This is a genomic window from Plantactinospora sp. BB1, from assembly GCF_003030385.1.
Classification (GTDB): domain Bacteria; phylum Actinomycetota; class Actinomycetes; order Mycobacteriales; family Micromonosporaceae; genus Plantactinospora.
The window spans coordinates 3,612,141-3,669,811 of record NZ_CP028159.1 but is presented as its reverse complement, the minus strand read 5'-3'; the positions used below and the strand labels follow the sequence as shown (position 1 = coordinate 3,669,811).

At 67.8% G+C, this 57,671-nt stretch carries 50 protein-coding genes, 3 tRNA genes and 1 pseudogene (2 of these 54 cut by a window edge); 30 read left to right on the top strand and 24 right to left on the bottom strand.

Translation table 11 applies throughout. The annotated features are described in order from the left end of the window. The 4 genes from C6W10_RS16050 to C6W10_RS38005 form a co-directional block, all read right to left on the bottom strand. Positions 1 to 272, bottom strand: the beginning of a protein-coding gene (locus C6W10_RS16050; RefSeq protein ID WP_199853945.1) for a right-handed parallel beta-helix repeat-containing protein. It extends 1,774 nt beyond the left edge of the window; 272 of the gene's 2,046 nt are visible here — the first part of the coding sequence; the start codon lies at positions 270 to 272; its stop codon lies beyond the left edge, outside the window. Positions 273 to 820: 548 nt separating this feature from the next. Then, positions 821 to 1,252, bottom strand: a complete 432-nt coding sequence (locus C6W10_RS37325) for a hypothetical protein (protein ID WP_159104602.1) — start codon at positions 1,250 to 1,252, stop codon at positions 821 to 823. A gap of 148 nt (positions 1,253 to 1,400) precedes the next feature. Beyond that, entirely contained in the window at positions 1,401 to 1,685 is a 285-nt protein-coding gene (locus tag C6W10_RS16045) for a transposase (RefSeq protein WP_234361781.1), read from the bottom strand. Further along, the gene (locus tag C6W10_RS38005; protein WP_199854121.1) at positions 1,603 to 1,845 is read right to left on the bottom strand and encodes a hypothetical protein; all 243 of its coding nucleotides are present in this window, start codon (positions 1,843 to 1,845) and stop codon (positions 1,603 to 1,605) included. Before C6W10_RS38005 ends, C6W10_RS16045 begins: the two co-directional genes overlap by 83 nt. 238 nt (positions 1,846 to 2,083) lie before the next feature. On the opposite strand from C6W10_RS38005, the gene C6W10_RS38580 reads away from it, so the two are divergent. Next, the gene (locus tag C6W10_RS38580; RefSeq protein WP_234361779.1) at positions 2,084 to 2,299 is read left to right on the top strand and encodes a hypothetical protein; all 216 of its coding nucleotides are present in this window, start codon (positions 2,084 to 2,086) and stop codon (positions 2,297 to 2,299) included. 476 nt (positions 2,300 to 2,775) lie between these two features. Then, a complete protein-coding gene (locus C6W10_RS38575; protein ID WP_234361777.1) occupies positions 2,776 to 3,180 on the top strand; it encodes an integrase core domain-containing protein in 405 nt (134 codons plus the stop codon). A 637-nt stretch (positions 3,181 to 3,817) separates the two neighbouring features. Here the strand turns inward: C6W10_RS38575 and C6W10_RS38570 are convergent. From C6W10_RS38570 to C6W10_RS16015, 3 genes are all read right to left on the bottom strand, one after another. Next, on the bottom strand, positions 3,818 to 4,177 hold the full coding sequence (locus C6W10_RS38570; protein WP_234361776.1) for an Atu4866 domain-containing protein: 360 nt from the start codon (positions 4,175 to 4,177) through the stop codon (positions 3,818 to 3,820). Between the two features lie 513 nt (positions 4,178 to 4,690). Beyond that, positions 4,691 to 5,518, bottom strand: coding sequence for an SDR family NAD(P)-dependent oxidoreductase (locus C6W10_RS16020; RefSeq protein WP_199853944.1), 828 nt, complete (start codon positions 5,516 to 5,518; stop codon positions 4,691 to 4,693). Between the two features lie 238 nt (positions 5,519 to 5,756). Beyond that, positions 5,757 to 7,346: an alpha/beta fold hydrolase gene (locus C6W10_RS16015; RefSeq protein ID WP_107258767.1), complete on the bottom strand. Its 1,590-nt coding sequence runs from the start codon at positions 7,344 to 7,346 to the stop codon at positions 5,757 to 5,759. Positions 7,347 to 7,782: 436 nt separating this feature from the next. On the opposite strand from C6W10_RS16015, the gene C6W10_RS16010 reads away from it, so the two are divergent. Next, complete coding sequence (locus C6W10_RS16010) at positions 7,783 to 8,529, top strand: ABC transporter ATP-binding protein (protein ID WP_107258766.1); 747 nt, start codon at positions 7,783 to 7,785, stop codon at positions 8,527 to 8,529. Further along, positions 8,526 to 10,349 (top strand): FtsX-like permease family protein, encoded by a 1,824-nt coding sequence (locus tag C6W10_RS16005; protein ID WP_199853943.1) that lies wholly within the window; start codon positions 8,526 to 8,528, stop codon positions 10,347 to 10,349. Before C6W10_RS16010 ends, C6W10_RS16005 begins: the two co-directional genes overlap by 4 nt. Positions 10,350 to 10,396: 47 nt before the next feature. Here the strand turns inward: C6W10_RS16005 and C6W10_RS38565 are convergent, their stop codons facing one another. Next, entirely contained in the window at positions 10,397 to 11,083 is a 687-nt protein-coding gene (locus tag C6W10_RS38565; protein ID WP_234361913.1) for an amidohydrolase family protein, read from the bottom strand. Further along, positions 10,987 to 11,628 (bottom strand): amidohydrolase family protein, encoded by a 642-nt coding sequence (locus C6W10_RS38560; RefSeq protein ID WP_234361775.1) that lies wholly within the window; start codon positions 11,626 to 11,628, stop codon positions 10,987 to 10,989. Before C6W10_RS38560 ends, C6W10_RS38565 begins: the two co-directional genes overlap by 97 nt. 854 nt (positions 11,629 to 12,482) lie before the next feature. Here C6W10_RS38560 and C6W10_RS15990 point away from each other — a divergent pair. Continuing rightward, positions 12,483 to 13,100, top strand: a complete 618-nt coding sequence (locus tag C6W10_RS15990; RefSeq protein WP_199854120.1) for a hypothetical protein — start codon at positions 12,483 to 12,485, stop codon at positions 13,098 to 13,100. A 576-nt stretch (positions 13,101 to 13,676) separates the two neighbouring features. On the opposite strand, the gene C6W10_RS15985 is transcribed toward C6W10_RS15990, so the two are convergent. The 3 genes from C6W10_RS15985 to C6W10_RS39720 all read right to left on the bottom strand — a co-directional run bounded on the left by C6W10_RS15985 (position 13,677) and on the right by C6W10_RS39720 (position 25,361). Continuing rightward, entirely contained in the window at positions 13,677 to 20,075 is a 6,399-nt protein-coding gene (locus C6W10_RS15985; protein ID WP_234361774.1) for an RHS repeat-associated core domain-containing protein, read from the bottom strand. A gap of 174 nt (positions 20,076 to 20,249) precedes the next feature. After that, the gene (locus tag C6W10_RS38555) at positions 20,250 to 24,608 is read right to left on the bottom strand and encodes a LamG-like jellyroll fold domain-containing protein (protein ID WP_304598415.1); all 4,359 of its coding nucleotides are present in this window, start codon (positions 24,606 to 24,608) and stop codon (positions 20,250 to 20,252) included. Positions 24,609 to 24,896: 288 nt separating this feature from the next. Next, positions 24,897 to 25,361 carry a MerR family DNA-binding transcriptional regulator gene (locus tag C6W10_RS39720; protein ID WP_369938693.1) on the bottom strand — a complete coding sequence of 155 codons (465 nt, stop codon included), beginning with the start codon at positions 25,359 to 25,361 and terminating at the stop codon, positions 24,897 to 24,899. 192 nt (positions 25,362 to 25,553) lie between these two features. Here C6W10_RS39720 and C6W10_RS15970 point away from each other — a divergent pair, with 192 nt between their 5' ends. The 5 genes from C6W10_RS15970 (at position 25,554) to C6W10_RS39210 (ending at position 28,530) form a co-directional block, all read left to right on the top strand. Continuing rightward, positions 25,554 to 25,979 (top strand): Hsp20/alpha crystallin family protein, encoded by a 426-nt coding sequence (locus C6W10_RS15970; protein WP_107263981.1) that lies wholly within the window; start codon positions 25,554 to 25,556, stop codon positions 25,977 to 25,979. A gap of 162 nt (positions 25,980 to 26,141) precedes the next feature. Further along, positions 26,142 to 26,609, top strand: a complete 468-nt coding sequence (locus tag C6W10_RS15965; RefSeq protein ID WP_107258762.1) for an Hsp20/alpha crystallin family protein — start codon at positions 26,142 to 26,144, stop codon at positions 26,607 to 26,609. Between the two features lie 56 nt (positions 26,610 to 26,665). Beyond that, positions 26,666 to 27,163 carry a general stress protein gene (locus C6W10_RS15960; protein WP_107258761.1) on the top strand — a complete coding sequence of 166 codons (498 nt, stop codon included), beginning with the start codon at positions 26,666 to 26,668 and terminating at the stop codon, positions 27,161 to 27,163. A gap of 80 nt (positions 27,164 to 27,243) precedes the next feature. Next, positions 27,244 to 27,672, top strand: coding sequence for an Hsp20/alpha crystallin family protein (locus tag C6W10_RS15955; protein ID WP_107258760.1), 429 nt, complete (start codon positions 27,244 to 27,246; stop codon positions 27,670 to 27,672). 30 nt (positions 27,673 to 27,702) lie between these two features. Continuing rightward, a complete protein-coding gene (locus C6W10_RS39210; protein ID WP_159104601.1) occupies positions 27,703 to 28,530 on the top strand; it encodes a mechanosensitive ion channel family protein in 828 nt (275 codons plus the stop codon). 100 nt (positions 28,531 to 28,630) lie between these two features. Here the strand turns inward: C6W10_RS39210 and C6W10_RS15940 are convergent, their stop codons facing one another. From C6W10_RS15940 to C6W10_RS15930, 3 genes are all read right to left on the bottom strand, one after another. Beyond that, positions 28,631 to 28,822 (bottom strand): VOC family protein, encoded by a 192-nt coding sequence (locus C6W10_RS15940; RefSeq protein WP_107258758.1) that lies wholly within the window; start codon positions 28,820 to 28,822, stop codon positions 28,631 to 28,633. Between the two features lie 158 nt (positions 28,823 to 28,980). After that, positions 28,981 to 30,183 (bottom strand): epoxide hydrolase family protein, encoded by a 1,203-nt coding sequence (locus tag C6W10_RS15935; protein ID WP_107258757.1) that lies wholly within the window; start codon positions 30,181 to 30,183, stop codon positions 28,981 to 28,983. Positions 30,184 to 30,241: 58 nt separating this feature from the next. Beyond that, positions 30,242 to 31,132 (bottom strand): AraC family transcriptional regulator, encoded by an 891-nt coding sequence (locus C6W10_RS15930; RefSeq protein WP_107258756.1) that lies wholly within the window; start codon positions 31,130 to 31,132, stop codon positions 30,242 to 30,244. 207 nt (positions 31,133 to 31,339) lie between these two features. Here C6W10_RS15930 and C6W10_RS15925 point away from each other — a divergent pair, with 207 nt between their 5' ends. Continuing rightward, positions 31,340 to 31,996 carry a hypothetical protein gene (locus C6W10_RS15925; protein WP_107258755.1) on the top strand — a complete coding sequence of 219 codons (657 nt, stop codon included), beginning with the start codon at positions 31,340 to 31,342 and terminating at the stop codon, positions 31,994 to 31,996. Between the two features lie 50 nt (positions 31,997 to 32,046). On the opposite strand, the gene C6W10_RS15920 is transcribed toward C6W10_RS15925, so the two are convergent. Together C6W10_RS15920 and C6W10_RS15915 are read right to left on the bottom strand one after the other, a co-directional pair. Beyond that, positions 32,047 to 32,784, bottom strand: a complete 738-nt coding sequence (locus C6W10_RS15920) for a trypsin-like serine protease (protein WP_159104600.1) — start codon at positions 32,782 to 32,784, stop codon at positions 32,047 to 32,049. A 155-nt stretch (positions 32,785 to 32,939) separates the two neighbouring features. Then, positions 32,940 to 33,863, bottom strand: a complete 924-nt coding sequence (locus C6W10_RS15915) for an RNA polymerase sigma factor (RefSeq protein ID WP_234361773.1) — start codon at positions 33,861 to 33,863, stop codon at positions 32,940 to 32,942. Positions 33,864 to 33,937: 74 nt separating this feature from the next. Here C6W10_RS15915 and C6W10_RS15910 point away from each other — a divergent pair, with 74 nt between their 5' ends. After that, positions 33,938 to 35,413 (top strand): carboxylesterase/lipase family protein, encoded by a 1,476-nt coding sequence (locus tag C6W10_RS15910; RefSeq protein ID WP_107258753.1) that lies wholly within the window; start codon positions 33,938 to 33,940, stop codon positions 35,411 to 35,413. Positions 35,414 to 35,692: 279 nt separating this feature from the next. Here C6W10_RS15910 and C6W10_RS15905 read toward each other — a convergent pair whose 3' ends face one another. Next, entirely contained in the window at positions 35,693 to 36,637 is a 945-nt protein-coding gene (locus tag C6W10_RS15905) for an NAD(P)-dependent oxidoreductase (RefSeq protein WP_107258752.1), read from the bottom strand. A gap of 73 nt (positions 36,638 to 36,710) precedes the next feature. Here C6W10_RS15905 and C6W10_RS15900 point away from each other — a divergent pair, with 73 nt between their 5' ends. Then, positions 36,711 to 37,175 (top strand): MarR family winged helix-turn-helix transcriptional regulator, encoded by a 465-nt coding sequence (locus C6W10_RS15900; protein ID WP_107263979.1) that lies wholly within the window; start codon positions 36,711 to 36,713, stop codon positions 37,173 to 37,175. A 215-nt stretch (positions 37,176 to 37,390) separates the two neighbouring features. Further along, positions 37,391 to 37,849 carry an SgcJ/EcaC family oxidoreductase gene (locus tag C6W10_RS15895; RefSeq protein WP_107258751.1) on the top strand — a complete coding sequence of 153 codons (459 nt, stop codon included), beginning with the start codon at positions 37,391 to 37,393 and terminating at the stop codon, positions 37,847 to 37,849. Between the two features lie 227 nt (positions 37,850 to 38,076). Here the strand turns inward: C6W10_RS15895 and C6W10_RS15890 are convergent, their stop codons facing one another. After that, entirely contained in the window at positions 38,077 to 40,368 is a 2,292-nt protein-coding gene (locus C6W10_RS15890) for a GMC oxidoreductase (RefSeq protein ID WP_107258750.1), read from the bottom strand. Positions 40,369 to 40,839: 471 nt separating this feature from the next. On the opposite strand from C6W10_RS15890, the gene C6W10_RS15885 reads away from it, so the two are divergent. The 9 genes from C6W10_RS15885 (at position 40,840) to C6W10_RS15845 (ending at position 49,499) form a co-directional block, all read left to right on the top strand. Further along, positions 40,840 to 42,051 (top strand): MFS transporter, encoded by a 1,212-nt coding sequence (locus tag C6W10_RS15885; protein WP_234361772.1) that lies wholly within the window; start codon positions 40,840 to 40,842, stop codon positions 42,049 to 42,051. Continuing rightward, positions 42,048 to 42,464, top strand: coding sequence for a Dabb family protein (locus tag C6W10_RS15880; RefSeq protein ID WP_107258748.1), 417 nt, complete (start codon positions 42,048 to 42,050; stop codon positions 42,462 to 42,464). The genes C6W10_RS15885 and C6W10_RS15880 overlap by 4 nt, the downstream gene beginning before the upstream one ends. Before the next feature lie 90 nt (positions 42,465 to 42,554). Further along, entirely contained in the window at positions 42,555 to 43,604 is a 1,050-nt protein-coding gene (locus C6W10_RS15875; RefSeq protein WP_107263978.1) for a medium chain dehydrogenase/reductase family protein, read from the top strand. 29 nt (positions 43,605 to 43,633) lie between these two features. Next, positions 43,634 to 44,296: an ABC transporter permease gene (locus C6W10_RS15870; RefSeq protein ID WP_107258747.1), complete on the top strand. Its 663-nt coding sequence runs from the start codon at positions 43,634 to 43,636 to the stop codon at positions 44,294 to 44,296. Between the two features lie 103 nt (positions 44,297 to 44,399). Then, positions 44,400 to 44,870 carry a thioesterase family protein gene (locus C6W10_RS15865; protein ID WP_107258746.1) on the top strand — a complete coding sequence of 157 codons (471 nt, stop codon included), beginning with the start codon at positions 44,400 to 44,402 and terminating at the stop codon, positions 44,868 to 44,870. Positions 44,871 to 45,279: 409 nt separating this feature from the next. Then, positions 45,280 to 46,398 carry a sensor histidine kinase gene (locus C6W10_RS15860; RefSeq protein WP_159104599.1) on the top strand — a complete coding sequence of 373 codons (1,119 nt, stop codon included), beginning with the start codon at positions 45,280 to 45,282 and terminating at the stop codon, positions 46,396 to 46,398. After that, positions 46,395 to 47,048, top strand: a complete 654-nt coding sequence (locus C6W10_RS15855; protein ID WP_107258744.1) for a response regulator — start codon at positions 46,395 to 46,397, stop codon at positions 47,046 to 47,048. Before C6W10_RS15860 ends, C6W10_RS15855 begins: the two co-directional genes overlap by 4 nt. Positions 47,049 to 47,152: 104 nt before the next feature. Continuing rightward, entirely contained in the window at positions 47,153 to 48,157 is a 1,005-nt protein-coding gene (locus tag C6W10_RS15850; protein ID WP_107258743.1) for an aldehyde reductase, read from the top strand. Between the two features lie 280 nt (positions 48,158 to 48,437). Beyond that, complete coding sequence (locus C6W10_RS15845; protein ID WP_199853940.1) at positions 48,438 to 49,499, top strand: IS110 family transposase; 1,062 nt, start codon at positions 48,438 to 48,440, stop codon at positions 49,497 to 49,499. A gap of 270 nt (positions 49,500 to 49,769) precedes the next feature. Here the strand turns inward: C6W10_RS15845 and C6W10_RS15840 are convergent, their stop codons facing one another. Next, positions 49,770 to 50,438 (bottom strand): DUF4241 domain-containing protein, encoded by a 669-nt coding sequence (locus tag C6W10_RS15840; RefSeq protein WP_234361909.1) that lies wholly within the window; start codon positions 50,436 to 50,438, stop codon positions 49,770 to 49,772. 343 nt (positions 50,439 to 50,781) lie between these two features. Then, positions 50,782 to 51,087: a transposase gene (locus tag C6W10_RS15835; RefSeq protein ID WP_234361771.1), complete on the bottom strand. Its 306-nt coding sequence runs from the start codon at positions 51,085 to 51,087 to the stop codon at positions 50,782 to 50,784. A gap of 304 nt (positions 51,088 to 51,391) precedes the next feature. Here C6W10_RS15835 and C6W10_RS15825 point away from each other — a divergent pair, with 304 nt between their 5' ends. The 7 genes and pseudogenes from C6W10_RS15825 (at position 51,392) to C6W10_RS38540 (ending at position 57,265) form a co-directional block, all read left to right on the top strand. Next, a complete protein-coding gene (locus C6W10_RS15825; RefSeq protein ID WP_199853939.1) occupies positions 51,392 to 52,726 on the top strand; it encodes a hemolysin family protein in 1,335 nt (444 codons plus the stop codon). After that, on the top strand, positions 52,723 to 53,757 hold the full coding sequence (locus C6W10_RS15820; protein ID WP_107258740.1) for a hemolysin family protein: 1,035 nt from the start codon (positions 52,723 to 52,725) through the stop codon (positions 53,755 to 53,757). Before C6W10_RS15825 ends, C6W10_RS15820 begins: the two co-directional genes overlap by 4 nt. A gap of 336 nt (positions 53,758 to 54,093) precedes the next feature. After that, the gene (locus C6W10_RS15815; protein ID WP_107263977.1) at positions 54,094 to 55,137 is read left to right on the top strand and encodes a sporulation protein; all 1,044 of its coding nucleotides are present in this window, start codon (positions 54,094 to 54,096) and stop codon (positions 55,135 to 55,137) included. A 164-nt stretch (positions 55,138 to 55,301) separates the two neighbouring features. Continuing rightward, positions 55,302 to 55,526: a hypothetical protein gene (locus tag C6W10_RS15810; RefSeq protein WP_107258739.1), complete on the top strand. Its 225-nt coding sequence runs from the start codon at positions 55,302 to 55,304 to the stop codon at positions 55,524 to 55,526. Between the two features lie 199 nt (positions 55,527 to 55,725). Then, positions 55,726 to 55,991: pseudogene (locus tag C6W10_RS38545) on the top strand (GlsB/YeaQ/YmgE family stress response membrane protein). A 246-nt stretch (positions 55,992 to 56,237) separates the two neighbouring features. Continuing rightward, positions 56,238 to 56,663, top strand: a complete 426-nt coding sequence (locus C6W10_RS37995) for a hypothetical protein (protein ID WP_199853938.1) — start codon at positions 56,238 to 56,240, stop codon at positions 56,661 to 56,663. Further along, entirely contained in the window at positions 56,660 to 57,265 is a 606-nt protein-coding gene (locus C6W10_RS38540; RefSeq protein WP_234361770.1) for an integrase core domain-containing protein, read from the top strand. Before C6W10_RS37995 ends, C6W10_RS38540 begins: the two co-directional genes overlap by 4 nt. A 214-nt stretch (positions 57,266 to 57,479) precedes the next feature. Here the strand turns inward: C6W10_RS38540 and C6W10_RS15795 are convergent. The 3 genes from C6W10_RS15795 to C6W10_RS15785 form a co-directional block, all read right to left on the bottom strand. Further along, positions 57,480 to 57,554 (bottom strand) — tRNA-Val (locus C6W10_RS15795). Positions 57,555 to 57,567: 13 nt separating this feature from the next. Beyond that, positions 57,568 to 57,638, bottom strand: a tRNA-Cys gene (locus tag C6W10_RS15790). A 32-nt stretch (positions 57,639 to 57,670) separates the two neighbouring features. Beyond that, position 57,671: transfer RNA gene (locus C6W10_RS15785), tRNA-Gly, on the bottom strand; it runs 72 nt beyond the window's last position.

Genomic DNA, 57,671 nt, shown 5'->3' with positions numbered 1-57,671 from the left:
AGGTGCCGGTAGCCGGAGCGCTGGCATTCGTCGTACAGCGCCTGGTTGCTGGTGCGCAGCTCGGCCGGGAAGCCGGCGATCCGGGCGGTGAAGTCCGCCGCGTCGGTCTTGCAGACCAGCAGCCGCGGGCCGTCGGTGCGGTACGCCGGCACGCTTCCGGTGCCGTCCGGAAAGACCGGCTGCCGTTCGTCGTGCGCGGCGGCCGGGGCCGCCGACGCCAGACCAAGGAGCAGGAACATGCCAGCCACAGCGAGCCTGACCAATGCCTTCATGGCCGGAGATTAGAGGAACTTTCGCGTTTCGACCATCCCCCGCCCGGGGTGGTATCACCGCCCCCCAGCCACCTCGAGCACCCGCATTACCGCACTCAGGTCATCCACCGTCCTGCGAGGCCAAGGTCGGTAGGTTCTGGTGTCGGCGCAGGCCGCGTTTCGGTGTCGACAGCCTCGTTTCAGGGACCGGCAAGGCGCCCTCCGTCCGGCCGCGCCGGCACCTCACCAATCGGTTCCGCGGCCCGAGCGTGCGGCGGCGGTTGCCGCCTCGCGATCGTCCGGCGGCATGGTACCGGCTCGATCTGTCGATTCCCGCGACTAAACTCGTCCAGATCGCACACACTGTCCGTCGGTCTAGCCATAAAAGGCCCACAGAATCCTGCATCTGCCGGTTGCGGTCAAGACGCTCAACGACGCGTCCTCCGGCATTCTGGCGTAGCGATCCAAAGGGGCGTAACCAGTCACCGCAACCCTCGTCAAAGAGGACGATTAAACGAAAAGCATGCCGCTCTATTCAGCCGTTCAAGTGGCGGTACGCATGACTGTAGCTACCGAACATTCCACTCCCGAGCATTCGCCGTTCGCATCAACTCAACGACGTTCTTCGATCTCATGTGCGGCTGAAGTAGCCTAACGTATGTGGCTTGCGATTCCAGCGCATGTCGCAGGCTATTAAGCGTGGGGGCACTGTGAGCAACGAGGTTACGTGCGCCGAGTCCAGCGGCCTGCACTAGGTTCTCTAGCTCAGCGACGAGCCTCTTGGGATCGAGATCTATTTCTATACGCGTCATCACGATCTTGTCATCGGAATCGACCATGATTCGATATCGAACGCCTCGGCCAACAAACGCAACCACCGGCAGCACGAGTCCCTGAAGTTCCGGACCGGCCAAACCGAACTCGCTGGCCAGGAACCCGAATGCGCTCGCGGTCTCAGCGGCGAACGACTTCTCTACCGCAGCAAACGCCTGCTTACTCAAGCCAACTCCGCTTCGTCATGCCAACCGCAGTTGCTTGACTGTACGACCTTACCCTAGGGGCGAACCCGCACAAAACGCCAATAGTCGTCGACCCTGTACCGTTTCAAAATCCTGTTCACAGCTGTGGCCTGGTCTTTTGAAGATCTGGTCAGGCTGCCCGATGGTACTCGTTGACCACGCCACCAAGCCGTCGTCGGCACCGTACGGGGCCATCCATCGGGATGACGACAGTCGGGTCATGGTTGGGCGGCAACTGTTGCAGGCCCTGATGTGGGCGGTGGTCGTTGAAGTGCTGCACGTACTCGTTGACCACCGCCGCAGCGTGCCGTTCGTTGTAGACCAGGACGTAGTCAGTGCACTCCTGGCGCAAGCTTCGGCCCCAGCGCTCGATGAACGCGTTCGCCCGTGGCGTGCACGGAGGAATCTTGACCACCGCGGATGCCCTCCGCGGTGAACAACGTGTCGAACCCGGCAACGTACTTGGTGTCCCGGTCGCGCGCCTGCTGAGTGGTCCACTCCCCCGTCGGGTGCTCGGTCACGCCGAGCAGGTGCACCCGCCGGGTCGTGATCTCCATCAGGACCAGCACGTACACCCGCCGCAGGGCGATCGTGTCGATGTGGAAAAGTCGATCGCCAGCAGGCCCCTGGCCTGGATCCGCAGAAAGATTTGCCAGCTGGTGTCAGTTTCCCGGGGTTGTGGGTGCCGACAATCTCATCCGTCCTGGTCACAGCCATCTTCATGATCGAGGTGGAAGCCGCCGGTGGAGACGCGGAACCTCTCGGCTGGATCGCGATGTTCCGTCTGCGTCGAGCACTGCGCGACGATGAGGTGTGCTGTTTCGACTGGCGTACCTCGGCGTCACCAATGCGCTCGCCCTACTACGGCTGCTGCCGATGAGTGACCGCGACAAGGACACAGAGATCCTCGCACTGCGGCACCAGATCATGGTCCTGCAACGACAACTGCACAGTGACCGGGTCCGGTTCACCCCAGCCGACCGGCGTGGCTGGCAGCCCTACTACACCCGCTACCGCGCGGCGTACTGAACCACCTGCGGCTACTGGTAAGCCCGGACACGGTCCTGCGCTGGCACCGGGATCTGACCGCTCGCCGGCACGCCCGGCGTACCCGCCCCCACCAGGCCGGACGGCCACGAACCGTCCAGTCGGTCCGACGGCTGGTCCTGCGCCTGGCCCGGGAGAACAGCACCTGGGGATACCGCAGGATCCACGGCGAACTGCTCGTACTGGGCGTCAAGGTCGCCGCGTCCACCGTCTGGGAGATCCTCCACCAAGCGGGTGTCGAACCGGCACCCGAACGCACCACCAGCACGTGGGCCACGTTCCTGCGCACCCAGGCACAGGCCGTCATCGCCGCCGACTTCTTCGAGACGACCACGCTGACCGGGGCCCGCCTCTACGTCCTCGCGGTCATCGACCATGCCACCCGCCGGGTCCGGATCCTCGGTGCGACTGCGCACCCGACCGCGGCGTGGGTAGCCCAGATCGCCCGCAACCTGGTCATGGACCTCGAAGACGCGGGCTGCCCGGTGAAGTACCTGATCCGCGACGGGGACGGCAAGTATCCGGCCGCGTTCGACACGATTCTCGCCGACGCCGCCATCACCGTGGTACACGCCGGCGTCCGGATACCCCGGATGAACGCGATCATGGAACGCTGGGTACGGACCAGCCGCCGCGAACTCCTCGACCGGACACTGATCCTCAACCAGCGGCACCTACTACATGCGCTGCGCGAGTACGAGATCTTCTACAACGAGCACCGCCCACATCAGGGCATCGCCAACGTCCGACCACTCACACGGCTACCCGAACCGATCACCGATCCGCACAGACTCGACCGCCTGAACATCCGTCGTCGTGACCGCCTCGGCGGCATCCTGCACGAGTACGAACATGCGGCCTGACCTGCCCGGATGACATTTCCGGCAGGTACACCGTCGAGTAAGCCTGGCAGTACATGATGTAGCTGTTCATTGGCTGGGAGTATGACTTTCATGTCGTCGCCGACGCCCTGCCAGGGCAGATCATTCAGGTTCAACTTCAGCCGGCCAAGCGTACGGGCAGGATATCAATGAGCCGCTGCTGGGCCAGCGCCCTGCCTGGACCGGAGCGAGGGGTGAAGCCGATGATGTCGACCGCGAAACATATCCGCAGGTCGAGCCGGTCGGCGATCTCCGGCTGTGGCGCCGGCTCCGCCGGCACAAGAACCGACCGCCCAGGCGCGGTCTCCGGCGACCTACGCTCGGCCTGCACGCGGTGGCGGTCCAGGTGATCCTCTCGGGTGTGGTGTTCAGGGAGCGGGCCATGGGGTGGAGCAGGGCCAGGACGGTGTACATCTGGCCGACGACCAGGACACTCAGCGAGGTCAGCAGCGCGATTGCCGCAGTGCCGCTGGCCCGGTCAGAAGGTGCGAGCGGTGCGTCGGTCTTGGCCGCGTACCGGGGGCGAGGGTGGGACGGGACATGCGGACTCCGGGGGCACGGGCCGGCCGATCGCACGAGGGAGGTGCGATCGGCCGGGGAAAGACTTGGGGTGGCGTGGTCAGCGGCGGGTGAAGCGGTATCCGGCGTGGTGCAGGCTGCCGTCCTGGAATTCGCCGAAGGCCCAGAACCCCAGGTCGTCGAGGTAGTCGATGCGGTTGCCGTTGATCCAGTAGCGGCCCTGGTAGGCGCTGGGGCGGTCCCCGCGTGCCTCGTCGTAACGTCCGTCGGGCAGCAGTTCCTGCCGCACGAAGTCGTTGTCGTCGACCCACATCCCCAGGAACGGGTGCGCCGGGTCGTGGACGGGCCCGCCCTCGGGGGCTGGCTCGGTGGTGCGGGCCGTGTCGAGAGGGCGGCCGTCGTAGAGGCGGATCTTTCCGCCGGTGACCAGGACATCGAGGTGGGTGCCGCGGGCCGGCACCGCGCCGGCGGGTGTACGGGGCGTCGGCCAAGCGCAGGACGGCGATGTCGGCGGCCTGGCCGGGGGTGAGGGTCGCACCGGCGCGCGGGGCGGTGAAGTCGGCGGACGCGGGCAGGACCAGGGTGCCCACGCAGCCGATGACGATCATGTTGTCGTCCCCGGCTGCGGTCAGCAGGCCGGGGCCGATACCCACGATCACGGTGCCGCCGATGAGGACGTCGGCTTCCTGCCAGTCGCCCAGCAGCGGATCGCCGGTGATCACGGTGCCGCCGGTCAGCAGCAGCGGGCGCCCTTGCGGGTCACGTAGGGCGTGCAGGACCTCGTCGTCGCGGCGCGGCGCTGGCCAGGGTGTCTTGGTCATGTCGGTATCTGCTTTCGTTTCGTCGGTGGTGCTGGGGTGAGGCCCTAACGGCGGTAAGCCCGGGGCTTCGGCTGGTCGCGGCCAGCGAGACGGTGCGTCAGGTACTCGACGTCTTCCGCATGCAGCACCGCATAGCGGCTCAACACGGTCGGTTACGTCGCCGGGTCGGTGACGGCTTCCTCGGAGGTTGTCCAGAGCCGCGCCGCGTTGACCGGGTTGAAGAGGCGGGGGTTTGGCGCGATGGGTTTGCCGGAGCCGTAGAGGGCGCCATTGGTCAGTTCGGCGGCCGATGCTGTGGCGAGTCGTACCAAGCGCCGGGCGGACTTTTCTGGGCTGATCAGCAACGGTGCGTAGCGGAAGACGTACCGCAGCGCCGTGTCGCGGCCGATGTCGGTCCGGACCAGCCCGGGGTGCAGGCTGAGGCTCAGGATGTCGGGCCAGCGCCGTGCGGCTTCCATCGCGAAGAGCACGTTGGCCGCCTTGGAGTTCTGGTACGCCGCGACGCCCTTGTAGCGCTGCCCTTCGTCGTTCAGATCGTCCGGGTCAAGCCGCACACCGGGGCCGGGGCGCACTGAGGTGTTCACGATCCGGCCACCGCGCAACCTTCCCCGCAGCAGGTTGCTGAGCAGGAAGGGGGCCAGGTGGTTGACCTGAATGGTGGCCTCGTGGCCGTCCACAGTGGTCCGGTGGGACATCGCGACCATGCCGGCGTTGTTGGCCAGGACATCAATCTGCGGGTACGTGGACAGCAGGTGATCCGCGAGCGCCCGTACGTCGGCCAGTCGTTCGAAGTCGGCCTGGAAGTGGCCCGGTTCGATCCCGCGCCCGGCCGTCCGCACCCGATCGACGGCGGCGGCCAGGCGCCGCTCGTCGCGGCCGACCAGGACGACCTGGTCGCCCCGGGCGGCGAGTTGTTCCGCAGCGGCGAGCCCGATGCCCGAACTCGCACCGGTGATGACAATCGTGTGTTGTCCGGTCATGCCGGATGTCCCTCCAGATTCCAAGTGATGAACAGAACCAGCGCGGATGCCACAGGGTCCATCCGGGATCGCAACGTCTACGGCACGAGCACGATGCGGGGTCGTCGGCGTCGGGGCGGGCACGGAGCCGCTGCCCGGCGAGCCGCAGCCGGGCCGATCGCAGCGCGGCCGAGGGGATGGATGTGGTCGGGCCACGCGGGCGGACTTCCGATGAGGAAGGCCGCCCGCGCCGGTCATGTCAGGCTTGCTTGACGTCGGTGCAGAAGACGTCCTTGTCCGGTAGATGGCCGGTGTTCAGGAAGTCGACGGTGGCCCCGTCGGCGCAGGCCGAGCCTTCGTTGTAGACGTAGTGCCCGCCGTTGTCGACACCGACGAAGGCGGCATGGTCGCCGAGGACCTTGTGCAGCCCTTGTCCTGAGTCCCACGATGTGGCGTGGTCCCGGCGGTTCTGCAGGATCAGGATGTCACCGGGGCCCTTGTCGGTCACGGTGACTGGCTTCTCGATCGGGGCCTTCCAGAAGGCGCATGGCCAGATGTTGGCCGGCATGCCCGCCGTGAGTGGCCAGGCCTTGCGGTCGGCGGCGCTGCGGGTGGCGTAGTCGACAACGTCGTGGGACCACTCCGCGTCACCGCAGGCGAGTGCTAGGAACATGGTTGCCTGGTTGTCCGCGGGGACGCCCGGGGTGGGCGGCGTCTCGGCGAACACCTGCTTGAGCACTTCGCCGTCGGCCGCGGTGAGGTGACCGTCCGCGAGGTCCGCGGCGGCCTTCCAGACCTGTGCGAGGGTCGGCAGGGTCTTGTTGTTGAGGAGCAGCGCGTAGGTGGTGGTGCGCAGGATCGCTCCGTCCATGGACTGCTGGGTGCCCGGAACCGGCGCCGGCTTACGGTCGAGCCGATCCGCGAGCGCGAGATAGGTGCGGGTGACCTCGTCGACGGTGCCGCCGAGCCCGAGGGCGCCGTTCTGCGCCGCGGCGACGGCGGCTGCGTCGGGGAACCGTTCGGCCATGCTCTTGCCCCAGCCCTCGATCTCGCCGGACCAGACCTTGGTGGGGTCGATGTTGCCTTCGAGGATCATGCGGTCGGTCTGCTCCGGGTACAGTGAGCTGTAGACGGCACCCAGGTAGGTGCCGTAGGACTGGCCCCAGTAGGAGATCTTCTTCTCGCCGAGCGCCTCGCGGATGCGGTCCAGGTCACGAGCGGTGTTGGCGGTGTTGAAGTACCGCAGGTTCTCCCCGGCCGTGGCGGCGCACTTCTGGGCTTCGGAGCGGGCCAGTTCGACGTTCGCGTCGATCGAGCCGTTCGCCTCGGGATAGGGGAAGTACCCTGGCACGCTGGCGACCTCGAGGCCGCAGCTCTGCGGGGTGCTGTGCGCGACGCCGCGCGGATCGAAGCCGATCAGGTCGTAGCCGTCGCGGACGGACTTCGGCAGCGTCGGTGCCATCGTGCCGGGCATGTCGAGACCTGACAGGGCGGGACCGCCCGGGTTCAGCAGCAGAACGCCGTGCCGCTTCTCGGGGTCGGCGGCGGCCAGCCGGGAGATCGTCACCTCGATCGACGTGCCGTCCAGCCTGTCATAGCTCAGCGGGACCTTGACCGTTGCGCAAGTCAGCTTGGGATTCCGGGCTACTCCCTTCGCCGCCTCCGGGCAGGGGCCCCACCTGATCGCGGCGGCCTTCGCTTGGTCCGCGGGCGCCGGGCGGTCTTCCTCGTGCGCGGCGTCGCTACAGGCGGTCGCGCCGGCCACAGCCAGTGTGGCGGCCGTCAGAGCCGTGGCGAACCGGCGGCCCCGTGGCCGGTCGGATACCTCGACACCACGTGTCTTGTTCATCGCCTTCGTCCTTCGATTCGGCTCGGCGGACCGCGTTCACCCGGCGGCCCGTGTTGCTGGCGACGAAGCTATCGAGAACGGGAAGCGGCTCACATCACCCCGGCGTGGACAGCCTTATGTAGCTCGCACGGGGGATAGAGATTCGTCGAACACGGAAGTGCCTACCCGATAGACGGCTAAACCGCCACACCGTCCGCCCACTCTGGATTGGTCGGCCGCGTGCTCGCGGTAGCGCTATCTCACGCCTGCATCCGCGCCCGCGGCGAGCGCGCCCCGAGTTGGCCGACGGCCCCCGGTGCGGCTTGCGGGCGGCTTCCTTCGCCAAGCCGGTCACGCCATTCATGGAGGCTGGATCCCCGCATCCCCCGCGCGAGCTACGCCGATTGTCCACCGCTGGGTGACGTGCGCGGCCCCTGCTCCTTCATAGGTTTCTCGCATGAACGAGCTTCAGACACGGGCGGGCACGGCCGTCGAGCTGCGTGACGTGGTCCGGGTGTATGGCGGCAGGCAAGCGCGGGCTTCCGCTCTCGATGGGGTCAGCATCGGATTCGTCCGCGGCACCTGGACGGCCGTCATGGGGCCATCCGGCTCCGGGAAATCCACCTTGCTGCACTGCGCCGCCGGCCTCGAGCGGCCTACCAGCGGCCAGGTGCTGCTCGGCGACCGGGACCTGGCCGGCGCCTCCGAGCGCGAGCTCACTCGGCTACGGCGCCAAGAGGTTGGCTTCGTCTTCCAAAGCTTCAACCTCGTCGGCTCCCTCACCGCCGAGCAGAACGTCGCCCTGCCGCTGCGGCTGGCCGGCCGCAAGGTGTCGATGAACGACGTGCGGCAAATCCTCACCGATGTGGGGCTCGGCGAACGCCTACGGCACCGGCCGCGCGAGCTCTCCGGAGGCCAGCAGCAACGCGTCGCCATCGCCCGAGCCATGGTCACCCGGCCTGCAGTGCTGTTCGCTGACGAGCCGACCGGCGCCCTCGACTCCCGTTCCGCGCGCACGGTGCTGGGCCTGCTGCGGTCGATGGTCGACTCCGCGCGGCAGACCATCGTCATGGTCACCCACGACCCGGCCGCCGCCGCTAGCGCCGACTCCGTCGTCTTCCTCTCCGACGGGCGCATCGTCGGGCGCCTCGTCCGGCCCTCGGTCCACGAGGTCGCCGATCGGCTCGCCGCCCTGGAGGCATGATGCTCACGCTCTCGATCGCCACCTTCCGCGAACGCTGGCAGCTGTTCACCGGCGCCATCATCACCGTCATGCTCGGCGTCGCCATCGTCCAGTCATCGCTCTTGATCGTCGCCTCGGCTGGCCGATACGGCGAAGCGATCGCGGTGCTCGGCCTGGCGCTGGGAGTGTCGGTGTTCCTGGCGATCTTCGTCGTCAGCGCGACGTTCGCCTTCACCATCGCCCAGCGCCGCCGCGACCTCGCCCTGCTGCGCCTGATCGGCGGCAGCCGCGGCCAGCTCCGGCGGCTGCTGCTCGCCGAGGCACTGCTACTCGGCATCGTCGGCACTGTCCTCGGCGTCCCGGCCGGGCAGATTGTGCTGAGTCTGCAGACGGCGCTGCTCACCCACCTCGGATTCCTGCCCGATTCGTTCGCCGCGGCCTGGCATGGCTGGGTGCTCTGGGTCTCGAGCGGGATCGGCATCGGCGTCGCCGAGGCAGGCGTACTCGCCGCATCAAGACGCGCTGCCCGCGTGCGCCCGCTGGAAGCCCTGCGGGAGATCGGCGCCGCCGGGAAAGTCATGACCGCCGCCCGCTGGCTGGTTGGCGCCCTGCTGACCGTCGTCGCCCTCATCCTGATGACGATCGCAACGGCCGTGGACAACCCCAACGGAGCGATTCCGCTGTCGATCAACGCCACCGTCGCGCTCGCTCTCGGGCTCAGCGCACTGAGCCCGGTCGTCGTCCCGGTGCTCGGCCGCCTCATCGGCAGCCTCGCCGGCCGCACCACCGTTGGCGGGCTCGCCCGGGCCAACCTGCGTGACGGCGTACGTCGCAGCTCGTCCACCGCCGCGCCCCTGCTGGTCCTGGTCGCCCTGCTGATCGGGCTGGCCGGCACCTTCGGCAGCCTCTCCGCCGGTGCGCATCACCGCCTGGCCGCCGACCTGCGCGGTGACCTGGTTGCCGCCGGCCCGGTCACCCCGGGCACTCCCGGCGTCGCCGCCGCCTCGACGGAGTACGCCCTGACCATCCGGGTCACCACCGTCACCCACTACGGCGGCGACACGGGCACCGAGACCGACGACGTAGAGGCGCTCGCCGTGGATCCGGCCGCATACCAGCAGGCCCACCGGCTGCCACTGCTCGCCGGCTCGTACGCCGATCTGCACGGGCTCACCGTCGCGGCGGCCGGCGGACACCTCGGCGCGAGCGTGCCGATCCGTGTCGGTGGCCGGGACCTCACCGCGCGCGTGGTGGCCGTACTCCCGCCGACCCTCAACGGTGGCCCGCAATACCTGCTGCCGCAAGACATCGTCCCGCCGGCCGCGCTCGGTCCCGCGCGGGCCATCGTCCGGCTTGAGCCCGGCGCGGAGTCCGCGGCTGTGGCCAGGACCCTGCCGCAGCCGGTGCTCACCCTTGACGACTGGATCGCGCACACCGACAGCGCGCAGGACAGCCTCAACGCCGGCGTGATGAAGGTGGTCCTCGGCATGGCCACCATCTACGCCGCGATCGGCGTGATCAACGCGGTCGTCATTGGCACCGGGGAACGCCGCCGCGAGTTCGCCGTCGCCCGGCTCACCGGCTACAGCCGCGGCCAGGTGGTGGCCAGCGCCCTGCTCGAATCGGCGATCGTCACGGTCACTGGCCTGCTGTTGGGCTTGCTCGGGGCACTGGCCACCCTGATCGGCATCAGTGGAGTCGCCGGCACACTGGTGGCCCCGTGGGGGATCGTCTGGCTGACGATCCCCTCAGCCTTCCTAGCGGTTGGCGCGACCAGCGTGTGGACGACTCTCGCTGCCACCCGGCTCGCGCCGATCGCGCTGGCCGGGGCACGCGAGTGACCAGGTGACCCTACATCGGCGCCAACGGTGGCAGTGCAGCTGCGAACTCAGGCGCGGGCGTTCAGGATGCGATCACGGGACGCGGCGGCCTCGTCACGCAGCGCCGCGAGGTCGACATCCAGCAAGTCGCCCGCCCACTTGCGCACCTGTCCGGCGATGAAGACCGTGTCGACGTTGCGGGCATCCGAACCCAGCACGACGGTGCCCACGGCGTCGTTGAGCGGCATGTTGTTGATGTCCTGCGCCCTGATGACCAGTAGGTCGGCCTGCTTTCCAGGGGTCAGCGATCCGGTCACGTCACCGAGCCCGTTGGTACGGGCGCCCTGCAAGGTGGCGAAGTCGAGCACGTCGAAGGTGCTGATGCGCCGGGGCTCGGCGCCGGTGCCGTAGGCGGCATTGACCGCCCGCATCCGCTGAATGGCGTGCAGCGCGCGCATCTGGGTGAACATGTCGCTGGCCAGTGCGACCTCCACGTCGATGCTCAGGCCCGGCCGCACACCGGCGCCCAGGGCCTCGTCGACGGCGGGAATCGCCGTCTCCAAGCCGATCTGCGCGTCCGAGGTGGGAGCCAGGGCGATGGTGGTGCCGGTGTCTCCGATGGCACGCCACGCCTCGGAAGTCAGTCCGGTGGAGTGAATCAGGGTGACGTCCGGGCCGAGCAGGCCCTGGCGCTCCCAGGCCAGGATCGCCTGCGAGGAGGCAGTGCCGAAGACAGCGTCGACGCTGACGCCGATGCCCAGTTCCCGGGCCGTCTGTGCCAGCCGCCGGCCGAAGGCCAGATCGGGCCGGCGATCTCTCCGGTGGGCAGGGTGGCCAGGCGGAAGGTGAGCAGCTTGCTGTCGTGCTGCTTCTGCAGCCGTGCCACGTCGGCCGGCCACTGCCTGTCCCAGTCGCCGAAGTGCGGTCCCATGGCCGCGTGTATCCCCCGGATACCGGTGTCGAGCAGCGCCTGGACCGCTTGATCGGAGTGGGCGGTGCTTCGGGAGTTGTGCGAGAAGTCGAGCATGGTGGTGACGCCGCTGTCGATGGCTGTCAGCGCCGCCAGCTTCGTGCCGACATACATGTCCTGCGGGCGGTAGGCCGGCGCGTATCCCATCAGGGTCGTGGTGACGTACCCGCCGAGATCGTCGACGTCCGGCATGATCCGCCGCAGCTGCGTCTCCCAGGCATGGCGGTGGGTATCCACGAAACCCGGTGTGATGATGGCACCGGAGACGTCGAGGACGATCACGTCCTGTCCGCAGGTCAGCGACCGGAACCTCGTTTTGGCACCCTTCAAGCTTTGATGCTGTGGTCCCGGTGAGGATGTCGCCTTCGCGCCCGAACGCCTCGGGGCTCTGGCGAGGATCGTCCAGCTGAGCCGTCGCGGGGCCACCGCAGATGATCATGTGCTCCCAGTTTGCTCCCAACGTAAGGAGCAGAAAAGAAACGGCTCGTTACCAATGATCTGGTAACGAGCCGTCTGACCTGCTTACATAGCTGGTGGGCGATACTGGGTTTGAACCAGTGACCTCTTCCGTGTCAATACGGTCCACGCCATGCCGTGACCCGCCCAAAACCCGTTCAGGCAGGTCACGGCGCTCCCTTGAACGTCGTTGCCATCCGTTCGACACCGTCCACATCCGATGGCCGCCCCCCCTAATTCGACCGACCAGACAGGACAGCCAGGGAGCACCACACCACCAACCATCGGCAGCGCCAACGAACGTTGCGGAACGCTCCCCCGCCCGCGCGATCTCCTTATGTGAGCAGCGCAAACTCTCCGACAACAGGGAACATCCGTGAGGTGACCTGGGTCCCCTGGCCACGTCTTCCATGGTCACGCCGGCCCCTCGAGCGCAGCCGAGCGCAATGCGGCGAAACGGTGAGACTGCCCGGCATGACACTGAACGACGCCACGACTGGAGGTTCCCACTGTCCGACACGGCTCGCTCCCAGTTCGCGCCCGTACGGCGAACGACCGCCGTTGCCACTCCTCCGAGTCAAGTCCGGTCGGAAGCGGGCACAAGAAAGGCCGCCATCGCCAGTAGGAGGAAGAAGACCGTGCCCCCGAATCCACCCGCCCCAGGGAGGATACCGGCGACCGGGTCACGTGTACCCATCGCCGTCAGCACGCCCGCCGCAACGCCGACCATGAAGCTGAAGGCGATGATCACCGCGAGCCAAAGGGCGCGCGTAGAAGCATCCACTCCCGGTCCCGTCGGCCCACCCTCGTCGACCCCTACCGTAAGCACCTACGCCACCGCCGGAGGCAAGATCCTGCCGTCGGTGCCACTCAACTCCTCACTGAGATCAAAAAGCAGGGCTACACCGCGCATGAGCCTGCACTACCACTACATCACCCAAGGCCGGGTCGAAGCCGACCGCCCGGCTCTGTCGCCCAGGCGCCTGACCCGCTATCTCCTGATCGCGCCCGACCAGCTCAAAGAACATCAGCGCAAGCTCGTCGACGCCCTTACCAGCCCCTGCCCGCAGATGACCGCGCTGGCCGGGTTCATCGGCTCTTTCACCGCGCTACTCACGCCCGCGAGCGGCAACGACAACCGTCTCGACTCGGGGATCGCCGAGGTCAAGACCAGGGACCTACCCCACCTGCACACGTTCACCCGCGGCCTCGGCCTCGACCGCGACGCCGTCAACACCACCCTGGCTCACCCTTGCACGACGGCGGCACCGAAGGCGTCAACACCAAAACCAAACTCATCAAGCGACAAATATACGGACGCGCCGGCGAAGAAAGGTCCAGGATAATTCAAAGGCTACTACTCCATGACGACCCATGCCCTGCCGGAATTGAGTAAGAACGTGCCAAATCTCCATCGAAGATTACTAACAAAGAATCCGGATGATACCTAGGTCGACCAGACTCGCTCACACCGAGGGCTACCACAACGGAACAAGAAGCGCCTAGGTCAATCCGAACCGCCCACAGCAGGTCTACACCACATTCTTCGGATTCCTGCCAGGCAAAATCTATGTCCACGATCTTGCCGCCAAGAAAGGACGGCCACGGAACCACTGAGTTAACTTCGATCGCTGCCCCAGGGACTCCGAAAAAGTCCGGAGGCGCCACCCCAGATGCAACCGCCAACCCTTCTCGGAGCCCGTCCGTGGCCCAAGTGATGTGGAATGCGCTCTCGCCTACTCGCAGTGACACCCCCATGTCTACTTCATGAAGCACATCATCATTTTGATGACCATGAGGCCATCGATCTCCTGCTGCGATCCAGTACTCAACGCCACGGAGAGTATTCCCCAGACACACGGATCGCACATCGCCAAGTGCCGCACTATTACGTCTGACAATAACCGGCTTTTCAATCATCTCTACTTATACACCCCGAAATATTGAAAAACGTGATTCGCATCGAATACAGCGGATACGAATCCTTCACCGTCCGCAGATATAGTGTTACTTACGACATGATACCCGCCCGGGAAGTTGCTTTTCCCTGTAATTGGTTGGACGCTCGCCCGAGGATCAGTCAAGATATCCCAGATCAGATCTCTACCTGCGGAGTTCATAATTTCCGGCTTCTGTGACCTGATACTCGGGAGTTCGCCCCTCATTGAATGCTTTTTATATTCGTTGCCAGCCCACGAATTACCTTGCTTCGACGTCCTCTCGCCAGAGTCCGCCATTTCGGTACGGTTGTCGAGTCGCTTGGCGCCGGCGCCAAGGCCCAAGAACGGGATCATAGCGGCCACCGACAAGGCTGCGCCTGTCCAGTCCTTCTTACTGAGAGCAACGGCCACGCTTGCCGCGTCTGCTATCTCGCCGACACCGGGGAGGAAGCCCATAACGGTGAGGAATTCCTCGATGCCCGCTTCGCCGGAATAGAAGCTCTCGACACAGGTTGGGTCGCCTCCGCATAGCACCTCGATTGTGGCCCGATTGGGGTCGAAGCCATTCTTTGCGACCTGTTTCGTCCAGTAGTCGCAGTTGCCTTTGAAGGCCCCCCGGCATGCGTAGTGGTCGTCGGTGAAGACTAGAAGGAAGGCAGCCTTGCGAATCTTGCCGGTTTGGGCTTGATCCCTATCGACGGTAGGAATGTTTGCAGGCTTGGATGTCGGTGGTTGGGTAGGCTCGGTTGGCTCCTCTTCGCCGGCGCTGCTGCCATTTCCTTTCTCGCAGGCAGCGCCGTGCCCGCAAACTAGGGCGAGGCCGCTCGGATCGCTCTTTGTGATGGGACTGTTGGCCCCGTACTGGTATGCGTTGTACTGATGTGGGTCATCGATGATGAGCAGGGGGTCGACGCTGATGAAGCGGCCGAGGGTGGGGTCGTATTCGCGGGCAGCGAGGTGGGTGAGTCCGGTGGGGTCGGTGTCGCCGCCGATGAAGCCTTTGGGGTTGGGCCAGGGGGGTTGGATGCCGCGGGGTTGGCCGTAGGGGGTTTGTCGGCGGGTGGTGGCCGTTTCGTTGGCGGCGTCGATGGTGGTGTGTTGGGTGCCTTGGTGGTCGGTGTAGGTCCAGTTGAGGGCGGTGGCGGTGCGGGTGGCGATGAGTTTGCCGGCGAAGGTGTAGTAGCGGGTTGCGGTGGTGGTGGTGCCTTCGCGGCGGTGTTCTTGGCCGGGGAGGTAGAGGGTGATGCCGGTGGCGTCGCGGCGGAGGAGTCGGTTGCCGTCGGCGTCGTAGATGTTGCTGCCGGCGGTGGGGGCGTCGCCGGAGATGGTGGTGAGGCGGTTTTCGGCGTCCCAGGCGAGGTGTTGGGAGTTGCTGCCTGGTGGGCATGTGTTGGCGGCCTCGCCGGTGGGACGGCAGGTGGTGTTTCCCGCTGCGTCGTAGCCGTAGCTGCTCACGACTGGAGGTTCGCCGGATGCCTGGGTAGTTACGGCAGTAACGGCGTGCGGGCGGATGACGTCCTTGCCGCCGGTGGGGACGGTGTAGGTGCGGGTGGTGTTCCCGCTGGTGGTGTGGGCGGTTTCGGTGAGGCGGTTGCCGACTTTGTCGAAGGTCCAGTCTTGCCAGTAGGGCGCGGGGCCTCCGAGGTTGGGCAGGGTGGGGTCGGTTTCGCAGTCGACGCCGGTTTTCGGGGTCCAGGCGGAGGTGAGGCGTTGGAGGCTGTCGTGGCGGAAGCATTGGGTGTCGGTGCTGCCGGTCTGTGGGGTGTCGCTGATGGAGGTTATGTTGCCGGCGGGGTCGTAGCTGTAGTTGCGGTCGGAGACGATTCCGCCCGTCTTGGGTTCGATGTGGGTTCGTTTGATTCGGCGGGTGTCTTCGTAGTAGGTGGTGGTGTCGATGACGTAGTCGAGGTTGTGACCCTCGCGTTTGGTGCTGAGGGGTTCGCCAAAGGGCGTGTACTTCTGTTCGCTGACGTAGGTGGCCGCATCGGCGTTGGTGGTCAGTCCTGCCGGCAGGCCTGTCGGCCCGTATACGGTGGTGACGTTCTCGCCGGCTAGGCCGCCGCCTCCAGTGTAGGTGAGGTCTGTTGGTGATCCGTCGTAGTCGGAGTAGTCCTGGGTGAAGCTCCAGGTGCCTGCGATGCCGGTGCCTTCCACGGGCGGGATGACGTAGTGGACCGTGGCGGGCTGATAGCGAGTGCCGAACGTGCGGACCTGCATCTTGTAGGCGTTGGTCGAGCCCGGTGGTTCGTATCGGACCGTCTCTGTCAGCTGGCCGCGAAGAGTTTGTCCGGTAGCTAGCCGGTCGTACTTCCATTCGGCTCTTTTGGTGGCGGGGGTCACGGCGTCGTCGTAGATGCCGGTCTTGCGGCCGAGTCGGTCGTAGGTGTAAGCGAGGACTTCGCCGCGGGCGTCGGTGGTTCTGGCCAGGTCGTCGTGGTCGTTGTATTCGGAGGTTGTGATGCCCTTGTCCGGGTCCTTGGTCTGGATCTGCCGGCCCTTGACGTCGAAGGTGTAGGTCCATTCGTTGCCGTCGGGGTCGGCGACGGTGACAAGTTGGTCCTTGCCGTTGTAGGTGTAGCGGGTGGCCTGGTGGGGGCCTTCGACGCCCTGATCGGTGGTGTGCTGACGTAGTTCGACGGTGCGGCCATGGGCGTCGGTGACGCTCGTGGTTGGTGTGCCGCCGTCCGGAGGCGTGACGCGGGTGGTGTCACCGGTGTAGGCGGTGGTGGTGCGCCACTTCTCGACCAGAGCGGTGGGGCCGCCGGAGGTGTCGCTGCCGGAGGTGAGGAAGATTTCGGCGACCGGGCGAGACGCGTTGTCGTACACAGTCTGGGTTACTGCGGGTACGCGCCATTCGGACTCGCCCCACAGTTGGCCTCCGGCGGTGCCGAGCTTGTGGTGTGGGGCGTAGGTCATTTCGGGGCGGCCGGTTTTGTCGTATCGGGTGTCGGTGATGATGCGGCCGCCGCCGATCGCTTCGGTCTGCGTCTGCCGTGGGCGCAGCAGGGCGTCGAAGATCTCGTACAGGGTGCGGTAGTTGCCGCCGGCGTGCAGGGTCTTGGTGGCGATGTAGGGGTACGCGTCCCGCCCTGGCGCGTAATGGTAGGTATATCCTGAGGAGGGGGAGTTTTCGCGGCCGGCACGGTTCCAGCCGATCTTCCAGACTTTGGCGATGCGGCCGAGCGGGTCGTATGCCATTTCGTTGACCCGGCCGTTCGGGTCGGTGGCCTTGATCGGTAGGCCCCAGTAGGGGCGGGTGTCGACGCTGCTGGTCCAGCCTGTGGCACTGCCGTTCGGGTCGGGGGTTGTGGTGGTGACCTTGGTGACCGGCCCGCCGGAGATGGGTATGTAGCCGGTGGTGGTGGTGTTGCCGCGGATGTCGGTGGTGGTCAGAACCCGGCCGAAGGCGTCGTGGGTGCTTGCGGCGGTGGTCTGCCACACCGTGCCCGTGGAAGCTGACCAGTCTTTAAGTGCTTCGGCCTTGGTGATGGTGCCCTTGGTGGGGGCGTCGTTGACGCTGGCCTGGCCGTCGTAGTAGTTGCGGGTGTCGCTGATGATGTCGGCCGTGCTGGTCGGGTTGGTGCCGCAGGTCAGCGCGGTCACGGTGGTCTGCTTCACCGTGCCGGTGAGGTTTCTGCCGGTGTTGCGGTTGTAGTGGTGGCTGGTGCATTTTTCGTCACCGGTCTTGGCGATGTCGCCGTCGTCGCGGACTGATTCGAGGGTGCCGTATCTGTCGTCGAAGGTGGAGTGGGTTCGGGTGGTGCGCCAGCCGGCTTGCCCGTCGGTGCCGAGGGCGGTCGCGCTGTAGGTGGTCGTCGTGTTGGTGAAGCGGGCGGTGACGGTGTCGCCGTTGATGGTCCGTGACGCGAGAGCCGGGGATCGCCAGGGGACGTTGACGGTCTTGGAGACGGGTTTGGTTGTGACACCGTTGTAGACGACTTGTTCGCGAACCATGCCGGCGAACTGGTCCTCGTCCTGCACCGTCTCGTTGCCGAGGCTGGCGGGCACGATCACCTCGCGCGTGCCGCCGGTCGGGGTTTTCCGGTCGCCGTGCATGCCACGCAGGTAGGTCGTCACCGTCAACGTTTGGCTTGGAGCCTCACCGACGCGGGTTTCGACGGTCTCGTAGCCGCGGAACTGGTTCCACGTCTTGCGTTTTGGCTTGATCAGGCCGTCGTCGTCGGCATAGTGCCAGGCCGGTTCCTTGGGATAGGTGTAGCGGGTGTGCTTGATTGGCGAGCTGTAGTTGTTCCCGTCGAGGGTCATTTCGATGTCGGATTCGGACACCTGTTCCACGACGTACTTGTGCCACCACTCCCGGATTTCCGGTCCGGTAGGGTCGCTCGGGTCCGGGCCGATGACCGGGTAGCACAGTTTTGTGTTGGTGTGCGGGTTGGCGGGCAGGTTGTCGTCCGTGCACTCGGGGTCTCGGTAGGTGACTTGGGTCTTCGCGCCGGTCTCGGTGATGATGTTGCCGATCCGGTTGCGGTTGTTGGTGGTGTTGTGGTCGGTCAGGACCCGGTTGGGCAGTGAGGTCGGCTCGAATGTCACCGGCGGCAGCACCACCGGGGCCAGAGGTGTGGGCCCGGTGGAGTCGCTGTTGACGACCAAGCCGGTGCGGGTGATCTTGTTGAGCCACATGCCGGCGTACTCGCTGCCGTCGCCGACCGGCGGGTAGGTGTGGTCGAGGGTCCAGGAGTCGACGGCCTGCCACGCGGGGGTGGTCTTGGTGGTGTCCCAGACCTGGGTGGTGACCTTCGCCAACCGTCTTGTGGACCAGAAGGTGGGTGAGTAGTTGTCGTCGCAGTCGGCGGTGGCGCTGGTGCATTCCTGGTCCCAGGGCACATCTTTCCAGTGGGTGGCGTCGTGGGTGCCGCAGTCGGACTCGCACCGGTCGCGGACATCGAACAGCACCTGGACGGTCGGGTTGACCGACCTGCTGGCCGTACCGTCCGACAGGACCCGGTCCCAGGTGCCGTAGTCGATCCGCCTCAACGTTCCGCCGCGGACGTAGGAGAGGTTGTCGCCCTCGCCGAGGTTCTTGGCGTAGTAGTTGGTTTCCTTGTCGTACCAGTAGGACATGGTGTTGCCGTGCGGGTCGACGACGTAGTCGAGGTTCCACCGCCACGCCTGGGTGCAGAACGAGTCATCGAAGCCGTCATCGCTGTGGCACGGCTCGTTGTCGTGGTTGCCGGCGACCGGCACCGTCCAGGTCGAGTTCGTCGTCGACGCCTGACCGGCCAGGTTGTTGAGGCCGAAGTAGTACTGCACGCCGTCGGTGGTGGTCACCCTCCAGTGCTCGCCCCCCTGGGCACCGTTGCTCGCGCCCCCGAGTTTCTCGATCTTCGCGCCGTTCTCGTTGCGGGCGTGCCAGCCCTTACCCTCCTCGAAGACCAGCTCGGTGCCGCTGCCGTTGAGTGACATGGTCGCGTTGTACGATCGCCAGCACAGGTCACCGGTCCGCTCCCGGTTGTTCCCGTCGGTCATGTCATCGACGCAAGGCACGTAACTGCGCTCGATGAATCCCGGTGAGTACTCGAAACCCTCCCCCACCCAGGAGGGCTGGTTGTTCTCCGCGCTGGACCGGCCATCGGTGCTTGACGACGAGTACGACAGGGCCAGGTTCGGTGACGGACCGCCGAGCGACGGCGGCACCCGCATCGGATACGACCATGTGAAGTCGCCCGTGGACCCGCCGGACGACCAGGTCGCCGACGGTGTCAGCGGGGTGGCGGTGAAGTCGCCCTCCGGGCCGGACGGGGCGGCGGCCAACGCCACCAGGGTGCCGGCCGGGCCTGCCGTGACCTCGGCGGTCACCGTGCCGTCTGCGGTGTTGTTCACCGACGGCAACGGCGTCGGCTGGCAACCGTCACCTGCCCGCGTCTGCCCGGTGCAGGTGGGTGGGAGCTGCCACAGCCGCAGCCGTGATGCCCAGTTCCCACCGTAGGCGTACCGGAAGCTCCGGTAGTCGATGGATACGCTCATCGGCACGGCTGTGGAGACCATCGGGGTGACCGGCTTGACACGAACCAGCAAGCGGTCCCGCCACCCCTCGATAGCTGCGCGGTCGAGGACCTCGACGTCCACCTGGGACAGCTGGCCGCTACCCGCCGCTGCCGCTATCCGTACGGGCAGGCCCTCCGCCTGCGCGCCCACCTCACCAGTCCGGCGGGCGCCAGCGTCGGGCAGTGTCACCCGGGCGGTGCCGGGCCTGGGCCAGACCGGAGCCGGCAGCACCGCACTCGCTGCCCGCTTCGACGGCCACGCCTTGCCCTTCACCGCAGGCGCGGGCCGTCGCTTGTCCTGAGGAACAGTGGCTCGACTCGACGTGTCAGCCGGTGCTGCCTCCGCCGGCGGCACATGCAGGAAGGTCGTCGCCATGACTGCGCTGACCGCGGCCGCGACCAGCGTGCGCGCGGGCCGCAGGGCTCGGACCAGACCGGTCCACGGAGATGGAGATGGAGATGGCATGAGCACGGGTCCTCCGCAGTCGGCCAACAGGCTTCCGTAGCAATGTGGTCAAACGACCCGGGCCAGCGCCCGGTCCGGTGAGGGTCAGAACACCGTCATATCGACAGACTGCTCGTCATACAGGGCGTCTACCTGGGCATCGGTCATCGCCCCCTGATACACCAGGAGGTCGTCGACGCCCCCATGCCAATATTCAGACAAAGAACCGTTGGAGAGGGCGCGGCCGAGCTGCAACGGTCCGCTCGATGCCATCGGCGTCCACGACAACAGCGCAGTTTCCGCCAACTGCCCCTGTACGTACAGGCGGATCTGGCCGCGGGCTGCGTCGTACACCCCTACCAGATGAACCCATCCGCTGCCGTCCTCGGACGCTGGCGATTTCACCGAGGCCTGGAGGCTGGCCGAGGTGTCCTCGTCGTTGACGATGAACTGCCACTCACCACCATCGCCGTCGCCGTCGGGCTGGTACTTGACGGAGAATGCGGACTCACTGTTTCCGCGCTGAGAGACGAGCGTCTGCTCGCCTGCTTCTTCATCCCGGTAGGCCCAGACGGAGACGGTGTAGGAGTCGTCGGTCCGCAGGACCGTCCCGTCCTGCCAGATCGGAGCTTCCGGTGTTCCGTTGTTGGTCTGCGACCAGCCGTACTCAGTGGTGGTCAGCTCGTCGTGTCGCGGGTCGTTCGGGTCCAGGTCCCATGTGCCGTTCAACGCCAGTCCGAGGCCGCGTTGTCCCTGGCCGACATTTACCCCGTGGGACAATGCGAACCGCCGACCGAACCGGCTCCTGTCCACTGCCTCGCATACCCCAGGCTCGATGACCGGCTCCCAGCAGGGAACGGCGTTGGTGAAGTTCCAATCGCCCGCCTTGGTGGGCGTCAGCACACCGGGGTGGCTGACTCCGCCGGAGGTGGGATCTGTCCAGAGCTGGCCGGTGAAGTCGTGCTCGATCAGGGTCCGGTCGAACACCTGAACGTCGACGATGTCGCCCTTCCACCACGTCGTCTTCGACCGGCCCACCCACATCTGATGGCCCGCGTCGTTGAACGTCGCCACCCCATCGAGGCGGTCTTCGACCATGCCGTTGACGTAGAGGATGAGTGTGCCCGCAGTCTTGTCGTAGGCGACGGCGAGATGGGTCCATACACCGGTGGCGGGTGCAGTGGTGGATCGAGCCTCTGACCAGGTGACCGTGCCCGTTGCTGCCGACGGGATCCTAACCAACCACCGGTCGCTGCTCTGTTGATACATCAGGCGTAGCGACTCGTTGCCGTTGGCGTCCTTGGCCAATACCGTTCGGTCGGTCGACTTGTCGGCCAGGTTCACCCAGGCGGCCACGGAAAAGCTGTCCGATGTGTCTAACGCATCGGCTTGGGCGCTCAAGTAGGAGGAGGTGCCGTTGAAGGCAGCCGTCTGGCCGCCGATCAGACGCGCGTCGGTTCGCCACGTGACGTTAGACGCTGTCAAATCGGTAGGTCCGTCGTCGTCGGCGCCGGGGCGTAGGTCCTTGAGCGCCTGTGCCTGGCTGCGGCCCGGATGGGTCTCCAGGTCCCACAGCGCGGTCGGCGATGCCGGCTGGACCGTCTTGAGGTCCCACGAGGCCAGATGGCCGAGGTTGCCGGTCGAGTCGATCGCCCGCACCCACAGCGTGTTCGTCCCGTAGCCGGGCACCATTACGGTGATCGGGGCGGTCTTCTCCGTAGTGCCCGAGGCAGGCACCTCGCCGAAGTTGGCGGTCGGTAGGACCGCCAGGACATCGCGCTTGCCGTCACCGGTGAAATCCCCTGGGGTGACAAGACCGGCCACGTCAGCCCAGCTCGGGGCGAGCAGTTCCGACATGCCGGTGACCCAGCCGCCGGTGCCGTTGCCGCGGGTCATTCTCAGGCTGTTGTCGCTCTTGTGCCGGTAGAGCAGGTCGGGCTTTCCGTCTCCGGAGAAGTCTCCCCGTCCGGTCAGCAGTTCCAGGGCGCCCCAGCTGTTGCCGATCGGCTCCGACCTGCCGGTGACCCAGCCACCCGTGCCGTTGCCGCGCACCATGTACAGTGCCGCGTTCGCCGAGCTGCGGTACAGGACGTCCGGCTTGCCGTCACCGGAGAAGTCGCCCGGGGAGAAGATCCAGTTCGCGGCGGACCAGCCGACGCCGACCTGCACCGCGGTAGTCTCCAGGCCGCCGGTGGCGGTGCCGCGACGCATGTACAGGTGCAGGTCGCCGGCGTTGCGGTAGAGCAGATCCGGACGTCCGTCCCCGGAGAAGTCTCCCGGCGAGAACAGGTACTGGGCCGTCGACCAGTTTCCGGAGTCAAGCGTCTGCGGCGCGGTGATGAATCCCCCCGCACCGTTGCCCCTGACCAGTTGGAGGCTGCGGTCGGTGACGCGGCGGAACACCACGTCCGGCTTGCCGTCCCCGGACAGGTCGCCCGGGCTGAACACGGTGCTGCCGTCGACCTGCCAGCCGAGTGCCGGCTCCGACCACGTCTCGGCGAGTCCGCCGGTTCCAGTGCCCGGGTGGGTACGGACCCGGGCTGTCCCCGCCGGATCACCGGTCCACGAGTACCGGAACTTCGTCACGTCGGCGGTGTTGTCACCGCTGACCTTGACCTGGAAAGTCACTGGCGTGCCCGGCCCATCCACCTCTTCGTCGTCCGGAGGCGTGATCACCGGCGCCGGCGGTCCGTGGTTGTCGACGGTGAACTGGCACCACGCCGACCAGCCGCTCCACTGCTCATACGGGTCCACCGACGTCACCCGGAACGCGTATGTCTTCGCCGTCGTCAGGCCGGTCACCGAAACCGTCGTCGCCCGCCCACCAGCCGGCGCCGACGCCGTCGCCGGCCGAGGCAACCGCGAAGGGAAGGAATCGGTGACCAGGCCGATACCACCGGCCGGGACCTCGATCCACTCATACGTGCCCGTCAGCGACTGGGTGTTGTCGGCATCCGGGTAGACAGCCGAGAACGTCGGCGTCAACGTGCCGATCCCGACCGCGCCCGAGGCCGGACATGCCACACCCGCGACGTGCAGACTGGTCGGCTTACTCGGCTTCGAGTTGTACTCGACGATGAGCTTCGCGTCGGCCGGGACGAACTTCTTCCACCGCTCCAGCGTCCCCTCGTTGGCGCCATTGCTGTCACGAGCCGAAAACCCGACCGTCCACAACGTCGCCCGATGATCCGCCACTGCCTGAACTTTGGTCGTCACCACCGACGAGTCAAAGTTCATGATCATGTCGGGTTGGAGGACGCCGCACCCGCCCGCCTCGTTGGCGTGCCCTCCAGTGCCGTCCAGGAGCGTGCCCAGCGTCATCTTCGACCAGGTCGCCTTCATCGCGTGATCGATCACCGGCGTCTGATACATGTACGCCCACGTGTCGTCACACGAGTGCGAATGCGTGAGCTTCATCTGCACGTACGCGTCCGCGATGTGCTTACCCGCCAGCGACACCCCGTTGCTGGTCGTCGGGAACTGGAAGAACGACCGGAACACACTCCCGATACACGGGCCCTCCGGGCTGTAACCCATCCGCGCCACCGTGTAGTCGGCGTTCGAGCAGTTATCGTCGGTCGCATACGCCCACCGGCTCTGCCGCACCGACCACGCCGGATCGATGAACACCGGAAACTCCTCCGGAGCACCGGCCAGCATCTCCGCATCCGGCGTCAACACCAGGTCACCTTCGGCCGTCACCGCCGTACGAACCGGCGCCGTCGCCGCCCCACCAGCCGGCCCCTCGACCGTCGACTCCCCCACCGCCGACACCCGCCCCATGGCCGCCGTCTGGCCGGCCGAATTCCACATCACCGCCGGCTCCGCCGACGCCACCACCTCAGCACCCACCTGGGCACGTAACGACCCGTCCGGCAGACCCGCCGCCCGGGCATCACCACCAAGATCGAAATGGATCTGCCGCACCGCCGGGTTAGCCGCCGCCTGCACCGTCTTGACCACCAACAGGTGCGAGAACCCGGTCCGGGTCGCCTGCACCGTCAAATCAACGCCAGGCAGCACCTCGGCATAGGTGGCGGTATCACCCGACACCGATGGTGCGGGCAAAGCAGCAGGCCAGCCGACGGTGAACGTGCGCCCCTCCCTGGTCAACGACACCAGAGGGTTCATACCGCCGTTGGAAAAGGTCACGTCCGCGACGGAGACCGCCGGTCGCAACCGGCCATCCCCGCCCCGTGACAGACGAAGATCGACATCCGCCCAACTACCGTCCGCCCGCCGCGCCCACAAGGGCACCACCCCGGACTCGAACGTCAACTCACCACCGGGCTGAGCCACCACCCGCGCGAACTCCGACCGCGACGACCCCACCACTACCGGCCCATCGCACGCCTCGGCCGCCGCGACCGCCTGCGCCTCCGACACGGCTTCGCTCGCGCACTGCGGCTGTGCCGAAGCGGACGGTTGCGCCAATGCCGGCGCGGCGCCGATCGCCAGCAACATCACCACACCGGCCGCGGTCTGACGCCGCCACCCCTGGCGCGCCCACAACTGACGCCGTAGTGCGGACACCAAACCAGCACCCACCACAACTCGCCGTGGTCAAGTTGTAACAGCCCGCGAACTCTATAGAACATGGAGATCATCTGTAAAGAGGCGTTACAACTGGTGACCACAAACCGGACAACGCAATATCACCCACCCACCAGCCGGCACGCACCGCAACCCCACCGCAGGCGCGACGGCCTCGACCACAGCGCCGCCACCGCAGCACTCAGGAGGTACAGCTGTTCACCATGGTCTGCAACGCGGACCTCTCCGCCGACTGGAGGTGCCTGCCCACTCGTACTTGGTCCGATTCCGCTCCAGTCGCAGGCGAACGACCGCCAGCGGCTGATCGCCCGAGGGTTCCCCGCACCGCCACGCCTCGACGAGCGGCACGATGTGGTCGAGGTCGAGGTCGAGGTCGGCTGGGTCGCTCCATGGCGCCCGTAGAAGTCGCGCATTGCCAGGCCCCGCTCCTCGACGTCCGGAGAGCGCAGCGCCACCCGAAGCGCTGGCACCTCTTCGGCTGAGCCGTAGACATGAGGCACCAACGCCCAGCCGACATCGTGAATCCCACAAACATGCGGGCGGACTGTACAGCCGCATGCCTCCCGCGGTGCGCGCCGGCCGCAACAGCCCGGCCCGCTCGTAGCCGCGCAGCGTGTGCGCTCCCAGGCCGGTCATCTCGGTGACCACCGAGATCGAAAACATGCCCTCTGCCTGCTGGTCCGCCACCTGCGCCAGACCGCCGACGGCTCCCGCAAAATCTCCGGACTCGAACCTTGACACTGCCATGGCTTCGTTGTAGTGGTAGAGGCAAGTTGAGTCAAGGGCACTCAACTACCGGGAGATCTCCGGGAACCCGAGACCCTTTGGTGAAGGAGCACCGAGGAGGAGATGACCATGCTGATGCGTACCGACCCGTTCCGCGACATCGACCGCGTCTTCGAGCAGCTCACCGGCACCGCGACCCGCCCCGCCGTGATGCACGTCGACGCCGAGCGCGACGGTGACTGGTTCAACGTGTACTTCGACCTACCCGGCGTCAACCCCGACTCGATCGAGCTGACCGTCGAGCGCAACGTCCTGCAGGTCAAGGCCCAGCGGCAGCGGCAAAGCAAGAACGGCGTCGAGACCGTGATCAGTGAGCGGCCGATGGGTGTGTTCAGCCGGCAGCTGTTCCTCGCCGACACCCTCGACACCGACAAGCTCGAAGCCAGCTACGACAACGGCGTCCTGGAGCTGCGGATCCCGGTCTCCGAGAAGGCCAAGCCCCGCAAGATCAGCATCGGCTCAGGCAACTCGGGCCGCAAGCAGATCAAGGGCTGACCTACCCGCCGCGGTCTCCTTGCCGGTATGACCTTTCTCCCGGTCACCTCCGAAGCGGCCCGGCGCCCTCACCCGGGTGCCGGGCCGTGACCGGCCGCCATGATCTAGCGCCCGCCGGGCGATCCCGGCGAGCGCGCTGTGGACAACCCTGTGGAGGAAGCGATGACCCTTCCGGTTCTTCGATCGAACCCGTCGGCCAGCGCACCGGCGGGCTACGAGCCGCTGCGCGAGTTCGCCCAGCTTCAGCAGCGGATGACCGACATGCTGGCCACCGTCCTGGACGGCATGCCGCTGGCCGCCGGCGCCGGCTGGACCCCGCTGGCGGACGTCACCGAAACCGACGACGCCTACCTGGTCGAGATCGACCTGCCCGGCGTCAACCGCAAGGACCTCACCGTCGAGGTCGCCGGTGACCAGCTGCGCGTGTCCGGCGAGATCGTCGAGAAGGAAAAGGTCGGCTGGCTCCGGCACCGCACCCGCCGGGTCGGCCAGTTCAGTTACCAGACGCTGCTGCCCGGCGGCATCGACGCCGAGCACATCAGCGCCGACCTGGCCGACGGGGTGCTCACCGTGCGCGTGCCCAAGACCGAGACGGCCAGGCCCCGCCGGATCACCGTCAACGCCGGCTGATCCCGCAGCACCCTGTTCGTTCTGGCCGATTCGCCGACGAAAGGAGGAGATGCGCGATGACGCCGACCCTCGAAACCACCACCACCGCCGCGCCCGCGCAGCGGGTCGTGGCCTCCTACCCCAGCTACCCGGCCGCGGAACATGCCGTCGACTACCTGTCCGACCAGCAGTTCCCTGTCGAACGCGTCGCGATCGTCGGGCGTGGCCTGCACAGCTACGAACAGGTCACCGGCCGGCTCACCCTCGCCAAGGCCGCCGGCTACCACGCCATCGACGGCAGCGTCCTGGGCGCCGTGTTCGGCTGGATCCTCGGCTTGTTCAACCTGATCAACCCGCTGGTCTCCGCGCTGCTGCTCGGCGTGTACGGGGCGATGATCGGCGCCGTCCTGGGCGCCCTGCTCGGCCTGGCCGCGCACGCGCTCACCGGCGGCCGCCGGGACTTCGCCTCCATCGGCGGGTTGCGTGCCGACAGCTACGAGGTACTCGTCGACGACACCCACGCCGACCACGCCGCCCAGCTGCTGGCCGCACCCGCCGCGCGCGGGCGTAGCTGACCCCAACAACCCCGGCTTCCCGGCCACCATCCTGCGGTGGCCGGGGCCGCCGGCTGACCATGAGCAGGTGAACCGCCACCATGACCACCACCAGCAACGCCCCGGACCGCGCCGTGCACCGACTCAGCCGACCAACGCATCGGCGCCATCGGACGCCCGCGCCGGCCGTGCCCGTGGACATCTACCGCCGCGAGGACCACGACGTGGTGCTGTGCGACCTGCCCGGTCTCGACCCCGGCAGTCTCGACGTCGAAGCCGACGGGACCACCATCACCGTCCGCGGCCACCGCAGCGCCCCGCACCTGCCCGACGCGACCCCGGTCACCAATCAACGACCGTCAGGCATCATCGACCAGCAGATCCGGCTGGACCGGCCCGCGACCGGACACGGCATCACCGCCACCTACACCGACGGCGTGCTCACCCTCACCATCCCCACCGACAGCCGCCGCGACCGTCACGTGCACGACCAACGCTCACCCGCGCACGTCCTGCACGCCATCAACTGACTCCCGCAACGACCCGACCGACCACTTGCCATGACTGCCCGACCCGTAAAGAACGCTGCGCCCACCGGCTCCGCCGTCTACGTCTCGGCCAACGCACGCCGGCGCCGCACCGCGCCCGGCTGGCAACCCGCCTTGCTTACCGTGCTCGCCGCCGCCGCGGCGGCGCTGGCCGCCGCCGGCAACCTGCACTCACCCCACCTGACCATCCGCCTGCTGGCCGCCGCCGGCACCGCCGCGTTCCTCATCACCGGCACCGCCGCCGTCCTCCGAACCGCCTCCTGGCTGTCCACCATCACCGCCGACCGGCTCGGCCACACCCACGCCAGCGTGCTGCGCATCCTCACCGTCATCACCGGCGCCGCCACCATCCTGCTGACCACCCTCGGCATCCTCGCCGTACCGGTCGGACAGCTCCTGCTCGGCGGCGCGCTTACCGGCGCGCTGCTCGGCATCGCCGGCCAGCAAACCCTCGCCAACATCATCGCCGGCATCGTGCTGCTGACCACCCGCACCATCGCGGTCGGCGACCGCATCCGCCTGCACAACGGCACCCTCGGCGGCACCTTCGAAGGCACCGTCACCGAACTCGGCCTCATCCACTGCCACCTACGCACCACCGACACACCACTGGCCATCCCCAACACCCAAGTCCTCACCAGCGCCATCGCCGTACTCGACCCCGAAGCCGCCCAGCCCACCAGCCCACTGACCCGACGCCCGCGCATCCCGCGAACCCGACGCCGGCGCCACCATCCGATCACCCACACCCAGGTTCTGCGCACCACCCGCGTGCTGCCCGCGGTGACGACCGACAGCACCACCACCCTGGTCTGCAACCCGCCGGAAAAGCCCAGCTGACTCAGCAACGGACCGCCCGACGCCGCGCCTAACAACGGAACCTCTCACAGCCGTGCCGCCACGTCGACACCATCCTGCGGAAGATTCTCGGCGTCAAACCCTAGTTCTTGGCTGAGAGCGGCTCGGAGACCCGGACGAACAGCAGACCCAGCACCGGGCCCGGCGCTTCGACGAGCACCTCGTCGTCGCCGGGCTGATCGATCCCGGAAATCGGCCAGCCGGTCAACCGGCTCCAGAACGTAGCCATCTCGTACGGGTCCGAGCAGTCGATCGTTACGTGACGCAGTCTCATTCGCAGCGCCGAAGGTCGTAATCGAACCGGCAACAAGCGGACCCGGGCACCCGGCCCGGTGGGTGCGGAGACGGATCGGCGTGAGGCCCGCGCCGCAGCGTTTGCGCGGGGCGCGACCGGCCCCGGCTCGCCGCGTCGCCGCCCGGTCGTCGAACACTTCAGGAGATGCCCGGCTGATCTCGTGCGCAGCGAAACGCGTCTCTGATTTCGCAGACCAGGAGATCTGGTTGTTCCAGGCCAGGAAAGTGCCCGCCACGGTCCAGTTCGTGCCAGGTGTGGAGGTCGCGATAGCGCCGTTGCGCCCAACGACGTGCGGTCGGCCAGGGATCGGCCGGGAACAGCGAACAGGCGGTGGGGGTGGTCACCGGTCGCGCGTTCTCCTCCTCCGCGCTGCGCGGCACCCACCTCATCGCCTCCCAGTACCAGCGAGCGCTGGAGGCTCCGGTGCCGGTCAACCAGTACAGCGCGATGTTGTCGACCTGCTTCGACACGCTCACACCCCCACCGACCGCAGGTCGGGTGTCGGCGTAGGCGGTGAACTTCTCACCGAGCCATGCCGCCATGCCGGCAGGTGAGTCGAGCAGGGAGTAGCCGATAGTCTGGGGACGGGTGCTCATCAGCATCCCGAAGCCGTAACCGTCCATCAGGTGCAGGTCCCGCCGGTCTAACAGGCGCTGTTCCGCCGGGTCCGGTGCGATCCGGTCCTCCGGCAAGGGGGACGCCAACGGCATCGTCAGGTGCAGGCCCGCGACGCGCTCAGGAACAAGACGCGCCAGTTCGGTACTTACATAGGCACCCCAATCCCCGCCGTGTGCCCCGAAACGCTGGTAACCAAGCAGAGTCATCAGCGCGGCCCAGGCCCGGGCGGTACGGCCGGGGTGCCAGCCCCGCTCGCGGGGACGGTCACTGAACCCGAATCCCGGCAGCGCCGGTACGACCACGTGGAAGGCGTCACGGGCGGAACCGCCGTACGCGACCGGATCGCTGAGCGGCCCGACGACGTCCTCGAATTCGAGCACCGAACCGGGCCAGCCGTGTGTCAGCACCAGCGGCAGCGCCGTCGGCTCCGGTGAACGAACGTGCCAGAACGCGATACCCAGTCCGTCAATGGATGCCCGGTAATGTGGAATCGCGTTCCACCGGGCTTCCCTCGCGCGCCAGTCGTGCTGTCGCCACGCAGCGAGCAACGCCGCGAGCTGTTGCAACTCGATTCCCTGCGTCGCGCCCGGCACCGTCTCGGGTTCGGGAAGGCGTACCCGGTCCAGACGAGCACGCAGATCGAGCAGGTCGTCGTCGCTGACATGAATGGCGAAGGGCTCGACCTCAGGCACGGTCGCTGTGCCCGAAGAGATGTCGGTCATGCAAAAACCCTAGGAGCAGCGTGTCCATGACCCAATGCCCGGGATTGCGGTGTGACGGTCAAGAATTGCGATAGACCGAGGGACGTGTTCCGGTGTGCCGCAGGAAGGCAGTCGACAGCGCGCCGGGGCTGGCGAAGCCGCACCGCAGCGCGATCTGGGCGATCGCCAGGTCGGTGTCGCGCAGCAGCCGTTTCGCCTCCGCTATCCGTAGTCGGGTGAGGAACCGGTGCGGTGTAACCCCGGTCACCTCCTTGAAGACCCTGACGAGGTGGTAGACGCTGAGATGCACCTCGCCGGCGATGTCAGCCAAGGTGATCGGGTCGGACAACCGGCCACGCATCAGCTCGACGGCGGCACGGACGCGTGTATCCTCCCGGGTCGGCGTCCGAGGAGGCGGCACCCGCGCATGACGGGTGAGCAGGTGTACGGCCAGGAAGGCGGCCGCCGACTCGGCATACAGGTCACCGGCATCGTTCGGGCAACCGACCGCCCGGACGGCCTCCTCGATCAGCGAGTCCCCGGCGGCCAGGGAAGCGGCCATCGCCTCGTAGTCCACCGCGCGGCCACCCAACTGGGCCGCGATCCGATCGACAGTGCCACGCGGGATGTGGACCTGCACGCTCCGCATCGCCCCGTCCGCGCGATAACGGCGAAGGACGGACTGATCCGGGACGCCCAGCTCAAGCCGCCCCGGTGTCCACGTGTAGCGGCTCCCCCGGCCACCACTTCGGGTCTCCATCACCGCCCGTCCCGCGACCGGCAGCACCAGGTGCAGATCCGCCGTGGCCGGCAGTTCCATGTCGTCGGCCACGGTGACGTGCTCGAACTGCTGGACGAGCAAGGACTGCCATCCGGCGTCCTGCCAGCTGCAGTACGTCCGCCGAACGTACCGAGCCATGTCAAAACCAACATATGGCTGGAGATCGAAACAAGTGGAGTCGAACACCATGGTACCGAGGTTACCGATCGTCACCGGAAGAGCGCAGGGGGCACGCGTCCCACCTGGCTGGGAACCACTTCGGGCCGACCTGAAGGCGCCGGCGGCAGCACGGGACCCGCCAAGTCGGATCTCCGCACACGCTCGCGGCGCGGTGTCACCGGTTCCCTGCCACGGCCGCCGGGTATCGGGTCAATTGACCGGGACAATTCGCCCACTGTGGAGGTCATGTCGTGCACTCGTCCCGAGCGCTCGCCACCGGGAATCGCCCTCGCCGCCGTCGCCCTGACGACGCAGGGATGCGCCCCGTCCAGCGACGCCACGTCTCCCGGCACATCGTCGCCGGTTCCGGCCGAGACGTCCACCACGGCACCGTCCACTTCGGCACGGTCCGGCGGATCACCCTCGGGCGAGACCGATCACTACGACGAGATCCTGGCCGGCGATCGCAAGGTCCTCATCCACATCGCCGAGGACGACAAGGACTGGAGCGCCACCTACGAGGGCCCGATCTCCATCGGCGGCGGCACCGACGACGGTGCGCTGTTCCGCATCGTCCCGGCCTCCGGCGGCAGCCACCTCCTCGAAGCGCTGCGCCCGCGCGAGGAAGGCGGCCGCTGGTGCGTCTACGGCGATACCCGCAAGAAGCCTGTCAGTCTCAGCACCAAGACATGCGCGGAGGACGAGACCACTCTTTTCAAGGTCACCAAGGCTGACGGGACGGACGATCAGGGCCGCGTCACGCACCACCTGACGAACGAGAGGTTCGGCGCGGTCCAGGTCAAGAACGACGGCTCGGCGCTCTACATCCAGGAAGTCGGGGACGGCGGCACCCGCGGCACGTACAGCTTCGTCGACCGCGGCCCGATTGAATGAGCCCATGATCCGGCAGCTGGAGAGCCAGGCCGAGGAGAGGGGCGGTGGCCTCAGGAAGTCTCGGCGGCAGCATCGCCGATCCACTGCTCGATCCACGGCCGGTAGTAGGTGACGTCGGTATAGGTGGCCGGTGCCGTGCCGCACGCCGGGCCGCCGTGCGTCGCACCAACGAGCGCGGACGACCCGGTCGTGCCGCGGACGGCCGGGCCGCCGGAGTCGAAGAGGCAGGCCCCCTGGTTGGCCTCGGGGTTGCCGACGCACAGGTTACTCCAGCTCACCCGGTCGGCGCAGTCGTCCGCCGGCCGCACGACCGTGTCCAGCTGTTGCAGCACCTCAGGCTCGGCGCAACCCTCGTGGTCCTGCGGATCCCTGGTGCACCCCCAGCCCAAGATGCGCACCGGGGTCTGCTCCGCGGCGGAATCCGCGATCGGTACGGGTTGCAGGTCCACCGGGGCGGCCAGCTGGATGACGGCCAGATCGGCCACCGGGTGGGTCTCGAACCGCTCGGGCGTGACGAGGACGCCCCCGGTGTCTTTGCGGACCGAACCGATGCGCAGCTGCAACCCGACGAAGTTGTCAGCGCGCAGGCAGCGCGCGGCCGTGACGATCCATTCCGGACTCACCAGCGAGCCACCGCAGAAGTGGCTGTTCTTTTGCAGCGACACCATCCACGGATACGTCTGATCGGCGTCCGTGCCACCCACGATCCTTCGCTGTGCGTACTCGGTCTCGGTCCGCGCCGATGCCAGATCGGCCGGCAATGTCAGCCCCAGCGCGGCGACAGCCATCGTCAGGAACCTGATCCTTCTTCCCATGGGCATCCCTAGGAAGTACCCATTTGGACCGAATCCGCCCGGCGAGTGCGGTGCCCGACCCGATCCTTCGCGTCGACACGCTGCGTATCACCGGACACGCAGGGATCACACAGCGGCGCCTTGATGGTCTATGGCTGGGGAACGTGCAGCAGTCGGAACCGCTGTGTGCGACCGGCGTCGAGGAAATGGAGCCAGACACCCGCAGGCGCGCAGTGCAGGGGCTTGTCGGGCGGATTCAAGAACTCGGTCTCCCACACGGAGACATCGCTGCTGGCCACGACATTGGTCAAGCGGTATCGGACGCCGTCCTCGTGATTGGCGGCGATGAAGCGCGCCAGCCGACCGTACCCGTGCTCGAGAGTCCCGTCCGGCAGCGCCACCTCGGCCGACGGAGACCAGGTTTCGGCAAACGTCGCGGTGACCAAACCGGCACGCATCGCGGCCAGGCTCTCCTCGGCCTCCCGACGCGACCGCAGCGTGCGGGCGGCGGCATCGGGATGGGCCACCGCGGCGGTCGCCCGCAACTGTTCGGCGAGGTTCCTGCGCGCTTCGCTGAGGCGGCTACGCACCGTACCCACGGGTACGCCACACAGCTGGGCGATCTGCGTGTACGTGTTGGCCTCGGTGAAGTAGCGGAGCATCGACACCAGCCGCAGGTTCGGGGTCAGCTGTTCCAAGGCGTGCCACACCCAGTCCCGCAGCGCCTGCCGTTCGAGCAGTTCGGCCGGGTCGGCGGCAGCGGCGGCCACGTCCACCCCGAGGTCTGGGACGAGGATCGGGCTGCGCGCGCGCAGGGAAGCCAGGCAGACCTTCCGGACGATGCCTCGCAGCCAGGGACCGACGTTTTCCGGGTCCCGCAGCGTAGCCAGGCGGGACACAGCGACGACAAAAGCCTCCTGCACCGCGTCCTGCGCGTCGGGCCCGTAGCCGAGAAGGGCATACGCGGTGGCAAGCATCCGCGCCTCGTGACGGTAGACCAGCACGCCGAAGCCGGCGGCGTCGCCAGCCCGGGCGAGACGCACCAGATCCGCGTCCGAGATGGCGTCGATCACCGTTCAAGACTATAGCCGTCGAGATTCGTCGGCCGAGCGGTCGAACTTTCGGCGCCGAGCGCGCACCTGAGGACATGAACCTCATCGCAACGACACGGGCCGGCAAGGTACGCGGCCGGCCGACGGCTTCCGGCATGGCCTTCCTGGGGATCCCGTACGCGGCAGCGCCGTTCGGGCCGAACCGGATGCGCCCGCCCCAGCCCGTCGCCCCCTGGGAGGGCGTCCGGTCCGCCACCGAGCACGGTCCGACTGTCCCCAAGGGGCACTACCCGCCGCCGTACCGCCTGTTCTTCCCCGAGATCGCGAATCCGGGCCCGGAGTGCCTGAACCTGAACGTGTGGACGCCCGACCCCGGTGCCGGAGGGTTGCCAGTGCTGGTCTGGATACACGGCGGCTCCTTCACCAACGGCTCCGGATCGGTCGGTGATTACGACGGCAGCGCCTTCGCCGCGGCCGGGGTCGTCTGCGTGACGATCAACTACCGGTTGGCCGCCGAAGGATTCCTGTACCTGCGAGACGGACACCCCAACCTGGGGCTGCTCGACCAGATGGCGGCCCTGCGGTGGGTGCAGGACAACATCGCCGCCTTCGGCGGGGATCCCACCCGGGTCACCGTGGCCGGCGAGTCCGCGGGTGCGATCAGCGCCGTCACGCTGATGTCGATGCCCGCGGCCAAGGGCCTGTTCAGCCGCGTGATCGCGCAGAGCGGCGCGGCCGCCAACACGCTCACCAGCGAGCAGGGCCATCTGGTCGCCGGTCACCTCGCCGACGCGCTCGGCGTGGCGCCCACCCGAGCGGCCATCGAGAACGTTCCCCTGCAAACGTTGGTCGATGCCGCGTCAGACCTGGTCACCGAGGTCCAGACCGCCCCCGATCCCGCGAAGTGGGGCGCGATCGCGGTGAGCCAGCTCGCGTTCGCGCCGGTCGTCGACGGCGATGTGCTCGTGGACACCCCGTTGGAGGCCCTTCGGCGTGGTGTGGCCGCGGACCTGCCGCTGCTTATCGGGTCCAATCGCGACGAGGCACGGCTCTTCCTGGTCGCCCCCGGCCTCTGGGACCACATTGGCGCCGACGCGGTGGCGGCGACCGCGGCAGGGTACGGCCTGACGTCCGCGCAAGCAGCGGTCTACCGAGCCACCCGGCCGGAGGCGAGCCACGCGGAGATCCTCTCGGCCATCGCCACCGACTGGAACTTCGGCATTCCCGTCGTACGGGTTGCCGAAGCTCGGCCGGCGGCCACCTGGGTCTACCGTTTCGACCACCCGGAGCCCGCCGCGAACAACGGGCTCGGCGCCTGCCACGGCATCGATCTCCCGTACATCTTCAACACGATCGACAGGCCGGACGTCCGGCCGCGCATCGGCGACACTCCATCACGAGCTGTGGCCGAGACCATGCATGGCCTCTGGGTCTCTTTTATCGCCGGCAACGCACCAAGCTGGGCCCCCTACCGCGTCGCCGGCCGAGCTGTCGCGCTGATCACCAGCCAGATCGAGGAGGTAACCGATCCCGCCGCAGCCGAACGGCAGGTCTGGCAGGGCATTCGGTGACGCGGTGAGCATCGTCAGCTCGTCGCTGGAGTCGCCTGGGCAGGCTCGGCATCATCGGCAGTATCTGCGGGTGCGTGGTTGAGGGCCGGGTCGACAACCTACCCGACTGACGAGTTGCCGGCCGATGGAATCGGCCTGAACCATTTTCGCTTCGCCCTCCGGGGTGGCGGAGTGTCCTCACTCCGCCACCCCGGCACGACTCGGGCTTGGACACCTCGGCTGGCACGCCCCGCTCCTCCAGCCGGGATGCATGCGTTCGGATGGTCGGCGTTCGGATGGTCAGCGTTCGGTGCCGGCGCGTAGCCAGGAGATGTAGTCGGCGGCGGCGCGTTCGGTGTCGTACGCGGGTCGGTAGCCGGTGTCCTGTCGAAGACGTGTGATGTCGAGGTGGCCGTGGCTGCTGGTCCGGCCCGGCGGCAACGTGAGGTGGGCGTTGGGGATGACACTTCTGATCGCGGCGATGACTTCGGCGTTGGTCGTGGCGCGCCCGGTGCCGACGTTGTAGGTGCGGTGGTGGAGCTTGTCGGCGGTTTGGAGGAGCGCGATCGCCCGGCCGGTGTCCTTGACGTAGCAGAGGTCAAGCGCGTCGTCGAGGTGTGCGGGAATCCGGAGTCCGGAGAGGTCCGGTGCGCGCCCGTCGACGGCGGCGTGGATGAACTCGGGCGCGGGGAAGAACGGGTCGTGGTGGCCGAGCGGTCCCCAGGTGCCGGAGATGCGGTAGTTGACGATGTCGATGCCGGTCGCCTCGGCCAGGTGGGCGTTGAGTAGCTCGCCGATCTTTTTGAAGGTCGGGATCGGATGCGGTGCGGTCATCGGCAGGGGCAGGTTCTCGGCGAGCGCGCCGTCGGTCCCGACGCCCGCGTAGACGCCGATTGTGCTGGCGACGCCCACGCGGTTCACGTTCCAGTCCTGGGCGACCTGGATGATGTTGAGCAGCCCACCGAGCGCGCGACGGGTCGCGCCGACCGGCGGCTCCGGACTGGGTGGCCAGGGCATCGAACCGGCGAGATGCACGATCCCGGTGATCCGATGCCGCGAGCCGACGTCGCGCAGGCTGCTCAGGTCGGTCACGTCCGCCTGCTTTAGGTGGACTGGGCCGCCGAAACGGTCGGCCGGCAGCCGGGCGTGGCGACGCTGCACGAGCACGCATTCCTCACCCCGGTCCAAAAGTGCCTGCACGGCGTGGGAACCGATGAAACCGAGCCCTCCGGTTACCAGGATCATTCTCGTCCTCATCCCTGTCGACTCGCTGATCGTCAGCACTACTGACGATCAGCGTACCGGTAGGATGGTGGGTATGTCGAGCGACGACGGACCTGGTCCGGAACTCAGCAGGCGGCTGGGCTATCTGTTCAAGCACGCCGCTGCGCGGCTAGAGGAGCTCCACACGCAGGCGTTGGCACCGTTCGACGTCGACGCACGTGAGCTTGGAGTCCTACTCGTCTTGTCCGGCCACGAACCGGCCTCTCAGCAGCAGGTGGCACAGCGGCTGGGCGTGGACCGCACGACGATGGTTGCCCTGATCGACAGGCTCGAAGACAAGGGCCTTGTGTTCCGTCGTCCGCATGCCGAGGACCGGCGCCGCAACGTGATCGACCTGACGGACCACGGCAAGGACACCCTCCGTCGCGCGACCCGGGCGAGCGACGACGCCGAACGTGCCCTCCTCGCACCGCTCACTTCGCAAGATCGGAAGCGCCTGCGAGACACGTTGCAGCTCATAGTCGCTCAAGGCAACTCCGACAAGACCGATCGCCATTGACCCGGGTGACCAACATGCCCGGCCACATCCGGCAGATGACCGTCACGACGCCGTCGACTCCGACCACAGGGCTCGAACGCCTCCTACCGCGGTAGGAGCCGACGCCGCGACGCCCACCCCAGGGAGGGGCCGGATCGACACTCCACTCTGAGGACACCACGGGGCCGCCGCCTCCAGACTGTCATCGAAGGCTGACAACGCAGAAAGGTAGATACATGCAGCAATCGGTCGAGGCGATTAGTGCCATCCCGGCCCGGATGAACGAGGCATGGAACCGCGGTGACGCCACCGCATTCTTTGCCGACTTCGCCGACGACGCCGAGTTCGCGGACTTCGAGGGGACCATCTACCGGGGACGCGAGCACATGATCGCCACCCATCAGCCAATTTTCGACACGGTGGTGAAGGGGTCGCGGCTACTGCACGGCGAGGTGCCGTTCGCCCGGATCATCGGGCCGGGCTGCGGCGTCGTACACCACCGCGTCGGGATCGCGATGCCAGGCGAAGAGGAGCCGCCGCCGAGCCGCTACTCCATGCAACTGTTCGTCATGAGCTGGCAGGACGACCAGTGGAAGGTCGTCGCCCTGCAAAACTCGCGTCTGATCTCGCTGGAGGCCGTGGCGGTTCTGGAATCAGTCAATCTCCAACGGCCGCTGGGATCGCAAACCGTCTAGGCCGCGTTTTCGCACGTCGGGCGCGAGTCCCTCGTTGACCGCGGCGAGGTGGACGGTGGCCCGGTACCGGACGGCGGGTCTGTCAACGCCGGTGGCGACGGCCCGGTTGCGTTTGAGCCGGTTGATGCCACATTCCACGGCGTGGCACTGCTTTTCAATGTCGGGGTCGAGGGACGGTGACCCACCGCCCTTCGACCCCTTCGTTCGCCGACCCGGAACATCGACGATCAGAGGTTCCGCGCTGCGGCTGGGCCGCGCCGGCCACTTTTCGGTCGCAGGTACGCGCGGGCGACCTGACCGGTGAAGAACCGACCGAACCGGGCGACGGTAGTCGCGTCACCGTCGCCGGTGGTGCGCAGTGACGATACAAGGCGGACGACCTCTGGCAGGCTGATGGTCATCCGGCCGGTGGGTTCGGTCGCGTCGTAGCGCTTGTCGGGGTCGACGACGGCGACAGCGAGGCGGGTGGTGGCGTACCACGGGTTGTTCCGCCAGCCGCGGTGGACGTGTTTCGTGCCGAGCAGCAGCCAGGGACGGCCAGTGTCATCGGTGAACGGCAGGTGGTAGGTCATGGTGCGGTCCGGGCCGCCGTCGACGGTGGCGAGCAGGTGCAGGCGGCCGCCGGAGACCATGGTCGGGCGGGCGGTCAGGCCGGTCACCCGGACGGTGCCGTAGAGTTCGGCCGCGTGTGTCGGATCGTCGATCATGGCCTGTAGGTCGGGTATCACCACGGTCAGCCGCAGTTTGGCGGCGCGGGACGGCCCGGTCTCGTCGGTGTCTGCTGGCAGGCGTACCGTGCCGGTCATCGCCTCTGTGAAGCGGACTCCGGCTGCGCGCCTGCGGGTCGGGCCGCGAGTGGCGACTGCTTGCACGGCGGCGTCCTCCGGTACGGGGCGGGGTGCGGCGTCGGCGTGCTGCGGTGCCTGCCAGGCGGGGTCGGCGGTGATGCGGCGGATCGCGATCTCGATGCACCGTTCGGCGACTGCGGTGATGGTCAGCGAGGGATTGCCGGCGGTCGCGCCGGGCAGTAGCGCGCCGTCGAGGACGTAGAGGCCCGGGTGGCCGAAGACCTCGCCGTCCGGGGACGCGGCGCCGCGGCTCGGATCCTCGCCCATCGGTACGCCGCCGAGGTTGTGCACGGTGACCGGCTGGCGGAACATGCGCCATGTGGGTGGCGCGAACGGGGTACCACCGAGCGCGCGAACGACGGCGGCGGAGACCACCTGCTCGTCGGTGTAGAGCGGGTCGTTGCGGGTGGTGTCCCAGACAACACGCAGTCGGTGCTGTTTGCCGCGCAGCTCGATCCGGCCGTCGGCACGGTCGCGGCCCATGGCGAGCAGCACGGCTGTCCGGTCGGTACGCAGGTGGCCGGCGAAGGTCTGGGCGGTGCCGATGAGGGTACGGGCGCTGCGGTTCATGTGCTCGGTCAGGTAGGACGGCAGGTGCATCGAACTGACGAGCTCCGCTATGTGCTCGGAGTAGCCGCCCTCCTCGATGACGAACCAGCGCTCGTCGTCGGGGTCGCCGCCGCGGATGACCGAGGCGGTGGTGATGGTCGGGCCGATCGAGGGTGCGAAGTCGGCGCCGAGGTCGCGGCCGAAACTGAGGAAGTCGCCGTTGCCGGAGAAGCGGCTGCCGACTGTGCCGGGCAGGTCCGGCAGTGTGCCGTACTGGTCGCGGCTGCGCAGCAGGATCTCGGTGCTGCCGAGCGCGCCGGCGCACAGGAAGACGTACCGTGCGGTGACCTCGCGTTCCGTGCCCTGTTTGCCGGTGCCGGGATGTCCGTACTCGCGCAGCCGTACCCGATAGCCACGATCGCCGGCGGTGCCGATCCAGACCGCCTCGGTGCGCGTGCCGACCTCGGCGCCGGCCCGCTCGGCCAGCGCCAGGTAGTTGCGGTCGAGGCTGTTCTTGGCGCCGACGTTGCAGCCGATGTCGCACTGGCCGCAGTAGGTGCAGCCGCGCTGGGGCACGCCGAACCGGTTGGTCTGGCCGGGGCCGCGATCGTCGAAGGTGATCGCCAGGTTGGGGTGGAAGAACCCGTCGCGGTGGCCCAGCCGGGTGGCCGCCTCCGCCATCAGCCGGGTCTTGGGCGGCAGGTCGCGGTCGGCCGGTATCGGCGAGATGTCCAGCATGTGCGCGGCGAGGTCGTAGAACGGGTCGAGGTGCGCCCGGCTGTATGGGGCGGGCCAGTCGGCGAAGACCGCCTGCGGCGACCGGGCGGCCACGTTCGCGTACACCAGGGAGCCGCCGCCGTACCCGGCGGCCCGGACGGCGAGGATGTCGTTGAGCGGTAGCGCGTCGTAGAGCCCGTGGCTGCACAGCCACAGCCAGCCGTCGTCCAGCCGCGACAGATCGCGCGGGAAGCTGCCGGCCGGCCAGCGGCGGCCTCGCTCGACGACGGCGATGTCGATTCCGGCCTGGGCGAGCCGGCAGACGGCCACCGCGCCGCCGAAGCCACTGCCGACGACCAGCGCCTCGTAGTGATCGCGGGCTAGGTACTCCGGGGCGTCGTGCATGTCGACGACGGTAGGTGCGGCCGGCCCGGCCGGCGTCGGAGCGTGGTAGCTGATCTTCTCCGTTCCCAGGGGGAGGATCGGCCGTCGTCCTACTACCCCCGGGGGGAGCAGCACGGGCACCGTGGTCGGACCGGGTGCGCCCGACCTCCTACCATTCCCGGTACACGCTCACCACTTCGTGACCGCGGCCGGTTCACCGTGCTGGCGGCCGTCCTCCGCAGCGCCTTCGGGGGTGACGACCCCGACCCTGGTCGGCGACGCCATGGTCGGCACGCGGACCGCATACATGGTGGTCGTCGTCGCCATGGCCATGGTGGCGGTCGACCAGCGACGGCGGGCCGACCCCGATCGCGATGGCGCCGACCCTCGTACCGCGGTCGGAGCGGACGGGGCGGTTCCTCCTGCGGGACCAGCGGACCGGGTACCGCAGCCCGACGACATCGGTGTCCGTCGGTCCATACCGTGTGCCGCGTGATTCAACCTGATCGCGGCGCCGTGGCCATGGCGCCGGGCCGCGACGTACCCGATCGTGCCGCGCGCGCCACGATCCTCGCCGCGGCAACCCTGACGATCATGGCACCAGCCGTCATCGCCCCCAGCCTTCCGGCGATGGAGCAGGTCTTCGCCGACCGGCCCGGCGCCTCCCTGCTGGTCCGCCTCGCGATGACGATCACCTCACTGACCGTCGCCGTCAGCGCCCCGCTGGTCGGGTTCGCGGCGGACCGTACCGGCCGCCGCCGGCTGCTCGTGTCATGCCTCGTGCTGTACGCGCTCAGCGGCACCGCCGGCTACTGCCTGAACGACCTGTGGCTGCTACTGGCAAGCAGGGCACTGCTCGGCATCGCCGTCGGCGGGATCATGACGGCCGTCAACGCCACCATCACGGACTGGTTCGACGGGGCGGCGCGGGCGTCCTTCCTGGGCCTGCAACAGGTGTTCGCGAGCCTCAGCGGCGTGCTGTTCCTGCCGCTGGCCGGTCTGCTCGCCACGGTCGGCTGGCGGGTACCGTTCTGGCTTTACAGCTTGGCGGCGGTGGTCGCCGTCCTCGCCGTCCTCACGGTGCGCGACCGGCCGCGGGTCGCTGCCCCGGCGGTCGCCGCCCCCGGGCGCGCGTTCACCAGGGACGTACTCGTCATTTACGGCCTGGCCCTGGTCGCCACAATATTCTTCTACATGGCGCCGACGCAGGTGCCCTTCCTGCTGGCGAGCCAGGGGATCGGCCCCATCCTCGTCGGTGTCATCGTCGCCGGCAGCACTGTGGCCAGCACGCTCGGCGGATTCGCCTTCTCAGCATTGCGCGGGCGCATGCGGCCGGGCGCCGTCACGGTGCTCTGCATCGCGCTGCTCGGCACCGGCTGGGTGCTCGTCGGTGCTGTGGGCACCGTCGCGGGTATCGCCGTGGGCCTGCTCGTCGGGGGTCTCGGTGTCGGATTCGCCATCCCCCACCTCACCCTGCGGCTGTCCGAACTCGCCCCACCCGCCTGTCGCGGCCGGGTCTTCAGCGGACTCGTCGCTGGGATCTTCCTCGGCCAGTTCCTCTCACCGCTGGTCGTCCAACCTCTGATCCAGGCCTTTGGTGTCGGTGCCGCCTTCACCTGGGCCGGGGTCGCCATGGTCGTCGGCGCGACCATCGCCGCCGCCGGTACGCGCAACGCGACATCGTCACGGAAAGGAACCCGATGATCTACCACGGTATCCGCTTCTCCCTCAAGCCCGGTATCCCGGAGGAGGAAGTGGTGGCCGGCCTCAAGGCCATGCACGACGCCTCGAGCGCGATCCCTGCCATCAAGTCGTTCGTCATCGGCCGCGACTTCGGCGGGGAGTACGACTACGGCGCCGTCTCCATCATCGAGGATCTGGCCGACTACGAGGTGATGATGAACCACCCGGCGCACCTCGAGATCGACCGGGCCGGCCTGCCGCTGACCGAGAAGTTCATGTCCTTCGACATCACCGACGACCCGGACCCGGAAATGGGCGCGAAGATCGCCGACATCCACCGGCGCCGGTACGCCGAGAACCCGGATGTCGCCGGTTTGGTCGCCGATCTCGACGACTACAGCGGTAGCGCCGCACCCAGCAAGCAAGGGAACTGACAAACCGGGAGATCGCCACGCGGCGGGCGTGTTCGCGGCGACCGGGGATACGCCCGCCTTCCTTTCGTCATGGCAGAGAACGAGGTCCTGATGACCAGATCCACCACAATCACCGCTACCGAGATCGTACTGCCGGGCCCGGTCGAGCCCGACGGCCTGCAAGCCAGGGTCCGTGAGCTTCCACCTCCCGGCGAGGGCCAGGTCGTGCTGCGGATGGAGGCGACCGGCGTGTCGTTCGCCGAGCAGCAGATGCGTCTCGGCGGGTACTACGACCAGCCACCGTTCCCCTTCGTGCCCGGCTACGACGTGGTGGGCACCGTGATCGCCACCGGTGCCGGTGTGGACCCGGCGTTACAGGGTCGCCGGTACGCCGCGGTGACCAAGATCGGCGGATGGGCAAGCCATCTGCACCTGGCGGCCGGGGACCTGGTGCCCGTACCGGACGGGCTCGACCCCACCGCCGCGGAGACCGTACTCGTGAACGGTGTCACCGCCTGGCAGATGCTGCACCGCTGCGCGAGGGTCCCCGCAGGCGGGACGGTCGTGGTGCTGGGCGCCAACGGTGGCGTGGGCAACACCCTGGTGCAGCTGGCCCGGCACGCCGGGATCAACGTGATCGGCACCGCGTCCGCCCGCCACCACGACGCGGTGCGTCAGCTGGGGGCGGTCCCGGTCGACTACCGCGACCCGGACATGTACCCGAAGATCCGCGAGCTCGCCCCCGGCGGCGTGGACTCGGTCTTTGACCACGTCGGCGGCACCGGCCTGGAGCAGTCCTGGCGGCTGCTGCGCAAGGGCGGAACCCTGGTCAACTACGGCTCCGCGACGAGGAAGAACGAGCAGGGCAACGCGTTACTGCCGATGCTGACACTGTTCGGGCGCCTGTACGCCTGGAACTACCTGCCCAACGGCAAACGCGCCCTGTTCTACAACCTCTGGGCCGGCAAGCGCTCCCTCGCCACCTTCCGGGCCCGGATGCGCGAGGACCTCACGCAGGTGCTGCGACTTGTCGCCGACGGCGCACTGCAACCACAGATCGCCGCGCGGATTCCGCTCTGCCGGGCCGCCGACGCACTGACCCTCGCCGAGTCGCGCACCGTCCTGGGCAAGGTCGTCATCGTCGCGGAGGAGACCAAGTGACCACGTCGACTTCCCGGAGGAATCCCACCATGAATGCCCCCACCATGAATGCCCCCGCAGCGTCGGCACCGGTCGTCACCGTCCCGCCCGGGGAGGTCGACAGCCGCGCCGCGTACACCGTCTTCGCGCTGGCCTACGTGGTCGGCCATGGCTTGGCCGCGCTTTCCAAAGGCACCGAGCCGCTGCTCGACCTGCCGGGCTGGCTGCCCGCCACCCTGTTCGGTGCCGGCGTGGTGCCCGCGCTGACGCTGGCCGTGCGGGCGGGTGTCCGTGCGCAGAAGGGCGCCAGCGAATCCCGGCGGAACGCGGAGAAGCTCCTCGGCGCAGCGTGGTGTACCGGCTTCACCGCCCTGTTCCTGGCGATCACCGGGTTGGCCAGGGCGACCGGCATGTCGGAGCTACAGAACGTGCTCTGGCCCGCCGGCTCCGTACTCATCGTCGGGCTGATCTCCATCGCCGAAGGCACCGCACGCCGCAACGCCCTGCACTACACCCTCGGCTCCTGGCTCGCCACCGTCGCCGGTACCGCCCTGTTCTTTGCCCCGGCCGGCCTCTACGCCACCCTGGCCATCGCCGCCGGCGGCGGCTACGCCGTGGCCGCCGTCCTGGAACGCCGTCGCATCACCGCCCTCAGCGCCACGCACGCCAACCTGACCCAGCGCACCGCCGATCCCGTACCCACGTTGAACTGATCTGGAAATCGCCTCTCGCATCCGTTGCGGCGTGCGGGACCAACCTAGTCGGCTCGGTGACCCACCTGCCGATTCACCCCATCATCCGGGAGAAACCAGGAACATGACGGCCATACCACCCACGGTCGAATACGGGCACGCCGAGATCGTTCCGGTCTACTTCGACGATCTGGACGCCATGGGCATCGTGCACCACGCCCGGTACGCGTTCCTCTTCGACCGGGCGCTGGAAGGCTACTGGGGCCGGCGCGGCTACACCGTCGACCCCGGCGCGCTGGACGGGGACGCCTTCCAGGCCGTACGCGAGCTGACCCTGACCTACCGGCGGCCGATCAACCGCCCGGGTGCGGTGGCCGTGCACTTCTGGGTGGAGCACCTCGGCCGGACCAGCCTGCGGTACGGCTTACGGATCCTCTCCGTCGACGGGGCGACGGTCTACGCCGAGGGGTCACGGGCAGCGGTGCTGCTCGACCCCGCCACCATGCAGCCGGCGCCGTTCAGTGACGCGGGCCGAGAGGCGGTCACCCCGCTGCTCCGCCCGACGGCCGAGGCAGGGATCTCCGCCGGGGCATGAGGGATCCGTCTCAGGAAGCGATGAGAAGGGCATTTCGCGACGGCCGTCAGCAGCGTCAGCTTGCGCCTACCAAAACGAGTACGGCTGGGTCTGACAGCTGCGCGTCGGGCGCGTTCTGCACCGCCAGGCCCTGCTCGACATGATCGCCGTACGGAACTCGTCGATCGTCACGAGGTGGGCCGAGGTGCCTTGCCTGCGGCCGCGGTCGGTCGGAGACCTGATCCTCGACGTCCCCGGCGACCTGAGGCGTGAAGGCCGCCGTTGGCTGTCTTGCCTCGGTCCTCGACGTGGGGTGTCGATCCGGTCCCTCCCCGGGGTGGGCGATACGGCGTCGGCTCCTACTGCGGTAGGAGGCGTTCGGGCACCGTGGCCGGAGTCGACGATGTCGATGCTGACCTATATTTCTGGGATGCCCGTACTGCTGCGTGACCGCGACGAGTTCGTGATCGGGGCCGCCGTTCTCGGTACCGGCCTGGGGGTGCTCAACCTCGCCTACACGTCGGACTGGGGCTGGATCCTGGCGGTCCTGATGCTTCCGGCGCTGATCGTGCGGGCGTTCTGGCGGTCGATGCCGGGCTGGCTGCTGCTGTCCTGGGTGACGATCCCGACCGTCGTCGGCGACGCGGCGGTCGTCACCCAGAGCGCCTACCTCGTGGTCGTCACCGCACTGGCGGTCGTCGCGGCCAGCCGCCGGCGCCGGCTCGACACGGTCGTGATGGTTGTCTGCCTGCTGTCGCCGTTCCTGATCTGGCTGCTCGAGACCAACAACTGGCACCGCGGGATCGGCGCGTGGCTCTGGTTCGGCGGCTTGCTCATCGGATGGGGCTTCGGCCACGTCGTCGGCCGGCAATTCGCGCTGATCGACGAACTGGAACGTACCCGTACCAAGCTGGCCGAGACCGCGGTGGCCGAGGACCGCCAACGCATCGCCCGGGACCTGCACGACCTGGTGGGGCACAGCTTCAGTGTCGTCCTGCTCCACCTCTCCGGGGCACGAATGATCCTCACCTCCTCGCCGGGCGAGCTGGCGGAAGCCGCAGCGGCGCTGCGGCAGGCGGAGGACGTGGGTCGCAAGGGCATGGACGAACTGCGTCAGGCCCTGATGCTCATGCACCAGGGCTCCCACTCGCTCACGCCACTCGAACCCGGCGAACTCCAACATCTGGTGGACACGTACCGCGACGCCGGGATGCGCATCAACATCGACATCACCGGCGACATGGCAGGCGTATCAGCGGCGCCCCGCATCGTCCTACACGACGTACTCCGAGAAGCCCTCACCAACGTCGCCAAACACGCCCGCTCCCCGGAAGCGACGATCCGCATCGGCGTCGACCACGGCCGGGTCGACGTACGGGTCGAAAGCCCGCTCTGTTCGCGCCCCCCACGTGCGGACAGCGGCATGGGACTGGCCGGACTCGAACACCGGGTGGCCGCCATCGGCGGAACCTTCCACGCCCAGCCGGACGACAGACACTGGGTGGTCCAGGCACGCCTGCCCCGCCGCCTCGTCGGAGCATCCACGTGATCCGCGTACTCCTGGTCGACGACCAACCGATGGTCCGCGCCGGACTCGGCCTGATCCTGCGCACCCAACCCGACATCCAGGTCGTCGGAGAATGCGACGACGGCGCCGACGTCGCCCACACCCTCACCGAATGCTCCCCCGACATCATCTGCATGGACGTACGCATGCCCGGCATCGACGGCGTCGAGGCGACCCGCCGACTCCAGGCCGCCAACGGACCACCCGTCTGCATCCTCACCACCTTCGGCGACGAAGACGTGCTCTGGTCCGCGGTCGACGCCGGCGCGGCAGGATTCGAACTGAAGTCCGCCACCCCCGAGAACCTCATCGAAGCGGTCCGCACAGTCGCCTCCGGCGGCACCTGGATCGACGGCACCCTCCTCAAGCCGATCCTCGACTCCTACCGACAGTCGACACGCTCCACGACTAGCCACAGGACCAAGCTCGGCGCGCTCACCAATCGCGAAATCGACGTCCTTCGGCTAATGGCACGCGGATCGTCCAACCGGGAGATCGCCGAACACCTGCTCCTGGCGGAAACCACGGTGAAGACCCACGTCGGCTCCCTCTTCGCCAAACTCGGCGCCCGCGATCGAGCCGCGGCCATCGTCTTCGCCTACGACGCAGGACTCGTCAAACCACGGGGATGAGCGAGCGCCGGCGAAGCCACTGGGGCGGCCGGTCGACGTCCAGCCGTTGATGCCAGATTTGATCAAGGGAGAGTCCGAACAATGCTTAGACCGGGCAGCCTGCCATGAGGGTCTTGGTCACCGGGGCTACCGGTTTCCTCGCCGGACACTGCATCGAAGAGCTTCTGAAAAATGGATACGAGGTGCGCGGCACGGTTCGTGATCTGCATACCGCCGACGTCGCACACCTGCGTGCGGTCGCCGCAGCCACTGACGGAGTGTTGGAGTTCGTCGAGGCCGATCTGACCGTGGACACCGGCTGGATGCGGGCGGTCGACGGCTGCGATTTCGTGTGGCACGTCGCCTCGCCCTTCCCGTCCCGACTGCCTCGGGACGAGAACGAACTGATCGGGCCGGCGGTCGGCGGCACCCTGCGGCTGCTGCGCGCCGCTGAGCCGAGCACGGTGCGCAGGGTGGTGCTCACCTCGTCCCTCGCCGCGATCATCTACGGGCACGACGTCGCACGCACGTACACGGAGGCGAATTGGACCGAGGTGGGCCGGGCCGACCCCTACCCAAAGAGCAAGACCCTGGCGGAGAACGCCGCCTGGGACTTCGCCAAGCAGTCCCGGCTGGAGCTGGTCACGGTCAACCCGGGAACGATCATTGGCCCGCTGCTGCACGCCGAACGCCCCACGTCGCTGGAGTTGATCCGCAGGATGATGCGGGGTCAGCTTCCGCTCGTCCCGAGGATCGGCTGGGCGACCGTGGACGTGCGCGACCTGGCGCGTCTGCACCGTCTCGCGATGCAGACACCGGAGGCGGCCGGCAACCGGTACGTGGCCGCCGGCCCGCATCTGTGGGCGGGCGACATGGCGGCGGCGCTGGCCGAGCGGTATCGACCGCGTGGCTACCCGATCGGGACACTCTCGATGCCCTACTCACTCCTGTGGGTGCTCGGTCGCTTCGAGCCGGGCGCCCGCCTGGCAGTCAAATACTACGACCGGTGTGAGCGGGTCAGCGCCGCCAAGGCCCAGAAAGAACTGGGGTGGACGATGCGTCCACCCACGGAATCGGTCACGGACGCCGCGGAAAGCATGATCCAACACGGTCTGGTTCCCCGGCGATGATCGTCGCATCGACATGTCTCGGCTGACTGTGAGCATGGCGGGGTTGGTTCATCAGTGGTGAGCTGATAGTCGGTAGTAGTGGGCGTGACTCTTCGTCTGACTGGCCTTTGGTGCCTTCGCGTGGACTTGTCCGCCCGCTGCTGCCGGCGCCGGCCCGGCGGGAGATATTTGGCCTGATCAGGAGCTTGACCGCCAGTTAGCGGCTGGCGTGTCTCATCACAGTCCTGCCATCTCCGCACCGGACCGGACCCTTGCGTCCCCACGGGTGAGGAGAGAACGCATGTCCATGCTGACAGAACTGGTCGAGGTCGTCATCGGCGTCGACACCCACAAACACACCCACACCGCCGCGATCCTCGACGCCCGTACCGGCGCGGTGCTGGACCGGGTGACGGTCACCGCCGACCCGGACGGCTACGGCGACCTGCTGGGCGTGGCCGAGCGGCACTCAGGGCTGCGGGCCTGGGCGGTGGAGGGCACCGGCGGCTACGGCGCGGGTCTGCACCGGCATCTGGCCGGCGCCGGTGAGTTGGTCGTCGAGCTGGACCGGCCGAAGCGGCCCGCTCGCCGTGCTGGGGCGAAGTCCGATCCGATCGACGCCGAACGCGCCGCCCGTGATGCCCTGGCCCGGACCCGCCTGGCCCAGCCCAAAACCGGACCGCAGCGGGCGGCGTTGCAGATGCGGCTGACCGCTCGCCGCGCGGCGGTCGAGGCCGCCACCACCGCCCAGCGGCAACTACACGCGATGGTCATCACCGCGCCGGAGACGGTCCGTGCCCGGTTCCGCGGCCAGAGCACCCGGACGATGATCACCACCGCTGTCCGGCTGCGACCCGCAACGGCCAGCGGAAACATCGAGATCACCACCGCCCTGACAGTGTTGCGTGACCTCGCCCGACGCGTCCGCGCCCTGGAAACCGAAGCCGCCGCCCACGAAGCGGCGATCCGCGCCATCGTGCGGTCCTGGCGCCCGGACCTACTCACCCTGACCGGAGTCGGCCCGATCGTGGCCGCCACCGTCCTGACCGCCTGGTCCCACCCCGGCCGCTGCCGCGACGACGCCGCCTTCGCGATGCTCGCCGGCGTGGCCCCGATCCCCGCATCATCTGGCAAGACCGTCCGTTACCGACTCAACCGCTCCGGCGACCGACAACTCAACCGCGCCCTACACACCATCACCCTGTCCCGGCTGCCTACGACGAACGCACCCGCGCCTACGCCGACCGCCGCCGCACCCAGGGCAAAACCGACCGCGAGATCAAACGCTGCCTCAAGCGCTACATCACCCGAGAGCTCTACCGACGCCTCGAAACACCACCCTCAACCACTTGACGCACCATAGGAGCGTCCAGGCGTGGCCTGCGCCGCCTCGACGTCGCAGCGCCCGACTGATGGACCGCACCAGCTCACCGAGCCGGCCGAATATTCCTCCCGCTCGGCACGGCCCTCCTGCTTCCGCTGCCGAAGCGACCGCCCGTGCCCGCACCGTCGCCGCCCCCAGCCGCTTCACCAACGGCCTCACCGGCAACCTCATCGTCTCGGCGATGCGGAAACCGGCCCACGAACGCTCCAGCGCAGCCGACCGCGAAACGCCCGGCGCGGGAACGTTCTATCAGTCCTGCAACAGGAAGTCGGTGACGAAGCAGGTGATCTCACCGCGCCCCGTGCGGCCGACCCAGGTGCGGTACGTCCCGTCACCCTCACCGGAGGGGAACGCGACCAGTACGTTCTCGTCCCCCTCGTCACCGGAACAACCGTCCACCTCGGAGCGCGGAATGACGGTAGGCCCGTCGCGCATCCAGGCCAGATCCTCCAGGAGAGTGAGCTGCCAGTTGGGGTCAGGCTCCTCCGAAAGCTGCTGAAACGTCTGTTCGTCGGTGAAACATCCCGCACCGGCATTGACGTCATAGCCGACGACCTCGGCGTCGCTGTCCTCGAGGGAGCCTTCCGGCAACGCGCCCTCCCAGCTTGCCGCCGACTCGTCCCGGATAACAAGCCGTGCCGCAGCGATATGTCGGCCCTTCACCAGTAGATCCACCCGATAGCGTCCAGGCGGCACAGCCTGGACAAAAGGGGCTGGGTCGTCGTCGTACGCTAGCGGATCCGTAGCGACTATCCGACCGGTCGGCAACAAAAGCCACGTACGCTCGATCGAGTACGGTGCACCGTTGGTACCCTCGCCCACCGCGAACCGCTCGTCGTAATCGATCGGACCCTCCCGCACGGACCCATCTCCGCTCGACCGCCAACACCGCTGCCGTGCCCGGGGCCGCCTCGGCATGCCCGAACGCACGACAGACATCGTAGATCATGCATCTGCGGCGTCGGCCCCTTCAGCTCAAGGGCGCGCCATGACCTATATGTACGAGCACCTGCAAGACGAGCGGGTGTGGTCCGGCGGACCGCCCACCGACGCAGACGGAGCTGCGTTACCCGAAAACGGCTGTCAGCTTTCCGCGTCGCCGGACGCGAGGCCACGGTCGGCCGCGCTCATCGACGATTGTGCCAGCACAGTCCAAAGTTCCGCGAGCAGTGCCAGCTCCACACGGCGCACCGAAAGCGGTACGGGTGAAGCGGTTCGACCATCCACCCTCGGGTCTGTCTCGCTAACGGCACCTCTCTTGTCACGGCGTTGGTTGTAGAGAGGTCTCCGTGTCGTGGATCATGGTGCGGTAGACGATGTCGGCGAGGCGGCGTTTCAGGCAGCGCATGGCTTCTTTGTGGGTCTTGCCGGAGGCTCGTTTGCGCTGGTAATAGTCGCGGCCCGGGGTCGCGCGTTTGATCTGGGCCATGGCCATGACGTGCAGCGCGTAGTTCAGTTGCCGGTCGCCTGCACGGGACAGGCGGTGCCGTTGGACGTCACCGGATGACACTTCTATCGGCGCGACCTCGCTGTGGCGGGTCGCGGAGACTGTGTACGAGGCGGACATCGATGACGGGCGCTACGACGCGCCGGAGGCCGCCGGGCTGGACGTCGCCCTCCGTGGCCTGTCGATGATCTGCGACGACTGCCGCAGTTCAGCGATCTCCGCTGCGGGCCCGCAACGGACACGCGGCGTCTCCAGCGGCTTAACGGGTCCGGCACGGGTTTCCAGCTTTTTTACAGCTCAGGCCGATACTCTCGACAAGTTATGGATGATCTTCCTTCTCATAGTCCCTGGCCCCTCTCCGCCCTGGCCGTCCGAGTGTCGGCCGTCGCAGGAGAGGGGCTGACCGATGCATGAATGGGTCCTGTTGGGGATCGGGCTGATCCTCACCGTCGGGACCGGTCTGTTCGTGGCCTCCGAGTTCGCGTTGGTCAACCTCGACCGGGCGGATCTGGAAGCTCGCCGGGCCCGGGGAGAGAAGCGGCTGGGGCCGACGATCGCGGCGTTGAGGATCACCTCGACGCACCTGTCGAGCGCCCAGCTCGGTATCTCACTGACCACGCTGCTCACCGGTTACACCTTCGAACCGGCAGTCAGCGCGCTGCTCGCCGGCCCGCTCGGCGCGGCCGGGCTGCCGCAGCGGGTGGTGCCGGGGGTGGGTGCGGTTGTCGGGATCGGGCTGGCGACGCTGTTCTCGATGGTGATCGGCGAGTTGGTGCCGAAGAACTTCGCCCTGGCAGTGCCGCTGCGCACGGCGAAGGTCGTGGTGCCATTCCAGTCCCTGTTCACCACGGTGTTCAAACCGCTGATCCTGCTGTTCAACAACACGGCCAACGCCGTCATCCGGGCCTTCGGGATCGAACCGAAGGAAGAGCTGTCCGGTGCGCGCAGTGCCGAGGAACTCAGTTCGCTGCTGCGGCACTCGGCGCGGGCCGGCGTCCTCGACCCGGACCACGCCACGCTGCTGGACCGCACTCTGCGGTTTTCGGGCCGGGATGCCTCCGACGTGATGACTCCCCGGGTACGTATGGCGTCGGTCGACTCCACCACCACGGCCACCGAGATCCTCGAGCGGGCGATCGCCACCGGCCTGTCCCGATTCCCGGTCGTCGGCCGCGGCGTCGACGACATCGTCGGCGTCCTGCACGTCAAGCACGCCTTCGCCGTCCCGCTGGGCCGGCGCTCCGAGGTGCGGGCGGACGATCTCATGGTCGAGCCGTTGCGCGTCCCGGAGACCATGGGCCTGGACAGACTGCTGCCGGCCCTGCGCAGCGAGGGACTGCAGTTCGCGGTCGTCTACGACGAGCACGGCGGCACCGCGGGCGTCGTCACCCTCGAGGACCTGGTCGAGGAGATCGTTGGTGATCTCGAGGACGAGCACGACCGGGCGCGGACGGTGCTGGTGCGCCGGGGCGGGTCTGTCGTCTTCGACGCCTCGCTGCGGCCGGACGAGCTCCACGAGCGGGCCAGGATCGTGATTCCCGAGGATGACGACTACGACACGATCGGTGGGTTCGTCACCGCGCGTCTCGAGCGGATCCCCAGGGTCGGCGACGAAATCGCCGTGGAAGGCGGTCGGCTGCGCGTCGAGCATCTCAACGGCGTACAGGTCGACCGGCTGCGGTTCATCCCTGCCGATGCCGGCGGCGGCCCCGGCACCGACCGGACGGCGGATGTCCGTGCCGAGGAGGTGGCCCGGTGAGCGAGTACCTGCCCGGCATCATCTGGCTCGGCGTCCTGCTGGTCGTCAACGCCTTCTTCGTCGGTGCGGAGTTCGCGGTCATCTCCGCCCGCCGGTCCCAGATCGAACCCCGTGCCCGGGCCGGCAGCCGTGCGGCCCGGACCACCTTGTGGGCGATGGAGCACGCCACCCTGATGCTGGCCACCAGCCAGCTCGGCATCACCGTCTGCTCGCTGCTGATCCTGAACGTCTCCGAGCCGGCGATCCACCACCTGCTGGAGATCCCGCTCGCGCACACCCCGCTGTCGCCGGACTCGGTCACCGTGATCGCATTCGCCGTCGCGCTGGCGCTGGTGACGTTCCTGCACGTGGTGTTCGGCGAGATGGTGCCGAAGAACATCTCGTTCTCCGTGCCGACCGCCGCGGCCCTGGTCCTCGCCCCACCCCTGGTCTTCGTGGCCCGGGTGTTCAAGCCGGTCATCTGGAGCTTGAACGGGATCGCGAACGGTGTCCTGCGGCTGTTCCGGGTCACGCCCAAGGACGAGGCCACCAGCACCTACACCCTCGACGAGGTCGCGACCATCGTGGCGCAGTCAACCCGCGAAGGCGTACTCGTCGACGGATCGGGAACCCTGACCGCCGCCGTCGAGTTCACCACGAAGACCGTCGGCGACGTGGAGGTCCCCCTCGACGACCTCGTCGTCCTACCGGCGACGGTCACACCGGCGCAGATCCAGGCGGCGGTCGCCGCGCACGGCTACTCCCGCTACCTCGTCACCGACAACGGCGAGCCGAGCGGATACCTGCACATCAAGGACGTCATGGATCTGACCGGCGTCGCCTACACCACCACGGTGCCCGCCAAGCGGATCCGCCGGCTCGCCGCGGTACGCCACGGCGGTGAACTCGAGGACGCCCTGGCCACGATGCGGCGCGGCGGCGCCCACATCGCGCGGGTCCTCGATGACGGAGGACGCACGACCGGTGTGATCTTCCTCGAGGACATCGTCGAGGAGTTGGTCGGCGAGGTCCAGGACGCGACCACACGCTGACCGGGGGGGGCGCCCACCGCAGCGGGCGCTCCTCCACGAATCTGCTGTGACAAGGGTCACTTCGGGTACGAAAGGCTCGGATGAGCGGGGAGAGACATCTCGTCTTCACGCCCATTCGTGCCGCCACCTCAAACTTCTCGGTATCACCCGAACGCGGATGAATCGCATTCACGCGGTAGCTTTGCGTAGTTGTTGCGGGACGTTCAGGAGTCTCTCAGGATCCGTTGCTAACGTCCCGGAACGGCCTGAGATCCAATGTGGACGCCGGTGATCATGGCCCCGCTACGGACGGACGAGACGGTCGGACAACAGCTACGTGTCGCCAGGGAGAAGTACGTGGTCTTCAAGAAGATGCTGGGTGCTTTCGGCGTCGGCGCGCCCGGCGTCGACACCGTCCTGTCCAACCCGAACACCCGACCGGGCCTGACGCTGCCCGGGCAGGTGAACCTGACCGGCGGCAGCCACGACGTCGAGATCGACCACATCACGGTCGGCCTGGTCACCCGGATCGAGGTCGACGGCGCCGAGGAGGACTACGACGCTTACGTCGAGTTCCACTCCGCGAGCGTGTCCGGCGGGCTGCACCTGCGGGAAGGGCAGCAGCTGTCGCTGCCGTTCCAGATCGCCATGCCGTGGGAGACCCCGGTCACCGACCTGTACGGGCAGCGCCTGCACGGCATGACGATGGGCCTGCGCACCGAGGTGTCGATCCGCGGCACGGCCGACAAGGGCGACCTCGACCCGGTGCACGTGTACCCGCTGCCGGTCCAGGAGCGAATCCTGGAGGCGTTCGGCACCCTCGGATTCCAGTTCAAGGGCGCCGACCTGGAACGCGGCCACATCCACGGCCTGCACCAGAGCCTGCCGTTCTACCAGGAGATCGAGTTCTACGCCGCCCCCCAGTACAACCATGGCGTCAACGCGGTCGAACTGACCTTCGTCACCGACCCGCACGGCGTGCACGTCATCCTGGAGTTCGACAAGCGCGCCGGCCTGTTCACCGGCGGCCACGACTCCTACGGCCGCTACCGCATCGACCACACCGACGCCGACCGCACCGACTGGACCCGCGTCATCGACGGCTGGCTTCGCGAGGCGCTCGACCAGCACCACGCCTACCGCGGCAGCCTCGGTGGGCACGCCGCCCCCGGCGGCTACCCGCCCTCCGGCTACGGGCACGACCACGGCTACGGCGGCCACGGCTACGGCCACCACGGCGGCGGGCACGGCCACCACGAAGAACACCACGACCGAGGTTCCGGCATGGGCGGAGTACTCGCCGGCGCCGCGGGCGGCGCCGCGCTCGGGTTCGGTGCCGGCATGGTCGCCGACGAGGTCTTCGACTTCGGCGGCGATGAGGAAGAAGAGGCCGAGGAGTAATCACTTCCGCCAGCAGGGCGGCACCCCGGGCCGCGCCGGACCGGCGTACCTCCGAATCGACGACAAACCCACAGCCCCGCCACTCCCCCGCGACCCCCGCTTGCAGGACTGAAACCCTCCGCCCCGACCCCGGGACGGACGACACCCCCGAGGAAAGAGGAACGATGCCGGTAACCGCCGACCTGACCAAACTCGTCGACAAGGCCTACCAGGACAAGAACCTCGACGAACTCGTCGACGCCCCGGTCGCCGCCCTCGCCGGCGTCAGCGACAACGACGCCAAACTACTCAAGGACGCCTTCCAGATCACCACCATCGGCGACCTCGGCAACAACCCCTACTTTCGCACCGCCCAAGCCATCGTCGCCCTCGCCGGCACGACCAAGTAAACCCAGCCAAGCCGGACCTGACCGGGCCGGGGCCGCCAGGGATGCCCGGCGACCCCGGCCCGCGACGTACCCATCCACCCCTAACGGCCGAGACCGCCGTCACGGCGTGCGCCGCCCTGTGACGTCGACCTTGGCAGGTTTTCCCGGCACCCGCACCGGGCACAGCCTGCGGCCGACGACCTCTCACCAGGGAGACACCATGGAGATCAGCGGAATCTTGGCCGCCTCATCATCGGCCTGATCATCGGCGCACTCGGCCGACTGGTCGTACCCGGAAAGCAGAACATTCCGATCTGGCTCACTCTCGCCATCGGCATCATCGCCGCCCTCCTCGGCAGCATCGTCGCCGGAGCCTTCGGCGTCGCCGAAACCGACGGACCCGACTGGATCGAACTCGCCCTCCAGATCGCCTTCGCCGCCGTCGGCGTCAGCCTCACCGCCGGCATCTACGGCCGCCGCCGCTGACCGTACCGCCGTCACGGCCCCCAGCACCCGCCCCTCCGAGTCGCTGCTCCCCGAACCCGTGCTCCCCCACCGGCAAGGGCTGGCTGGCGACCGGAGCCGCGGGGAGCCCGGCGGGTGCTGAATACCTCGTCCGTCCTGGTCATGGCCGTCTTGATCACCGCGATGAGAACGCGGGCGCAGTGACGAGCGCTCTCATCCATACGCAGGTGGTGATCTACGTTGCGTGCTGCGCGAGGATGACAGGCTGTGCTGTTGCGACTGGCCTACCTCGGTGTGACCAACGCTCTCGCGCTGCTACGGCTGCTGCCGATGAGCGACCGGGATAAGGACGCCGAGATTCTGGCGTTGCGGCACCAGATCACCGTCCTCGAACGACAACTGCACGGCGAGCGGGTCCGGTTCACGCGGGCTGACCGGGCGTGGCTGGCTGCTCTACTACACCGGCTGCCGAGGGACATCGTGCGCGGCCTGCGGCTGCTGGTCCGCCCGGAGACCGTGCTGCGCTGGCACCGGGATCTGATCGCCCGCCGGCATGCCAGGATCTCCCGACCCCGGCGGGCCGGGCGGCGACGAACCGTCCGGTCAATCCGACGGCTGGTGCTGCGCATGGCCCGAGAGAACCCCACGTGGGGGTACCGGCGCATCCACGGTGAACTGCTCGTCCTGGTGTGAAGGTCGCCGTGTCCACCCTCTGGGAGATCCTCCAGCAGGCCGGCATCGACCCGGCACCGCAGCGCACCAGCACCACCTGGGCAACCTTCCTGCGCTCCCAAGCGCACGCCATTATCGCCGCCGACTTCTTCGAAACCACGACACTGACCGGCGCCCGCATGTACGTCCTTGCGGTCATCGAACACGCCACTCGCCGGGTCCGCATCCTCGGCGCCACCGCCCACCCGACCGCCGGCTGGGTAACCCAGGCAGCCCGGAACCTCGTGATGGACCTCGAAGATGCCGGATGCCGAGTGAAGTACCTGATCCGGGATCGGGACGGAAAATACCCGGCCCTGTTCGACCCGATCCTCGCCGACGCGGGGATCGCGGTCGTGCTCAGCGGGGTACGGACGCCGCGCATGAACTCGATCATGGAGAGGTGGATCCAGTCCTGCCGCCATGAACTGCTCGACCGGACACTGATCTGGGACCAGTCGCACCTGTTGCACGCCCTGCGCGAGTACGAACGGCACCACAACCAGCATCGTCCTCACCGCGGCATCGCAAACGCCGACCCCTACATCCGCTGCCCGAACCGATCACCGATCCCGCAGCGCTGACACGTCTGCACGTCCATCGGCACGACCGGCTCGGCGGACTCCTACACGAATACGAGAACGCCGCTTGACCAGCACGGACGGGATTTTCGGCACCCGCACGCGGGGCCACCGCAGATGATCATGCGCTCCCAGTTTGCTCCCAACGTAAGGAGCAGAAAAGAAACGGCTCGTTACCGATGATCTGGTAACGAGCCGTTTGACGTGCTTATATAGCTGGTGGGCGATACTGGGTTTGAACCAGTGACCTCTTCCGTGTCAAGGAAGCGCGCTCCCACTGCGCCAATCGCCCTCGCTTGTAGCCGAGGTGGAGACGGGATTTGAACCCGTGTACACGGCTTTGCAGGCCGTTGCCTCGCCTCTCGGCCACTCCACCGAGGTAGCCCCCGACATGTGGCGGCATCTCCGA

Excerpts from the sequence above, each read along its gene's own strand:
- C6W10_RS16005 (WP_199853943.1), top strand. The coding sequence starts at position 8,526 with ATGATGCTCACGCTCTCGATCGCCACCTTCCGCGAACGCTGGCAGCTG.
- C6W10_RS15840 (WP_234361909.1), bottom strand. The coding sequence starts at position 50,438 with ATGCCGAGGCGGCCCCGGGCACGGCAGCGGTGTTGGCGGTCGAGCGGA.
- C6W10_RS15895 (WP_107258751.1), top strand. The coding sequence starts at position 37,391 with ATGCAGCAATCGGTCGAGGCGATTAGTGCCATCCCGGCCCGGATGAAC.
- C6W10_RS15880 (WP_107258748.1), top strand. The coding sequence starts at position 42,048 with ATGATCTACCACGGTATCCGCTTCTCCCTCAAGCCCGGTATCCCGGAG.
- C6W10_RS15985 (WP_234361774.1), bottom strand. The coding sequence starts at position 20,075 with ATGGCGACGACCTTCCTGCATGTGCCGCCGGCGGAGGCAGCACCGGCT.
- C6W10_RS15960 (WP_107258761.1), top strand. The coding sequence starts at position 26,666 with ATGACGCCGACCCTCGAAACCACCACCACCGCCGCGCCCGCGCAGCGG.
- C6W10_RS15935 (WP_107258757.1), bottom strand. The coding sequence starts at position 30,183 with ATGACCGACATCTCTTCGGGCACAGCGACCGTGCCTGAGGTCGAGCCC.
- C6W10_RS15970 (WP_107263981.1), top strand. The coding sequence starts at position 25,554 with ATGCTGATGCGTACCGACCCGTTCCGCGACATCGACCGCGTCTTCGAG.
- C6W10_RS16020 (WP_199853944.1), bottom strand. The coding sequence starts at position 5,518 with ATGACCGGACAACACACGATTGTCATCACCGGTGCGAGTTCGGGCATC.
- C6W10_RS15955 (WP_107258760.1), top strand. The coding sequence starts at position 27,244 with ATGACCACCACCAGCAACGCCCCGGACCGCGCCGTGCACCGACTCAGC.
- C6W10_RS38575 (WP_234361777.1), top strand. The coding sequence starts at position 2,776 with ATGGACCTCGAAGACGCGGGCTGCCCGGTGAAGTACCTGATCCGCGAC.
- C6W10_RS15930 (WP_107258756.1), bottom strand. The coding sequence starts at position 31,132 with ATGGTGTTCGACTCCACTTGTTTCGATCTCCAGCCATATGTTGGTTTT.
- C6W10_RS38555 (WP_304598415.1), bottom strand. The coding sequence starts at position 24,608 with ATGTTGCTGGCGATCGGCGCCGCGCCGGCATTGGCGCAACCGTCCGCT.
- C6W10_RS15900 (WP_107263979.1), top strand. The coding sequence starts at position 36,711 with ATGTCGAGCGACGACGGACCTGGTCCGGAACTCAGCAGGCGGCTGGGC.
- C6W10_RS16010 (WP_107258766.1), top strand. The coding sequence starts at position 7,783 with ATGAACGAGCTTCAGACACGGGCGGGCACGGCCGTCGAGCTGCGTGAC.
- C6W10_RS15940 (WP_107258758.1), bottom strand. The coding sequence starts at position 28,822 with ATGAGACTGCGTCACGTAACGATCGACTGCTCGGACCCGTACGAGATG.
- C6W10_RS15860 (WP_159104599.1), top strand. The coding sequence starts at position 45,280 with ATGCCCGTACTGCTGCGTGACCGCGACGAGTTCGTGATCGGGGCCGCC.
- C6W10_RS39720 (WP_369938693.1), bottom strand. The coding sequence starts at position 25,361 with ATGTTTTCGATCTCGGTGGTCACCGAGATGACCGGCCTGGGAGCGCAC.
- C6W10_RS15875 (WP_107263978.1), top strand. The coding sequence starts at position 42,555 with ATGACCAGATCCACCACAATCACCGCTACCGAGATCGTACTGCCGGGC.
- C6W10_RS15905 (WP_107258752.1), bottom strand. The coding sequence starts at position 36,637 with ATGATCCTGGTAACCGGAGGGCTCGGTTTCATCGGTTCCCACGCCGTG.
- C6W10_RS15965 (WP_107258762.1), top strand. The coding sequence starts at position 26,142 with ATGACCCTTCCGGTTCTTCGATCGAACCCGTCGGCCAGCGCACCGGCG.
- C6W10_RS15865 (WP_107258746.1), top strand. The coding sequence starts at position 44,400 with ATGACGGCCATACCACCCACGGTCGAATACGGGCACGCCGAGATCGTT.
- C6W10_RS15870 (WP_107258747.1), top strand. The coding sequence starts at position 43,634 with ATGAATGCCCCCACCATGAATGCCCCCGCAGCGTCGGCACCGGTCGTC.
- C6W10_RS15890 (WP_107258750.1), bottom strand. The coding sequence starts at position 40,368 with ATGCACGACGCCCCGGAGTACCTAGCCCGCGATCACTACGAGGCGCTG.
- C6W10_RS15835 (WP_234361771.1), bottom strand. The coding sequence starts at position 51,087 with ATGTCCGCCTCGTACACAGTCTCCGCGACCCGCCACAGCGAGGTCGCG.
- C6W10_RS39210 (WP_159104601.1), top strand. The coding sequence starts at position 27,703 with ATGACTGCCCGACCCGTAAAGAACGCTGCGCCCACCGGCTCCGCCGTC.
- C6W10_RS15810 (WP_107258739.1), top strand. The coding sequence starts at position 55,302 with ATGCCGGTAACCGCCGACCTGACCAAACTCGTCGACAAGGCCTACCAG.
- C6W10_RS15920 (WP_159104600.1), bottom strand. The coding sequence starts at position 32,784 with ATGGCTGTCGCCGCGCTGGGGCTGACATTGCCGGCCGATCTGGCATCG.
- C6W10_RS15910 (WP_107258753.1), top strand. The coding sequence starts at position 33,938 with ATGAACCTCATCGCAACGACACGGGCCGGCAAGGTACGCGGCCGGCCG.
- C6W10_RS15845 (WP_199853940.1), top strand. The coding sequence starts at position 48,438 with ATGTCCATGCTGACAGAACTGGTCGAGGTCGTCATCGGCGTCGACACC.
- C6W10_RS16015 (WP_107258767.1), bottom strand. The coding sequence starts at position 7,346 with ATGAACAAGACACGTGGTGTCGAGGTATCCGACCGGCCACGGGGCCGC.
- C6W10_RS15850 (WP_107258743.1), top strand. The coding sequence starts at position 47,153 with ATGAGGGTCTTGGTCACCGGGGCTACCGGTTTCCTCGCCGGACACTGC.
- C6W10_RS15990 (WP_199854120.1), top strand. The coding sequence starts at position 12,483 with ATGAAGCTGAAGGCGATGATCACCGCGAGCCAAAGGGCGCGCGTAGAA.